The 57,275-nt window shown below is 69.5% G+C and carries 49 protein-coding genes and 1 other RNA gene (2 of these 50 only partly in view); 39 read left to right on the top strand and 11 right to left on the bottom strand.

Features of this window, described 5'->3' with window-relative positions; all coding sequences use genetic code 11:
* The 4 genes from ACEN96_RS07390 to ACEN96_RS07405 all read left to right on the top strand — a co-directional run.
* Positions 1-976: the final stretch of a 3-hydroxyacyl-CoA dehydrogenase/enoyl-CoA hydratase family protein gene (locus tag ACEN96_RS07390; RefSeq protein WP_495587391.1), read on the top strand. The gene continues 1,421 nt to the left of window position 1, outside the view; only the last 976 of its 2,397 coding nucleotides appear in the window; its start codon lies off the left edge, out of view; the stop codon is at positions 974-976.
* 25 nt (positions 977-1,001) lie between these two features.
* On the top strand, positions 1,002-2,216 hold the full coding sequence (locus ACEN96_RS07395) for an acetyl-CoA C-acyltransferase (protein ID WP_495587392.1): 1,215 nt from the start codon (positions 1,002-1,004) through the stop codon (positions 2,214-2,216).
* Positions 2,217-2,407: 191 nt separating this feature from the next.
* Positions 2,408-3,259, top strand: coding sequence for an alpha/beta hydrolase family protein (locus ACEN96_RS07400; RefSeq protein ID WP_495587393.1), 852 nt, complete (start codon positions 2,408-2,410; stop codon positions 3,257-3,259).
* Between the two features lie 49 nt (positions 3,260-3,308).
* A complete protein-coding gene (locus ACEN96_RS07405; protein WP_495587394.1) occupies positions 3,309-4,070 on the top strand; it encodes an enoyl-CoA hydratase in 762 nt (253 codons plus the stop codon).
* Between the two features lie 66 nt (positions 4,071-4,136).
* Here ACEN96_RS07405 and ACEN96_RS07410 read toward each other — a convergent pair whose 3' ends face one another.
* Positions 4,137-4,451 (bottom strand): hypothetical protein, encoded by a 315-nt coding sequence (locus ACEN96_RS07410; RefSeq protein ID WP_495587395.1) that lies wholly within the window; start codon positions 4,449-4,451, stop codon positions 4,137-4,139.
* A gap of 391 nt (positions 4,452-4,842) precedes the next feature.
* On the opposite strand from ACEN96_RS07410, the gene ACEN96_RS07415 reads away from it, so the two are divergent.
* On the top strand, positions 4,843-5,013 hold the full coding sequence (locus ACEN96_RS07415) for a hypothetical protein (protein ID WP_495587396.1): 171 nt from the start codon (positions 4,843-4,845) through the stop codon (positions 5,011-5,013).
* Entirely contained in the window at positions 5,010-5,717 is a 708-nt protein-coding gene (locus ACEN96_RS07420; protein WP_495587397.1) for a hypothetical protein, read from the top strand. Before ACEN96_RS07415 ends, ACEN96_RS07420 begins: the two co-directional genes overlap by 4 nt.
* A 64-nt stretch (positions 5,718-5,781) precedes the next feature.
* Here ACEN96_RS07420 and ACEN96_RS07425 read toward each other — a convergent pair whose 3' ends face one another.
* Both ACEN96_RS07425 and ACEN96_RS07430 read right to left on the bottom strand, forming a co-directional pair.
* The gene (locus ACEN96_RS07425) at positions 5,782-7,122 is read right to left on the bottom strand and encodes a dicarboxylate/amino acid:cation symporter (RefSeq protein WP_495587398.1); all 1,341 of its coding nucleotides are present in this window, start codon (positions 7,120-7,122) and stop codon (positions 5,782-5,784) included.
* 134 nt (positions 7,123-7,256) lie between these two features.
* Positions 7,257-7,703 (bottom strand): acyl-CoA thioesterase, encoded by a 447-nt coding sequence (locus ACEN96_RS07430; RefSeq protein WP_495587399.1) that lies wholly within the window; start codon positions 7,701-7,703, stop codon positions 7,257-7,259.
* Positions 7,704-7,785: 82 nt separating this feature from the next.
* Here ACEN96_RS07430 and ACEN96_RS07435 point away from each other — a divergent pair, with 82 nt between their 5' ends.
* The 8 genes from ACEN96_RS07435 to pyrC all read left to right on the top strand — a co-directional run bounded on the left by ACEN96_RS07435 (position 7,786) and on the right by pyrC (position 15,795).
* Positions 7,786-9,627, top strand: a complete 1,842-nt coding sequence (locus ACEN96_RS07435) for an ABCB family ABC transporter ATP-binding protein/permease (RefSeq protein ID WP_495587400.1) — start codon at positions 7,786-7,788, stop codon at positions 9,625-9,627.
* 11 nt (positions 9,628-9,638) lie between these two features.
* Entirely contained in the window at positions 9,639-10,568 is a 930-nt protein-coding gene (locus ACEN96_RS07440) for a LysR substrate-binding domain-containing protein (RefSeq protein ID WP_495587401.1), read from the top strand.
* A gap of 176 nt (positions 10,569-10,744) precedes the next feature.
* Positions 10,745-11,638 (top strand): amino acid ABC transporter substrate-binding protein, encoded by an 894-nt coding sequence (locus ACEN96_RS07445; protein ID WP_495587402.1) that lies wholly within the window; start codon positions 10,745-10,747, stop codon positions 11,636-11,638.
* Positions 11,639-11,783: 145 nt separating this feature from the next.
* Positions 11,784-12,521: an amino acid ABC transporter permease gene (locus ACEN96_RS07450; protein WP_495587403.1), complete on the top strand. Its 738-nt coding sequence runs from the start codon at positions 11,784-11,786 to the stop codon at positions 12,519-12,521.
* A gap of 4 nt (positions 12,522-12,525) precedes the next feature.
* Positions 12,526-13,188 (top strand): amino acid ABC transporter permease, encoded by a 663-nt coding sequence (locus tag ACEN96_RS07455; RefSeq protein WP_495588569.1) that lies wholly within the window; start codon positions 12,526-12,528, stop codon positions 13,186-13,188.
* 13 nt (positions 13,189-13,201) lie between these two features.
* On the top strand, positions 13,202-13,936 hold the full coding sequence (locus ACEN96_RS07460; protein WP_495587404.1) for an amino acid ABC transporter ATP-binding protein: 735 nt from the start codon (positions 13,202-13,204) through the stop codon (positions 13,934-13,936).
* Positions 13,937-14,312: 376 nt separating this feature from the next.
* Positions 14,313-14,738, top strand: a complete 426-nt coding sequence (locus tag ACEN96_RS07465) for a CCDC90 family protein (RefSeq protein WP_495587405.1) — start codon at positions 14,313-14,315, stop codon at positions 14,736-14,738.
* Between the two features lie 22 nt (positions 14,739-14,760).
* Positions 14,761-15,795 (top strand): dihydroorotase, encoded by a 1,035-nt coding sequence (gene pyrC / locus ACEN96_RS07470; RefSeq protein WP_495587406.1) that lies wholly within the window; start codon positions 14,761-14,763, stop codon positions 15,793-15,795.
* A gap of 3 nt (positions 15,796-15,798) precedes the next feature.
* On the opposite strand, the gene ACEN96_RS07475 is transcribed toward pyrC, so the two are convergent.
* Positions 15,799-18,597, bottom strand: coding sequence for a TonB-dependent receptor (locus ACEN96_RS07475; RefSeq protein WP_495587407.1), 2,799 nt, complete (start codon positions 18,595-18,597; stop codon positions 15,799-15,801).
* 272 nt (positions 18,598-18,869) lie between these two features.
* Between ACEN96_RS07475 and ACEN96_RS07480 the strand changes: the two genes are divergently transcribed.
* The 3 genes from ACEN96_RS07480 to ACEN96_RS07490 all read left to right on the top strand — a co-directional run bounded on the left by ACEN96_RS07480 (position 18,870) and on the right by ACEN96_RS07490 (position 23,001).
* Positions 18,870-20,408, top strand: a complete 1,539-nt coding sequence (locus tag ACEN96_RS07480; protein ID WP_495588570.1) for a cyanophycinase — start codon at positions 18,870-18,872, stop codon at positions 20,406-20,408.
* 128 nt (positions 20,409-20,536) lie between these two features.
* On the top strand, positions 20,537-21,961 hold the full coding sequence (locus ACEN96_RS07485; RefSeq protein ID WP_495587408.1) for a S1 family peptidase: 1,425 nt from the start codon (positions 20,537-20,539) through the stop codon (positions 21,959-21,961).
* The gene (locus ACEN96_RS07490; protein WP_495587409.1) at positions 21,943-23,001 is read left to right on the top strand and encodes an FHA domain-containing protein; all 1,059 of its coding nucleotides are present in this window, start codon (positions 21,943-21,945) and stop codon (positions 22,999-23,001) included. The genes ACEN96_RS07485 and ACEN96_RS07490 overlap by 19 nt, the downstream gene beginning before the upstream one ends.
* A 369-nt stretch (positions 23,002-23,370) precedes the next feature.
* On the opposite strand, the gene ACEN96_RS07495 is transcribed toward ACEN96_RS07490, so the two are convergent.
* The 4 genes from ACEN96_RS07495 to ACEN96_RS07510 all read right to left on the bottom strand — a co-directional run bounded on the left by ACEN96_RS07495 (position 23,371) and on the right by ACEN96_RS07510 (position 26,530).
* The gene (locus ACEN96_RS07495) at positions 23,371-24,471 is read right to left on the bottom strand and encodes an acyltransferase family protein (RefSeq protein WP_495587410.1); all 1,101 of its coding nucleotides are present in this window, start codon (positions 24,469-24,471) and stop codon (positions 23,371-23,373) included.
* Positions 24,472-24,604: 133 nt separating this feature from the next.
* A complete protein-coding gene (locus tag ACEN96_RS07500; RefSeq protein WP_495587411.1) occupies positions 24,605-25,072 on the bottom strand; it encodes a GNAT family N-acetyltransferase in 468 nt (155 codons plus the stop codon).
* An 88-nt stretch (positions 25,073-25,160) separates the two neighbouring features.
* An RNA gene (gene rnpB, locus ACEN96_RS07505) (RNase P RNA component class A) lies at positions 25,161-25,496 on the bottom strand.
* A 59-nt stretch (positions 25,497-25,555) separates the two neighbouring features.
* A complete protein-coding gene (locus tag ACEN96_RS07510; protein WP_495587412.1) occupies positions 25,556-26,530 on the bottom strand; it encodes a Gfo/Idh/MocA family protein in 975 nt (324 codons plus the stop codon).
* A 206-nt stretch (positions 26,531-26,736) separates the two neighbouring features.
* Here ACEN96_RS07510 and ACEN96_RS07515 point away from each other — a divergent pair, with 206 nt between their 5' ends.
* From ACEN96_RS07515 to ACEN96_RS07525, 3 genes are all read left to right on the top strand, one after another.
* On the top strand, positions 26,737-27,963 hold the full coding sequence (locus ACEN96_RS07515; protein ID WP_495587413.1) for a multidrug effflux MFS transporter: 1,227 nt from the start codon (positions 26,737-26,739) through the stop codon (positions 27,961-27,963).
* Positions 27,964-28,088: 125 nt separating this feature from the next.
* Positions 28,089-29,033, top strand: coding sequence for a carbonic anhydrase (locus tag ACEN96_RS07520; protein WP_495587414.1), 945 nt, complete (start codon positions 28,089-28,091; stop codon positions 29,031-29,033).
* 236 nt (positions 29,034-29,269) lie between these two features.
* Positions 29,270-31,072: a methyl-accepting chemotaxis protein gene (locus ACEN96_RS07525; RefSeq protein ID WP_495587415.1), complete on the top strand. Its 1,803-nt coding sequence runs from the start codon at positions 29,270-29,272 to the stop codon at positions 31,070-31,072.
* A 171-nt stretch (positions 31,073-31,243) separates the two neighbouring features.
* Here ACEN96_RS07525 and ACEN96_RS07530 read toward each other — a convergent pair whose 3' ends face one another.
* Positions 31,244-31,873: a TetR/AcrR family transcriptional regulator gene (locus ACEN96_RS07530; protein ID WP_495588571.1), complete on the bottom strand. Its 630-nt coding sequence runs from the start codon at positions 31,871-31,873 to the stop codon at positions 31,244-31,246.
* A gap of 286 nt (positions 31,874-32,159) precedes the next feature.
* Between ACEN96_RS07530 and ACEN96_RS07535 the strand changes: the two genes are divergently transcribed.
* The 19 genes from ACEN96_RS07535 to ACEN96_RS07625 all read left to right on the top strand — a co-directional run bounded on the left by ACEN96_RS07535 (position 32,160) and on the right by ACEN96_RS07625 (position 55,258).
* Entirely contained in the window at positions 32,160-33,272 is a 1,113-nt protein-coding gene (locus ACEN96_RS07535) for an MBL fold metallo-hydrolase (protein WP_495588572.1), read from the top strand.
* A 385-nt stretch (positions 33,273-33,657) separates the two neighbouring features.
* A complete protein-coding gene (gene mraZ / locus ACEN96_RS07540; RefSeq protein ID WP_495588573.1) occupies positions 33,658-34,086 on the top strand; it encodes a division/cell wall cluster transcriptional repressor MraZ in 429 nt (142 codons plus the stop codon).
* Positions 34,087-34,091: 5 nt separating this feature from the next.
* Positions 34,092-35,099 (top strand): 16S rRNA (cytosine(1402)-N(4))-methyltransferase RsmH, encoded by a 1,008-nt coding sequence (gene rsmH / locus ACEN96_RS07545; protein WP_495587416.1) that lies wholly within the window; start codon positions 34,092-34,094, stop codon positions 35,097-35,099.
* Positions 35,096-35,413 carry a cell division protein FtsL gene (gene ftsL / locus ACEN96_RS07550; protein ID WP_495587417.1) on the top strand — a complete coding sequence of 106 codons (318 nt, stop codon included), beginning with the start codon at positions 35,096-35,098 and terminating at the stop codon, positions 35,411-35,413. The genes rsmH and ftsL overlap by 4 nt, the downstream gene beginning before the upstream one ends.
* Positions 35,410-37,194 carry a peptidoglycan D,D-transpeptidase FtsI family protein gene (locus ACEN96_RS07555; RefSeq protein ID WP_495587418.1) on the top strand — a complete coding sequence of 595 codons (1,785 nt, stop codon included), beginning with the start codon at positions 35,410-35,412 and terminating at the stop codon, positions 37,192-37,194. The genes ftsL and ACEN96_RS07555 overlap by 4 nt, the downstream gene beginning before the upstream one ends.
* 13 nt (positions 37,195-37,207) lie before the next feature.
* Positions 37,208-38,719 carry a UDP-N-acetylmuramoyl-L-alanyl-D-glutamate--2,6-diaminopimelate ligase gene (locus ACEN96_RS07560; protein ID WP_495587419.1) on the top strand — a complete coding sequence of 504 codons (1,512 nt, stop codon included), beginning with the start codon at positions 37,208-37,210 and terminating at the stop codon, positions 38,717-38,719.
* The gene (locus ACEN96_RS07565; protein WP_495587420.1) at positions 38,716-40,206 is read left to right on the top strand and encodes a UDP-N-acetylmuramoyl-tripeptide--D-alanyl-D-alanine ligase; all 1,491 of its coding nucleotides are present in this window, start codon (positions 38,716-38,718) and stop codon (positions 40,204-40,206) included. The genes ACEN96_RS07560 and ACEN96_RS07565 overlap by 4 nt, the downstream gene beginning before the upstream one ends.
* Positions 40,196-41,374 carry a phospho-N-acetylmuramoyl-pentapeptide-transferase gene (mraY, locus tag ACEN96_RS07570; protein ID WP_495587421.1) on the top strand — a complete coding sequence of 393 codons (1,179 nt, stop codon included), beginning with the start codon at positions 40,196-40,198 and terminating at the stop codon, positions 41,372-41,374. The genes ACEN96_RS07565 and mraY overlap by 11 nt, the downstream gene beginning before the upstream one ends.
* Before the next feature lie 16 nt (positions 41,375-41,390).
* On the top strand, positions 41,391-43,310 hold the full coding sequence (gene murD / locus ACEN96_RS07575; protein WP_495587422.1) for a UDP-N-acetylmuramoyl-L-alanine--D-glutamate ligase: 1,920 nt from the start codon (positions 41,391-41,393) through the stop codon (positions 43,308-43,310).
* Positions 43,307-44,581, top strand: a complete 1,275-nt coding sequence (ftsW, locus tag ACEN96_RS07580; protein WP_495587423.1) for a putative lipid II flippase FtsW — start codon at positions 43,307-43,309, stop codon at positions 44,579-44,581. The genes murD and ftsW overlap by 4 nt, the downstream gene beginning before the upstream one ends.
* 79 nt (positions 44,582-44,660) lie before the next feature.
* Positions 44,661-45,779 (top strand): undecaprenyldiphospho-muramoylpentapeptide beta-N-acetylglucosaminyltransferase, encoded by a 1,119-nt coding sequence (gene murG, locus ACEN96_RS07585; RefSeq protein ID WP_495587424.1) that lies wholly within the window; start codon positions 44,661-44,663, stop codon positions 45,777-45,779.
* Positions 45,776-47,236, top strand: a complete 1,461-nt coding sequence (murC, locus tag ACEN96_RS07590; protein ID WP_495587425.1) for a UDP-N-acetylmuramate--L-alanine ligase — start codon at positions 45,776-45,778, stop codon at positions 47,234-47,236. Before murG ends, murC begins: the two co-directional genes overlap by 4 nt.
* Positions 47,233-48,240, top strand: coding sequence for a D-alanine--D-alanine ligase (locus tag ACEN96_RS07595; protein ID WP_495587426.1), 1,008 nt, complete (start codon positions 47,233-47,235; stop codon positions 48,238-48,240). The genes murC and ACEN96_RS07595 overlap by 4 nt, the downstream gene beginning before the upstream one ends.
* Before the next feature lie 33 nt (positions 48,241-48,273).
* Positions 48,274-49,110 (top strand): cell division protein FtsQ/DivIB, encoded by an 837-nt coding sequence (locus ACEN96_RS07600; RefSeq protein ID WP_495587427.1) that lies wholly within the window; start codon positions 48,274-48,276, stop codon positions 49,108-49,110.
* A gap of 8 nt (positions 49,111-49,118) precedes the next feature.
* Positions 49,119-50,348, top strand: coding sequence for a cell division protein FtsA (gene ftsA / locus ACEN96_RS07605; protein ID WP_067276931.1), 1,230 nt, complete (start codon positions 49,119-49,121; stop codon positions 50,346-50,348).
* 123 nt (positions 50,349-50,471) lie between these two features.
* Positions 50,472-51,707: a cell division protein FtsZ gene (gene ftsZ / locus ACEN96_RS07610; RefSeq protein WP_495587428.1), complete on the top strand. Its 1,236-nt coding sequence runs from the start codon at positions 50,472-50,474 to the stop codon at positions 51,705-51,707.
* Between the two features lie 292 nt (positions 51,708-51,999).
* On the top strand, positions 52,000-54,093 hold the full coding sequence (locus ACEN96_RS07615) for a sensor histidine kinase (protein WP_495587429.1): 2,094 nt from the start codon (positions 52,000-52,002) through the stop codon (positions 54,091-54,093).
* A gap of 24 nt (positions 54,094-54,117) precedes the next feature.
* Positions 54,118-55,053, top strand: coding sequence for a UDP-3-O-acyl-N-acetylglucosamine deacetylase (lpxC, locus tag ACEN96_RS07620; protein WP_495587430.1), 936 nt, complete (start codon positions 54,118-54,120; stop codon positions 55,051-55,053).
* Positions 55,054-55,072: 19 nt separating this feature from the next.
* Complete coding sequence (locus ACEN96_RS07625; RefSeq protein WP_495587431.1) at positions 55,073-55,258, top strand: hypothetical protein; 186 nt, start codon at positions 55,073-55,075, stop codon at positions 55,256-55,258.
* 20 nt (positions 55,259-55,278) lie between these two features.
* Here the strand turns inward: ACEN96_RS07625 and ACEN96_RS07630 are convergent, their stop codons facing one another.
* Positions 55,279-57,063 (bottom strand): ABC transporter ATP-binding protein, encoded by a 1,785-nt coding sequence (locus tag ACEN96_RS07630; protein ID WP_495587432.1) that lies wholly within the window; start codon positions 57,061-57,063, stop codon positions 55,279-55,281.
* Positions 57,050-57,275, bottom strand: the 3' end of a protein-coding gene (locus ACEN96_RS07635; protein WP_495587433.1) for an ABC transporter ATP-binding protein. It continues 1,526 nt past the right edge of the window; 226 of the gene's 1,752 nt are visible here — the last part of the coding sequence; the start codon falls outside the window, past its right edge; its stop codon occupies positions 57,050-57,052. Before ACEN96_RS07635 ends, ACEN96_RS07630 begins: the two co-directional genes overlap by 14 nt.

The raw sequence follows: 57,275 nt of genomic DNA on the forward strand, positions 1-57,275 counted from the left end.
GGGCACCGAGGAGTTCAAGAACGACGAGGTCCGCGTCTGGTCGCTGGACGGCGAGGTGCTGATCGCCTCGATCCACTGCAAGCTGCACCTGATCAGCCCGACGGTCACCGAGGGCCTGCTCAAGGCGGTCGAGATCGCCGAGGCCAAGTACAAGGGCCTGGTCATCTGGTCGCCGGACGACGTGTTCTCCGCCGGCGCCAACCTGGAAGCGCTGATGCCGGTCTTCATGGCCAAGGGCGCCAAGGGCATCGCGCCGGAAGAGAAGAAGCTGCAGGACATGATGCTGCGCGTGCGCTACGCCAGCGTGCCGGTCGTGGCCGCGATGCGCGGCCTGGCGCTGGGCGGCGGCTGCGAGCTGGCGGTGCATTGCGCCCGCCGCGTCGCGCACATGGAGTCGTACGTGGGCCTGGTGGAAGTGGGCGTCGGCCTGATCCCGGGCGGCGGCGGCCTGACCTACATCGCGCGTCGCGCGGCGGAGATGGCGTCGGCCGGCAACGCCAACGCGGACATCTTCGCGTTCCTGAAGGACGGCTTCACCAACGCCGCGATGGCCAAGGTGGCGACTTCCGCGCTGGAAGCGCAGAAGCTGGGCTACCTGCTGGACAGCGACGTGATCGTCCCCAACAAGGACGAGCTGCTGTTCGTCGCCACGGCGCAGGCCAAGGCGATGGCGGACTCCGGCTACCGCGCCCCGCTGCGTGCCAAGTTCCCGGTGGCGGGCCGCTCGGGCATCGCCACGGTGAAGTCCTCGCTGGCCAACATGCGTGACGGCGGCTTCATCAGCGCGCACGACTTCCACCTGGCCTCGCTGATCGCGGACGTGGTCTGCGGCGGCGAAGTCGAAGCCGGCTCGCTGGTGACCGAGGAATACCTGATGTCGCTGGAGCGCAAGCACTTCTGCTCGCTGCTGGAGCACCCGAAGACCCAGGAGCGGATCATGGGCATGCTGCAGACCGGCAAGCCCGTTCGCAACTGATCCAGCGGCCTAGAAGGAATCAATCATGAGCAAGCAAGTTCAAGACGCCTACATCTGCGCCGCCACCCGTCTGCCGATCGGCAAGTCGGGCCGGGGCTACTTCAAGAACACCCGTCCGGACGAGATGCTGTCCCGCGTGATCCAGGCCGCGATGGCCCAGGTGCCGGGTCTGGACCCGTCGGTCATCGAGGACGCGATCATCGGCTGCTCCTTCCCGGAAGGGGAGCAGGGCATGAACATCGCCCGCGTGGCGGCGGTGCTGTCGGGCCTGCCGAACACGGTCGGCGGCGTGACGGTGAACCGCTACTGCGCGTCGGGCATCACGGCGCTGGCGATGGCGGCGGACCGCATCCGCGTCGGTGAATCCGAAGTGATGATCGCGGGCGGCGTGGAGTCGATGTCGATGGTGCCGATGGGCGGCAACAAGCCGTCGTTCCCGCCGGCGATCTTCGAGCGCGACGAGAACATCGGCCTGGCCTACGGCATGGGCCTGACGGCCGAGAAGGTCGCCGACAAGTGGAAAGTGAGCCGCCAGGCGCAGGACGAGTTCGCGCTCGAATCGCATCGCCGCGCGCTGGCCGCGATCGAGGGCGGCTTCTTCAAGGACGAGATCACGCCGTTCGAGCTCAAGGACCGTCAGCCGGACCTGAATGGCGATGGCGTGATCGTCAAGACCCGCATGGTCGACATCGACGAAGGTCCGCGCAAGGACACGTCGATGGAGGGCCTGGCCAAGTTGAAGCCGGTGTTCGCCGCCAAGGGCAGCGTGACGGCGGGCAACAGCTCGCAGACCTCGGACGGCGCGGGCGCGCTGATCGTGGCGTCGGAAGCGGCGGTCAAGCGCTTCGGCCTGACGCCGCTGGCGCGCTTCGTGTCCTTCGCGGTGCGCGGCGTGCCGCCGGAGATCATGGGCATCGGCCCGATCGAGGCGATCCCGGCCGCGCTGAAGCTGGCCGGCATCAAGGCCGAGGACCTGGGCTGGGTGGAGCTGAACGAGGCGTTCGCGGCGCAGTCGCTGGCGGTGCTGAATGACCTGGACGCGAAGGGCATCGTGCTGGACCGCACCAAGGTGAACCCCAACGGCGGCGCGATCGCCCTGGGCCACCCGCTGGGCGCGACCGGCGCGATCCGCGCGGCGTCGGTGATCCACGGCCTGCGCCGCACCGGCGCGAAGTACGGCATGGTCACGATGTGCGTCGGCGCGGGGCAAGGCGCCGCGGGCATCATCGAGCGCCTGTAAGCGCTGCCGCGGGCGCTGTGTTACCCCCTCGCCCCCGCGAGGGGGAGAGGGAGGGGAGAGGGGGCTCTTGCCCAGCGCTGCTGCCCTTCGAAACGCCCCCTCTCCCCCACCCTCTCCCCCCGTGGGGGCGAGGGAGTTGATAGCGGCGGCAGTACTGAAGCCCTCTCGCATGCCAATCCTGGGAGATTGCGATGATCAGTTTCCGAGCCGACGACGGATTCGAGCTCCAGGGTCATCTCTACGGAGATCCGGCGACTGCCAGGGCGGGCTTGCTGATCGCCCCCGCGATGGGCGTGGAGCAGCGCTACTACGCCGCCTTCGCGCGCTGGATGGCATCGCAGGGCTGGCTGGTGCTGAGCTTCGACTACCGCGGCATGGGAGCCTCCCGTCCCGAGTCGATGAAGCGTTCCCTGCGCGGCCTTGATGCCGACATCCGCACCTGGGCCGAGCGCGACGCCGCCGCGGCGCTGAACCACCTCGCCCGCCTCCTTGCCGACGATCGCGAGATCCACTGGCTCGGCCACAGCCTGGGCGGTCAGATCCTGGGCCTGCTCCCCAACCGCTCGCGCGTTTCCCGCGCCGTGACGGTGGGCTGCGGCAGCGGCTACTGGCGCGAGAACTCGATCGGCCTGCGCCGCTATGTCTGGTGGCTCTGGTACGTGATCGTCCCGCTCGCGCTCCCCCTCTTCGGCTACTTCCCTGGCCGCAAGCTGCGCAAGGTCGGCGATCTTCCTCGCGGCGTGATGGCGCAGTGGCGGCGCTGGTGCCTGGACCGCGAGTACATGATGGGCGAGGGCGGCGACGCGCTGCGCGCCCAGTACGCGGCGCTCCACGTTCCCATGCTGTCGCTGGCCTTCACCGACGACGAGTTCATGTCCCGCCGCAACACCGAGTCGCTGCACGGCTTCTACGCCGGCGCGCGGCCGGAGCTGCGGCGCATCGCCCCGAAGGACATCGGCGAGCGCCGCATCGGCCATTTCGGCTTCTTCCGCGATCGATTCGAGCGCAGCCTGTGGCCGCAGGTGAGCGCGTGGCTGGCATGATCGCGGCCATTCCAAACGGCATCAACGGCCCTACCGAGGAGAGTGCTCCATGAGCATCAAGACCGCCATCGTGAACGGCGTGCAGACCATCGAGATCGCACGCCCCGAGAAGAAGAACGCGCTGACCCGCGCGATGTACCAGGAGATGGCCGACGCGCTGGTCGCGGCCAACGCCGAGAACAGCGTCCGCTCGGTGCTGATCCAGGGGCAGCCGCAGATCTTCACGTCGGGCAACGACATCGAGGACTTCATGGGCAGCCCGCCGCGGGACGAGAACGCACCGGTGTTCCAGTTCATGCGCGCGATGATCGGCTGCGACAAGCCGATCGTGGCCGCGGTGAACGGCGCGGCGATCGGCATCGGCACGACGCTGCTGCTGCATTGCGACTTCGTCTACGTGGCCGATGACGCGCGCCTGGCGATGCCCTTCGTCAGCCTGGGCCTGGTGCCCGAATTCGGTTCCAGCCTGCTGGTGCCCAAGCTGATGGGCCCGCGCCGCGCGGCCGAGAAGATCCTGCTGGGCGACCCGTTCACCGGCGAACAGGCGGTGGAATGCGGCGTCGCGAACGCGGTGCTGCCCGCCGGCGAGGTGGTCGCGCACGCGCGCCGCGTCGCCGAGCGCTTCAACAAGCTGCCGCCGAGCGCCGTGCGCGAGAGCAAGCAGCTGATGCGCCGCGCGACGAAGGAGCAACTGCTGGAGACCATCCAGGCCGAGGCCGAGATCTTCGGCGCGCGTCTGCGCAGCCCCGAGGCGATGGAAGCCTTCCAGGCCTTCTTCCAGAAGCGCCAGCCGGACTTCTCGAAGTTCTGATCGCCATCGCGGCGGGGCGGTCGCGCCAATCGCACCAATCGCGCCGCCCGGCCGGGAGGCCTGCTGTCAATGGCTGCACAGGGTCGTCCGGGTGGTGGTGGCGGTGTGCGTCGTGGTCCGGGAGGGCGTCACGGTGCACGCGATGAAGGGAAAGCTCGCCGTGAGGCTGCAGCTGGCGGGCGCGGTCGTCGTGGTCGTCACGGTGCGGAACTGCAGTTCGGTGGTGCTCGTGCAGGACGGGGAGGATGCCCCCCAGAAGCCGTGCTCGCCATACGAGTAGCTGCGCGCGGCGGTGGTCATGCCGTCTTCCGAGATCCGTTCGAAACACCAATGGTCGCCACCGTGGACCAGGTCCAGTTCGTGGGGTTCAAGCTCGAGCATGGGGACTCCTGAATGGTTGCAGGGCGCAGGCGACAGTGCCTGTGCGATGCAGTGTTCATCCCGGGGCGTCCCGCGACAACGACTGGAACCAGTGTTCCTGCCGCCTGCGCACCAAGGTTCCAGTGGGGCGACCGACTTGAAGTGATGGAAGGCGTCCGACGCGGCGGACGTTGTCGAGGGGAAACGCTCATTCGCGTGATCCAGACGACTTGCTCAAGGCAGCGCCGAGCGTTTCTGCACGGCAACGTGCCATTGGCCTGAGCTCCGTGCCTCGCAATCATGAGGACTCCCCTGTTGATTGGAGCGAGTCCAGATGAGCAAGAAGCGGAATGCAAAGAAGGGCGGTCGCCGCGCGGGATGCAGGCGACCTGAGAAGTCGGCCAGGATGGCGATGAGGTTGCCGGATCCATGCGAGTTCGCCCACAAGCTCGGCACGCTGGGACTGCCGCAGGTCTACGAGAACGTGATCCGGCGCCTCGACGACGTCCCGACCGCGATCCTGCTCGCCCAGCGGGCGGGCATCATCGACGAGTTCGGCAATCTCACGCCGGAGTACCAATGAGCGATGGACAGCTCGTACTCGCCTATCACGGCTGTGATGTCTCCATCAGGGATCGGCTCGTCCGAGGAGCTCTCCGACAACTGGCGCCCTCAGCCAATCGCTACGACTGGTTGGGCGGCGGCGTCTACTTCTTCGAGGGGGATGCAGAACGGGCACTGAGCTTTGCGAAGTCCGCGAGTGCGCAGCCCTTCAGGCATCTCTCCGCCAAGCCCGTTGCGAACCCCTCTGTGGTCGGCGCAGTCCTGTGCATTTCTCATTGGTGGGACATGACGACATTGGAGGGACGTCGAAGCTATCTCAATGCGTTGGGGGATTTGCGGAGCGCGCAGGCCGCGCGGAATCGACCCATGCCCATGAATGAAGCTGCCGCCTTGGATGACGAGACCGTAATGCTTCGACGGTTGGACTGCGCCGTGTTCAACATGGGGCATCTGATTCGCGAGAAGCAGGGGCAGCCCGCCTTCCAGGCCGTGCGGGCTGCTTTCTACCAAGGGCGTCCGGTGACGGACACGTCGGAGTTCCGCACAGGCACGCACCTGCAGCTCGCGCTTCGTGATCCGCGATGCGTGATGGGCTGGTTCCTGCCTCCGGCCCTCGGGTCCGTACTGCTGGATGAGGGAGAACTTGCAAAGGCTGATCGGCTCATGGAAGAGGCGAGGCTATCCCGGCGCTTGCAGAAGCCTCGCGTGAGGGGGCAGCCATGAACATCGACGAGAGAAACAACAACGGGTCCCGCGGGACCCGTTGTCACTCATTCGGCGAGGCCGCTCAGGCGGTCTCGGCCGGGCTGGCCATGCGCACCGGCAGGTCGTCCGGATCGACCGTCTTCCCCGACAGCGCCAGGTCCAGCGCCTCGTGGTCCAGCGCCCGCTCCCACTTCGACACGACGATCGTCGCCACCGCGTTGCCGACGAAGTTCGTCAGCGACCGGCACTCCGACATGAAACGGTCCACGCCCAGGATCAGCGCCATGCCCGCCACCGGCACCTCGGGCACCACCGACAGCGTCGCCGCCAGCGTGATGAAGCCCGCCCCGGTCACGCCCGCCGCGCCCTTGGAGCTCAGCATCGCCACCAGCAACAGCGTGATCTGGTGGCTCAGCGTCAGCTCGGTGTTCGTCGCCTGCGCGATGAACAGCGCCGCCAGCGTCATGTAGATGTTGGTCCCGTCCAGGTTGAACGAGTAGCCCGTCGGCACCACCAGGCCTACCACCGTCTTCTCGCAGCCGGCCTTCTCCATCTTCTCCATCAGCGACGGCAGCGCCGACTCCGACGACGAGGTGCCCAGCACCAGCAGCAGCTCCGCCTTCAGGTAGCGGATCAGCTTGATGACCGAGAACCCGCACAGCCGCGCCACGATCCCCAGGATCACCAGCACGAACAGCAGCGAGGTGACATAGAAGCTGCCCACCAGCATGCCCAGATTGAGCAGCGAGGCCAGTCCGTACTTGCCGATCGTGAACGCCATCGCGCCCAGCGCGCCGATCGGCGCCGCCTTCATCAGGATGTGCACCATCCGGAACACCGGCGCGGTCAGCGCCTCGAAGAAGGTCAGCACCGGCTTGCCGCGCTCGCCCACCAGCGCCAGCGCGACACCGAACAGCACCGCCACGAACAGCGTCTGCAGGATGTTGCCGTCCGCCAGCGCGCCCACCAGCGACTTCGGGATGATCTCCATCAGGAAGCCGACCAGGGTCAGGTCATGCGTCTTCTCCACATAGCGGTGGACCTCCTTCTGGTCCAGGTCCGCGACGTTGACGTTCATGCCGTGGCCCGGCTGCACCACGTTCGCCACCACCAGGCCCACGATCAGCGCCAGCGTCGAGAAGAACAGGAAGTACGCCATCGCCTTGCCGAACACCCGGCCTACGCGGCTCAGCTGCGTCATGCTCGCGATGCCGGTCACGATGGTCAGGAAGATCACCGGCGCGATGATCATCTTCACCAGCTTGATGAAGGCATCGCCCAGCGGCTGCAGCGTCACGGCGAACTTCGGCTCGAAGTGACCCAGCAGGATGCCGATCACGATCGCGATGACGACTTGCAGATACAGGTGGCGATACCACGGCACGGGCAAGGCCGGCGTGGCGGAGGCGGAAGGGGACAGCATGGATTCGGCTCCGGTTGCGGCGGGGCGCAGGGGCCGTCTCGGCATGGCTGCGCGCCCAGGCCGGGCAGTATCCCACCCGAAAAAATGCGGTGTCTGCGGAATCTACGTACAAACCCGAGTGATCAAACCCCTCATCAAGGCTGTTGGCCGAAGACCCGCGATTTGCCCTCGCGATCGATCGCGACATAGGTCAGATTGGCCTCCGTCACCTTGACCACATGCGGATTGGCCGGGTTGCGCTCGGCGAAGACCTCGACGTGCACCGTGATCGAGGTGCGCCCGATGCGCGTGACCTGTGCATAGAAGCTCAGCAGGTCGCCCACCGACACCGGCTGCTTGAAGACGAACTCGTTGACCGCGACCGTCGCGATGCGGCCGCGCGAGATGCGCGCCGGCAGCACCGAGCCCGCCAGGTCGACCTGCGCCATGATCCAGCCGCCGAAGATGTCGCCATTGCCGTTCGCATCGGCCGGCATCGGCATCACGCGCATCACCAGCTCGCGCGGGCCGATGGTCTCTGGCGACAGCAGCGAGGGCACGGTCGCGGCGGCGGGGGCATTGGGGGAGGTGGAGTCGCTCATGATCGGCAAACGGTGACAATGTCCACCATTGTCGTCCAGCACGCGCCGGACCTCGCGACATCCCCCTTTTCGACCACGCTCCATGCGCCGCTCCACGCTCGCCGGCACCGCCGCGCCTCCGCCCGCCGTCCCGGCCTCCGCCGGTGACGCCGCCAGTGCGCCGCCGCGCGGCGACTGGCACACCATCGCCCGGCTGCTGCCCTACTTCTGGCGCTACCGCTGGCGCGTGGGCATCGCGCTCGCCTTCATGGTGGGCGCCAAGCTGGCCAACGTCGGCGTGCCGCTGCTGCTCAAGCGGCTGGTCGACAGCCTCGACCTGCCGGCCGGCAGCCCGCAGGCGCTGATGGCCGTGCCGGCCGGGCTGCTGCTCGCGTACGGGATGCTGCGGCTGTGCACCTCGCTGTTCACCGAGGCCCGCGAGCTCATCTTCGCCAAGGCCACCGAGGGCGCCTCGCGCAGCATCTCGCTGCAGGTCTTCCGCCACCTGCACGACCTCAGCCTGCGCTTCCACCTCGAGCGCCAGACCGGCGGCATGACCCGCGACATCGAGCGCGGCACGCGCGCCGTGCATGCGCTGATCTCGTACTCGCTGTACAGCATCTTCCCGACGCTGGTCGAAGTCGCGCTGGTGCTGAGCCTGCTGGCGGTCAAGTTCGACGTGCTGTTCGCGTGGATCACCGGCGCGGCGCTGGTCTTCTACATCGGCTTCACGATCGTGGTCACCGAGTGGCGCACCAAGTTCCGCCGCCAGCTCAACGAGCTGGACTCGCACGCGCACAGCAAGGCGATCGACTCGCTGCTGAACTACGAGACGGTGAAGTACTTCAACAACGAGGACTTCGAGGCCGCCCGCTACGACCAGAGCCTGGAGCGCCTGCGCCGCGCGCAGCTCAAGGCGCAGACCACGCTGTCGCTGCTCAACGCCGGCCAGCAGCTGATCATCGCCAGCGCGCTGGTGGGCATGCTGTGGCGCGCGACGCAGGGCGTGGTCGCCGGCCGCATGAGCCTGGGCGACCTGGTCATGATCAACGCCTTCATGATCCAGCTCTACATCCCGCTGAACTTCCTCGGCGTGATCTACCGCGAGATCAAGCAGAGCCTCACCGACCTGGACAAGATGTTCAGCCTGCTCGCGCGCGAGCGCGAGATCGCCGACGCGCCCGGCGCCCAGCCGCTGCGCGTGCACGGCGGCGCGGTGCGCTTTCACGACGTGCACTTCGCCTACGAGCCGCAGCGGCCCATCCTCAAGGGCGTGAGCCTGGAGATCCCGGCCGGGAAGAAGGTCGCCGTGGTCGGGCCGAGCGGCTCGGGCAAGAGCACGCTGGCGCGGCTGCTCTACCGCTTCTACGACGCGCAGTCCGGCCGCATCGAGATCGACGGCCAGCCGCTGGCCGGGGTCACCCAGCACAGCGTGCGCCGCGCCATCGGCATCGTCCCGCAGGACACGGTGCTGTTCAACGACACCATCGCCTACAACATCGCCTATGGCCGGCCCGAGGCCTCGATCGAGGAGATCGAGGCCGCCGCGAGATCCGCCCACATCCACGACTTCATCAGCGCCCTGCCGCAGGGTTACCAGACCACGGTCGGCGAGCGCGGCCTGAAGCTGTCCGGCGGCGAGAAGCAGCGCGTGGCGATCGCGCGCACGCTGCTGAAGAACCCGCCGATCCTGATCTTCGACGAGGCCACGTCCGCGCTGGACTCGCGCAACGAGCGCGCCATCCAGGCCGAGCTCGAGGCCGCGGCGCAGGACAAGACCGTGCTGGTCATCGCGCACCGGCTGTCCACCATCGTCGACGCGCACGAGATCCTGGTGATGGAGCAGGGCCTCATCGTCGAGCGCGGCACGCATGCGGCGCTGCTCGCGTTGCGCGGCCGGTACGCGCAGATGTGGGCGCTGCAGCAGGATGGGCGGGAGGGCTAAACTCCCGCGCCGTGGAAACCAAATGGCTTGAAGACTTCGTGAGCCTGGCGGAGACGCGCAGCTTCTCCCGCTCGGCTCAATTGCGGCACGTCACGCAGCCGGCGTTCTCGCGCCGCATCCAGGCGCTGGAGGCCTGGGCCGGGGTCGATCTGGTCGACCGCTCGTCCTATCCGACGCGACTGACCGCCGCCGGCGAGACGCTGCTGGGCCAGGCCGTCGACCTGCTGGGCAACCTGCAGGCCACGCGCAACATGCTGCGCAGCCACCAGTCGGCGGGGCAGGACATGATCGAGTTCGCCGTGCCGCACTCGCTGTCCTTCAGCTTCTTCCCGCACTGGCTGATGGAGCTGCGCCAGCGCTTCGGCGAGGTGAAGTGCCGGCTCAACGCGCTCAACGTCCACGACGCGACGCTGCAGCTCAGCGAAGGCAACTGCGACCTGCTGGTCGTCTACCACCACCCCAGCCAGCCGCTGCAGCTCGACCCGGAACGCTACGAATCGGTCTCGCTCGGCCACGAAACGCTGGCCGCCTATGCGAAAGCCGACACAGGCGGCGGGCCGATGTTCCGGATTTCCGGACACCCGGGCCAGAAGATCCCCTTCCTCAGTTACGCCTCGGGCGCCTACCTCGGACGGTTGGTGGAACTGATCGTCAAGGACGCGGCGCAGCCGCTGAACCTCGAATCGGTCTTCGAGACCGACATGGCGGAGAGCCTCAAGGCCATGGCGATCGAGGGCCATGGCCTGGCCTTCCTGCCGGCCAGCTCGGTGAAGAAGGAAGTCAAGGCGCGCCGCCTGGTGCGGGCCGCCGAGCCCGGCCAGTACGAACTGAACATGGAACTGCGGATGTATCGCGAGCGCCAGGGTTCGGCCAGGCGGGTCAAGCCCGTCGCGCAGGCGCTGTGGAACTTCCTCACCGACGCGGGCGGTGGGCAGGCATGAAACCTGCATATGTAAGCCACGTGACATGTCGAGATGCGTGATACTCCCTACCCAGCGAAGTGGCCGCTCATGGTCTGCTTCGCCGGGCTGGAGGGCTTGGTGTTCGAACTCCGTTGGAATGCCGTGCCGATCCCGTTTCCGTATCCGCTTTTGAATCCGAACAAGCAGGAGCAACTATGAAGAAGGCATTGCTAGTCCTGGCCCTTGGCGCGGCGTTGGTGGGCGTGGCCCAGGCCGACACGCTGAAGAAGATCAAGGACACAGGCAGCGTGACCATGGGCGTGCGCGAGTCCTCGGGCGCGCTGTCGTACACGCTCGGCGACGGCAAGTACGTGGGTTACCACGTCGAGATCTGCCAGCGCGTGCTGGCCGACGTGCAGAAGCAGCTGGGCCTGGCCAAGCTGGACATCAAGTACCTGCCGGTGACCTCGCAGAACCGCGTGCCGCTGGTGCAGAACGGCACCGTGGACATCGAGTGCGGCTCCACCACCAACAACATGACCCGCGCCAAGGACGTGGCTTTCGCCGTCACGACCTACGTCGAGGAAGTGCGCATCGCCGTGAAGGCCAATTCGGGCATCACCTCGATCGCGCAGCTCAACGGCAAGACCGTGGCGACGACCACCGGCACGACCTCCGTGCAGCTGCTGCGCAAGCATGAGCGCGCCAACGGCGTGGACTTCAAGGAAGTGCTGGGCAAGGACCACGCCGACAGCTTCCTGCTGCTGGAGTCGGGCCGCGCCGACGCCTTCGTGATGGACGGCCAGATCCTGGCCGGCAACATCGCCAAGTCGCGCAACCCGTCGGACTTCAAGATCGTTGGCGAAGTGCTGTCGGTCGAGCCGATCGCGATCATGATCCGCAAGGACGATCCGGCCTTCAAGAAGGCGGTGGACGACAGCATCATCAAGATGATGAAGTCCGGCGACACCGCCAAGCTGTACGACAAGTGGTTCATGCAGCCGATCCCGCCGACCAACACGAAGGTGGGCCTGCCGGCCACGGAAGCGACCAAGAACGCCTGGGCGCATCCGAACGACAAGCCGGTCGAGGAATACGCGAAGAAGTGATCGCGAGGACCTGAGCGCAAGGCGCCCCGCGGGGCGCCTTGTCGCAAGCGCCGCTTGATCGCGCGAAGCCTCCATTCGCGGAGGCATCGCGCACCGGGGCCGCTGCACGTGAGGCGGCCCTTTGCATTGATGGATGGAGCCCGCCATGGCGAGTTGGGATTGGCAGCTGTACTGCACAGACATGGTGACCGAGGAGGTCGCGCCGAAGTGTTTCGGCGCCCCCGGTTATGAGACTTACCTGGACGCGATGGTCCACGCCTGGGGCTGGACGATGACCGTCTCGGTGCTGGGCCTGCTGGTGGCGCTGGTCGCCGGCTCGCTGATCGGCGTGCTGCGGACCGTGCCGGACCGGCGCGTGGCGATGTTCGGCGAGGCCTGGACGGAGTTCTTCCGCAACATCCCGCTGATCGTCCAGCTCTTCCTCTGGTACCACGTGATCCCGCGCCTGTTCCCGGTGCTGGGCGGCGTGCCGCCGGCGGTGCTGGTGGTGATCGCCATCGGCCTGTTCACTTCGGCGCGGATCGCCGAGCAGGTCAAGGCCGGCATCCTGACGCTGCCCAAGGGCCAGCGCTACGCGGGCCAGGCGCTGGGCCTGACGCTGCCGCAGACCTACCGGCACGTGCTGCTGCCGATGGCCTTCCGCATCGTCATCCCGCCGCTGACCAGCGAGAGCATGAACATCGTCAAGAACTCGGCGGTGGCCTTCGCGGTGAGCATCCCGGACCTGGCGCAGTTCGCGCAGCAGGCGTCGGAGCAGTCCAGCTTCGTGCAGATCTTCCTGCCGGTGACGCTGCTGTATTTCATCTCGGCGTACGCGATCAACCGCGTCGCCAAGCTGATCGAGATCTGGGTGCGCGTGCCCGGCATCCTGGGGGCCAAGTGACATGATGCAGCTCGATTTCTCGTTCCTGACCTGGGACGTGCTCTCGGCCTTCGTGGCCAAGGGCCTGTGGTTCTCGATCCAGCTGACGGTCTCGGCGATGCTCGGCGGCATCGTGCTGGGCACGGTGCTGGCGCTGATGCGCCTGTCGGGCAAGTGGTGGCTGGAGCGGCCGGCGGCGATCTACGTCGACACGCTGCGCTCGATCCCGCTGGTGATGGTGATCCTGTGGTTCTTCCTGCTGATCCCCTACGTGATGGGCCCGCTGGGCGCGGAGAAGACGGCGCTGATCACCTTCACGCTGTTCGAGGCGACCTACTACTCGGAGATCATGCGCGCGGGCATCCAGTCGGTGTCCAAGGGCCAGGTCTTCGCGGGCCAGGCGCTGGGCATGAGCTACCGCCAGACCATGGGCCTGGTGGTGCTGCCGCAAGCCTTCCGCAACATGCTGCCGGTGCTGCTGACGCAGACCATCGTGCTGTTCCAGGACACCTCGCTGGTCTACGCGATCGGCGCCTACGACCTGCTCAAGGGCTTCGAGGTCGCGGGCAAGAACTTCAACCGGCCGATGGAGACCTACCTGGTCGCGGCCGCCATCTACTTCGTCATCTGCTTCTCGCTGTCCATGCTGGTGCGCCGGCTGCAGAAGAAGATCGCCATCATTCGCTGAGGGGTTGCAAGCCATGATCGACATCAAGAACGTTTCCAAGTGGTACGGCCCCTTCCAGGTCCTGACCGACTGCAGCACGACCATCCAGAAGGGCGAGGTCGTGGTGGTGTGCGGGCCGTCGGGCTCGGGCAAGTCGACGCTGATCAAGACGGTCAACGCGCTGGAGCCGATCCAGGCGGGCGACATCGTCGTGGACGGCACCTCGCTGACCGATCCCAAGACCAACCTGCCCAAGCTGCGCTCGCGCGTGGGCATGGTGTTCCAGCATTTCGAGCTGTTCCCGCACCTGTCGGTGACGGAGAACCTGACGCTGGCGCAGGTCAAGGTGCTGGGCCGCAACATGGCCGACGCCAAGACCCGCGGCCTGAAGATGCTGGAACGCGTGGGCCTGATGGCGCACAAGGACAAGTTCCCGGGCCAGCTCTCGGGCGGCCAGCAGCAGCGCGTGGCGATCGCGCGGGCGCTGTCGATGGACCCGATCGTGATGCTGTTCGACGAGCCGACTTCGGCGCTGGACCCGGAGATGGTCGGCGAGGTGCTGGACGTGATGGTCCAGCTGGCCAACGAGGGCATGACCATGATGTGCGTGACGCACGAGATGGGTTTCGCCAAGAAGGTCAGCAACCGCGTGATCTTCATGGACGCGGGCAAGATCATCGAGGACTGCGCCAAGGATGACTTCTTCGGCAAGCCCGAGGAGCGCTCGCCGCGCGCCAAGGACTTCCTGGCGAAGATCCTGCAGCACTGATCGCGGACGCCCTTGGGCGTCCCGCCGCGAGGCCGAGGGCCCGCTCCGCGAGGAGCGGGCCTTTTCCATTCCGGGGCGGTCCACGAGTTCCCGCGCGGTTGTCACTCGTCCACGGCATCGATGGCCAAAAGACTCCTGGTCGAGGTCAGTGACGGCCGATGGGCCGCTGCGAACAATCGGTGTCATCGCGATTCGGCCTTGTGCGGCGAGTCGCACAAGGCACGAGGTCCTCCGTGCGGGAATCCGCCCGCAGGGTCAGGCCGTGCGTCGACTTTCGAGCAGCGTGGAGGTTGCGCTCATGGCGACTTGGCAAAAGGCAAAGGGTTGGACGAAGCAGCGTCCTCGCCGATCGGCGGGCCGCCACCGGGAAGACTGCGTGACACGCATCGAGCACGATGCAAAGAACGATGCGCTGTTGCAGTTGGTGCGCGCGGACTTCTCGATGCTGCGATCAGACTTTGCCGGCCTTCGTGGAGACATGCTGGAGCGCTTTGGCAAGGTCGACGGGGAGATCACCGGCATCAAAGGTGAGATCACCGGCATCAGGGGCCAGATCGATGGTCTCAAAGGGGAGATCCATGGCATCAAGGACACGGTCGAGGGCCTGAAGAACTCTCTGAGTTCGACGCAGTGGCTCGTGGGTGCCGCGGTGGCATTGATGGCGTTACTCCCTCAAATGCCAAGCATGATCGCGGCCTATCGCTTTCCGCCGCCGCCCCGAAGCGCCTCACCGGCGGCACACCCCATGCCATCGGCACCCGAGCCCGCGGCGAGCGGGCCTCAGACGCCAGCGCATGGGTGACCCGGTGCGACAATCCCGCCCCATGAGCGAAACCCTTGTCCTGACCCGTCCCGACGACTGGCACGTGCACCTGCGCGACGGTGCCGCGCTGCAGAGCGTCGTCCCGTACACCGCGCGCCAGTTCGCGCGCGCGATCGCGATGCCGAACCTGAAGCCGCCGGTCACGACGGCCGAGCAGGCCCAGGCCTATCGCCAGCGCATCCTCGCCGCCGTGCCGGCCGGCGTGGATTTCGAGCCGCTGATGACGCTCTACCTGACCGACCGCACCCGCCCCGAGGAGATCGCCGCGGCCAAGGCCGCGGGCGTCGTCGCGCTGAAGCTGTACCCGGCCGGCGCCACGACCAACAGCGATGCCGGCGTCACCGACATCCGCAAGACCTACGCCACGCTCGAGGCCATGCAGAAAGCCGGCCTGCTGCTGCTGGTGCACGGCGAGGTCACCGATGGCGACGTCGACGTCTTCGATCGCGAGGCCTTCTTCATCGACCGCGTGATGACCCCGCTGCGCAAGGACTTCCCCGAGCTGAAGGTCGTGTTCGAGCACATCACGACCAAGGAAGCCGCGCAGTACGTCACCGAGGCCGGCCGCTTCACCGGCGCGACGGTGACGCCGCAGCATCTGCTCTACAACCGCAACGCGATCTTCATGGGCGGGCTGCGTCCGCACTATTACTGCCTGCCGGTGCTCAAGCGCGAGGAGCATCGCCTCGCGCTGGTCCAGGCGGCGACCTCGGGCAGCCCGAAGTTCTTCCTCGGCACCGACAGCGCCCCGCATGCGTCGGTGATGAAGGAGAACTCGGTCTGCGGGGCCGGCTGCTTCACCGCGCTGTCCGCGATCGAGCTCTACGCCGAGGCCTTCGAGGCCGCCGGCGCGCTCGACAAGCTCGAGGCCTTCGCCAGTTTCCACGGCGCCGACTTCTACGGCCTGCCGCGCAACGCCACGCAGGTCACGCTGCGCAAGACCGAGTGGACGCTCCCCGAGGCCGTCCCCTTCGGCGAGGCCGCGCAGCTCAAGCCGCTGCGCGGCGGCGAAGTGATGCGCTGGAAGCTGGACTGAGGCTCACTTGAACCGGTACTGCGCGGACAGGTAGAAGAACCGTCCGCGCGGGTCGGTGTAGCTCGGGTCGTAGCCCGAGATGAAGAAGTAGGCCTGGTTCGAGAACGGCGGCGCCGTGTTGAACAGGTTCTTCACCCCCGCCCGGAGGGTGAGCGCGGCGGTGGCGTCCCAGCCGCCCGACAGGTCCCAGAGCGAGTACGCCTTGACCTTGTTCTTGCCGACGATGAGCCCGGTGTTGGTGTCGATCGCCGAGTTCTGGTCGTCGTAGCCGCTGTAGAAGGTGTTCGCGAGGTTCACGCTCCACGGGCCGCGCGACCAGTCGATGTTGAGCCGGTGCCGCCAGCGCTGCACCACGCCGTCGGTGACGAAGCGGCCGAGGTTGCTGATGTAGGGATCGCCATCGCCGGTCTGCTTCTTGGAGCTCAGCGTCCAGGTCCCCACCAGCTTCACGCCCAGGCGCCCCCAGCCGGCCGCCGGCGAGCGGTACTCCAGCGTCAGGTCCAGCCCCGAGGCCTTCTGCCGGCCGCGGTTCTCCTTGCGCAGCTCGATGTAGCAGATGCTGGAGTCCGTCGGGTCGTAATCGCAGCCCGGCATGCCCTCGTTCTCGTTGTAGCGATGGACCAGCGGCTCGTACTTGTCGAGGTTGGCGAGGATCACGTCGTCGCCCAGCGTGCTGATCAGGTCACGCTTCTCGATGTGCCAGTAGTCGAGCCCGACGCTCCATTGCGGCGTCGGATCCGCCAGCATCCCGATCGAGAACTGGCGCGACTTCTCCGGCTTCAGGTTGGGATTCGAGTACGTCCGCGTGTCCCAGTTGTTGGCGCAGAAACCCAGGTCGTTGGCGTTCTCGCGCATGCAGACGGGGTCGGGCAGGGTGGCGGTCTCGCTGACCTTGACCGAGCGGTAGAGGTCATTCATCGACGGCGCGCGGAAGCCGGTGCCGGCCGAGGCGCGGAAGGTCAGCCGGTCCATCGGCGCGTAGCGCAGGCCGATCTTGGGATTCGTGGTCGCGCCGATCTTCTGGTAGTGGTCGTGGCGCAGCGCGAACTGCAGCTCCCATTCCTTGGTGATCGGCGCCAGCAGCTCGCCATAGGCGGCCCAGATCTTGCGCGAGTTGTCGGTGAACTGCGCGTCGCCCGGCGACGAATCGCCCAGGATGTTGTCCGAGATCAGCAGGTCGCTGGCCGCCGAGGTGGACTTCTCGCGCCGCAGTTCCGCGCCGAGCGCCAGCGCCAGATCGCCGCCGCCAAGCGCCATCAGGCTGCGCGTCACCTTCGCGTCCAGGCTGTCCATCGTGCCGCGGGCGCGGCGCACTTCCTGGTTGATGTTGTTGTCGCGCAGGAAGGCCAGGCCTTCCGCGCTCGACGGGCCGAAGGGGTTGAGCCGCCCGTCGGCGTAGGCGGCCATCGTCGCGTCCTCGGGCAGGTAGCCGCGCACATCGCGATCGGACACCCGATTGACGCTGTGGTTGAAGCCCCAGTCGTAGTCCCAGCTGCCGATCGTGCCGGTCATGCCCACGACCACGCGGCTGCCGGTGCTGACCAGCTCGCTGGCGCGCGGGCCGGCCTCGAGCATGCGGGTGCGGACGGTGATGAGGCGGTCGTCCGGCAGCGCGTCGCCCAGGCCGGTCGCGGCCAGCTGCGGGATCAGCGACACGTCCAGGTCGGCGTCGATGCGGTTGCTGGTGCCGACATACCAGCTCTTGCTGCGCGTGTAGGCGGCCTCGACGAAGGCCTCGTGGCGCTCGCCGAGCTTGAGCACGCCGCGGCCCAGGAAGCTGCCCTTGTCCGTCTTCGGATAGAGCTCCAGGTCGCGCATGTAGTCGTAGGTGCAGCCGTCGACGCCGCCGATGCCGGCCGGCAGGTAGAGCGAGTGCGGCGGCTGGCAGTCCGGCGCGCTGAGGTTGATGGTGCGGGTGCTGATCGGCCGGCCGCCGATGGAGAAGCCCTGGTCGATCAGGTAGTCGCGCTGGTCGCGCGAGAGCCGGATGTTGCCGGGGAAGCTCGCCGACGACAGCAGGTGCGGTAGCCGCTCCGGGATGCGCAGGTCGGAGATGAAGTCGCGCTGCGAGGTCCGCAGCGCGCCGGTCTTCTGGATGTCCAGCACGCCCAGCACGTTGAAGCCGTCGCGCGCCAGGTCGCCATGGCCGGCCGCGATCGATGCGGTGCGCTTGCCCGCGCCACCCTCGCCGGCCTTGCCCGCGTAGACGTCGAGCTGCACGCCCTGGTAGTCCTTGCGGGTGATGAAGTTGACGACGCCGCCGATGGCGTCGGTGCCGTAGATCGCGGACGCGCCGTCGAGCAGCACCTCGACGCGCTCGATGGCCGCGGCCGGGATGTTGTTCAGGTCGACGCCGTTGTCGTCGCCGGGCGAGGCGAAGTTGGCCATGCGCCGGCCGTTGAGCAGCACCAGCGTCGACGAGGTGCCCAGCCCGCGCAGGTTCGCGGAGTTGAAACCCATCTGGTCGCGGAAGCCGCCGGTGCCGATGCTGACGCCGTCGGTCAGCGCGTTGCTCATCGACGAGACCGTCGCCATCAGTTCGGCCGCGGTGGTGACGCCGGCCTTGACGATGTCGTTGCGGTTGAGCACCTGGACGGGCAGGGCGCCTTCGGCGGCGATGCGCTTGATCGCGGAGCCGGTCACCTCGACGCGCTGCAGGCGCTGCGCCGGCGCCGACGCGGCCGGTTCCGGCGGCGCGACCTGGGCCTGCGCCGCGCCGCAGGCGGCGATCAGCGCCGCGATCGCGCCGAGCCTCGGCGCGAGGGACGGTCCAAGCGGATCGATCGAAGGACGGACGGTCATGGCGGGCTCCCTGTTGGCCGGTCTTGCCGGCGCCGATGCGGCGGTGTGGCTCAGTGGGATCAGTCTAGGGAGCGGGCTGTCATGAACAAGCGGTGCTGACCCGGGGCAGTCGCGACGATGCAACTGCGATGTGACCAATGGTCACCCAGGGGTCTGGACGCGACGCTATCTTTCCCTTCCGCCATCCCCCCTTCGTCCGACCCGCCTCCCCCTTGCGGGGTGAGTTCCACTGGTTACCCGATGCCGCCGGTCCGCGGCCTGAGGCCTTGACGATGACCGATTGCTGTTCTGCCAGATCCGTTGCCGGCGCGCGTTCGCCGGTGTTCGCCGCGCTGTTCAGGGCGCTGCCGGCGGCGCTGTGCGCCGGCCTGTGGGCCGTCGTGTGGGCTGGCCTGTTGGCTGTCCTGTTCGCCGCCGCATCCGGGCCCGCGCTGGCCGCTTCGCCGGGCAAGGCTGCAAAGCCGGTCACGGGCGCGGCGAAGGTGGCGCCATCCGCGGCCGCCCCGGCGCCGGCGGCGTCCTCGAGCGCGGCAACGCCTGCCCCCGCGGCGGAGGCCGCGCCGGGCGATGTCCCCATAAAAGGCCACGCGATGGCCATCGGCGGCGCGCTCAAGGCGGACAACGACGAGGTGTGGAACCGCCTCGTGGCGCTGGCCGGCGGACGCGGCGCGCGCTTCGTCGTGTTCGGCACCGCCGCCGAGGACCCCGAGGCCAGCGCCAAGCAGATCGTCGAGCAGCTGCAGCGCCGCGGCGCGGTGGCCGAGGCGCTGCCGGTGGCGCCCAAGTTCTCGTGGGTCGACCTGAACAAGGTGGTGCGCGATGCCGCGCTGATCGCCAAGGTGCGCAATGCCAAGGGCATCTTCTTCACCGGCGGCTCGCAGGAGCGCATCGTCGACGTGCTCTTCCCCGGCGGCCACTCGACGCCGATGCTCGATGCCATCTGGGATGTCTACCGCAAGGGCGGCGTCGTCGCCGGCACCTCGGCGGGGGCCGCGATCATGAGCACGGTGATGTTCCGCGACGCGCCCAGCGTCATCAGCATCCTCAAGGGCCAGTGGGAGGAGGGCAAGCAGATCGACCGCGGCCTGGGCTTCGTCGGGCCGGGACTGTTCGTCGACCAGCATTTCCTCAAGCGCGGCCGCTTCGGCCGCATGGTGCCGCTGATGCTGGCCAAGGGCTACAAGCTGGGCTTGGGCGTGGACGAGAACTCCGCCGCCGTGATCCGCGGCGACGAGGTCGAGATCCTCGGCCACAAGGGCGCGCTGCTGGTCGACCTCAGCGAGGCGAGCTCGGATCGCGCGCTCGGCGTCTTCAACCTGAAGAACGCGAAGCTCACCTACCTCGATCACGGCGACCGCATGAACCTGCGCACGCGCGGCGTGACGCCGTCGGCGCTGAAGCTGCGCGGCCAGAAGCTGGAGCCCGGCGCGCCGGACTACAAGCCCTACTACACGCTGCCGCAGTTCTACACGGACATGCTGGGCGACTCGACGATCTCGACGGCGATGTCGATCCTGATCGACAGCGTGCAGCCCGAGTTCCGCGGCCTGAGCTTCGAGGCCGCGCCCAAGGCCGGCGACACGCTGGCCGACCTGGGCTTCCTGTTCCGGCTCTACAAGGGGCCCGGCAGCATCGGCTGGAGCACCGACGAACTGGGGCCCGAGGACTACACCGTGGTCAACCTCTACCTCGATGTCACGCCGGTGCGCATGCCGCTGCCGCTGTTCGCGCCCTGGTCCGGCGACCGCCGTCCCGCGCAGTCCGCGCCGGCCGAGGAACCGCCGGCGGGCGAACGCCCGCAGCAGCCGTAGACGCACGGGCCCGGCCGCGCGGGCGGCGCCGCCCGCCGGACCGGCGGGGCCGTCCGGCACGAGGCTTGCTGGCGGCCCCCGCAAAGCCGCTAGCATGCGGCGTTCGCTCTTTCCTGGAGTCTCCTGCGTTGTCGCGAAAACTTCTCACCCCTGGGCGTGCCGCCGCCGGGGCGGTCCTGCTGCTGCTGGCGGCGCTGGGACTACCCGTCGCGGCGCAGTCCCCGCCGGCGCCGCTGGCGCCCGTTGCCCCGCCGGGCATGCCCGCGTCCGCGGCCAGCCAGGCGCAGCCGCCCGCGCCGGTCTCGGCCAGCGCCCGCCGCCTCTACGACCGCAGCCGCGCGCAGCTGCTGCAGATCCGCACGCTGTACAACGGCAGCCAGGCCTCGGTGGGCTCGGGCTTCGTCGTCAGCGCCGAGGGTCACGTCATCACCAACTACCACGTCGTCAGCCAGCATGCGCTCGAGCCCGAGCGCTACCGCCTGCAGTACCAGACGCCCGAGGGCGACGGCGGCGACATCCAGCTGCTGGACTTCGACGCCCGGCGCGACCTCGCGCTGCTGCGCATCGTGGCCAAGGCGGGCGACGCGAAGGCCGATCCCAAGGGCGTGGTCGCGCGCATGACCGCCACGCCGCTGGCGTTCCGCAAGGGCAGCCAGCCGCTGGCCAAGGGCGAGCGCATCTACTCGATGGGCAACCCGCACGACGTGGCCTTCGCGGTCGTCGAGGGCACCTACAACGGCCTGGTCGAGCGCAGCTTCGATCCGCTGATCTACTACTCCGGCTCGATCAATCCGGGCATGAGCGGCGGGCCGGTGCTCGACGAGGATGGCGAGATCGTCGGCATCAACGTGTCGACGATGATCTTCGCGCAGCAGATGAGCTTCCTGGTCCCGGCGGAGCACGCGGCCGCGCTGCTCGCGCGCAGCCGCGGCGCCGCGCCGATGAAGGGCGCCGCCTGGCCGAAGCTGCGCGAGCAGCTGATGGCCTACCAGGACGAGCTGTCGAAGAACTTCCTGGCGCAGCCCTGGCGCACGCTGACGCATCCGCGCTACCGCTTCCCGATCCCGCAGGAGCAGTACATGCGCTGCTGGGGCAGCGGCACCTCCGCCGACGCGCAGGGCCTGCAGATGCAGCGCACGCAATGCCGGATGGAGCATGCGCTGTTCATCAACGAGAGCCTGCAGACCGGCTACCTGGGCGTGACCGAGGAGGTCTACGACGGCAGCAAGCTCGGGGCGATGCGCTTCGCCAACATCTACTCGGCGAGTTTCCGCAACGAGCGCCTGGGCGCGCCGGACCGCGACCGCACGGCGCCGTACTGCAAGGAGGATTTCGTCCAGCAGAAGGACGGCCCGCCGCTGCGCGCGGTGGCCTGCCTGCGGGCCTACCGCAAGCTGGACGGCCTGTTCGACCTGACGGTGCTGGTCACCAACGTGGACGCCCCCACCGAGGGCGCCCTGGGCCGCTTCGAGGCCCGCGGCGTCAGCTTCGCGAACGCGACCCGGCTGACGCGTCATTACCTGCAAGGATTCGCATGGACCACGCCGCGGTAATCGAGATCGTCGACCGGGACGGTCATTGCCGGGAGACCCACAAGGTGCGCGCGTGGCCGCTGCGCATCGGCCGTTCGCCGGATTGCGACCTGGTGCTGTCCGATCCCCACCTGGCCGGCGCGCATGCGCTGCTGCACTGGGACCGCGGCGAACCCGCCGCCGAGCGCAGCGACGAGGCGCTGGACGCGCAGGCCTCGCCCGCCGCGGGCGGCCCGGTGCTGGAGCTGCTGCCCAGCCACAACGGCGGATGGCTGGACGGCGCTAGGCTGGTGGCGGGCAGCCGCGCGGCCTGGCCGTCGTCGGCGCTGCTGCAGATCGGCACCACGCGGCTGCGGCTGCGGACCTCGCTCGACGCGCTGCCGGCCGAGAAGCCGATGAACCGCGCCGATGAGCCGGTCAGGCGCGACGCGCGTCCGTCCTGGGCGCTTCCGGCGCTGCTGGCGGCGTGGGCGTTGATGCTGTGGATCACGAACTGGGCCACCAACGATGGCTCGGCGACCTGGGTGGACATCGTCAGCGCGCTGCTGGCGCCGGTGGGCATCGCGCTGATCTGGTCGGCGCTGTGGGCGCTGGTGACGCAGGTGTTCCGGCACTGGTTCGCGTTCGGCGCGCACCTGTGGCGGGTGCTGATCGCCATCGTGGCGATGCAGGCGCTGGAGGTGCTGGTGCCGGTGCTGGCCTACATGTTCAACGTGCCCAGACTGCTGGCGCTGGAGACGCTGGTCATGTCGGTGGGCGCCGCGCTGCTGCTGTGGTGGCACGCGACGGTGGTGTGGCCGCGCGCGTCGCGGGGGCTGGCGGTGGGCATCGGCGCGATGTGCGTCGTCGGCCTGGTGCTGACGGTGGGACGCCGGACGGAGCAGCAGTACTGGCTGGGGCCGAACTACATGGCGACGCTGCCGCCGCCGGCGCTGCGGATCGCCACGCCCAAGCCGGTCGATGACTTCATCGGCGGCATGCAGGCGCTGGAGGCGCCGCTGCTCAAGCAGGCGCAGAAGCGCAACGACCAGGCCGGCGGCAGCGGCGACAACGACGAGTAAGGAGCGCGGCTAGGCACTGGCCGGCCAGACCTGCCCGCACTTGCCTCGCGCAAGAACTCCCTCGCCCCCCGCGAGGGGGGAGAGGGCAGGGGAGAGGGGGTGCTTGGAAGGGCAGCAGCGCTGTGGCACGAGCCCCCTCTCCCCTCCCTCTCCCCGCTGGGGCGAGGGGGTAAGAAGGAGCGAGTGTCGGCACTTGCCTTGCGCAAGAACTCCCTCGCCCCCCGCGAGGGGGGAGAGGGCAGGGGAGAGGGGGTGCTTCGAAGGGCAGCAGCGCTGTGGCACGAGCCCCCTCTCCCCTCCCTCTCCCCGCTGGGGCGAGGGGAATACGGGCGGTGCACTAGCTCCTTCGCCCCCTGCGGGGGCGAAGGCTCAGGCGGTGGCTGCTGGCCTCGCGAGGCCAGGAGAGGCGGTGCGTCTGCGCAGCCAGGCCACCACCGGCAGCTCGATGCAGCGCCCGATGAGCCAGCCGCCGGTGACGGCGGCGGTGACGGCGATCGCGAAGATCACGAACTCCGGCAGCGCTCGATAGAGCCCGGCCTTGGCCAGCACGGCGAGCACGATGTTGATCAGCAGGCAGTGGGCCAGGTACAGCGAGTACGACGCCGCGCCCAGTTGCGCCAGCACCGCCGGCACGCGCACCGGCCGGCGCCGTTCCATCGCGACCAGCGTCGCCAGCACCAGCGCCGATGCCAGCCCGAGCGCGACGCGTCCGCCGAAGGCATGCGGCCCTTGCGCGCCGAGGCGCTCGTAGAGCACCGCGCCGATGAAGGCCGCGCCCACCAGCAGCCATTGCCGGTTCACCAGCGGCAGCGCCGCGCGGCGCGCGAGCAATCCCGTGGCCACTCCCATCAGGAACTGCAGGCAGTGCGGATCGCCGAGCTTCAGCGGCAAGGCGCCGGGCAGGGCGCCGAAGGCCTGGGCGATGACCAGCACCGCCCACAGTCCATAGAGCGCCAGCCCGCCGCGCAGGTGCAGCAGCAGCACGCAGAAGCTCAGATAGAACAGCACCTCGTACTGCAGCGACCAGGCGACGCCGACGTACGCCGGCTCCTGGCCGCCGATCCACAGCAGCAGCGTGCCGGGAATGTCGTCCGCGCCGAGTTCCGACACCGGCGTGCGGCCCGCCAGCCAGCGCGCCGCGATCGACGGTCCCGCCGTCATCGCCAGCACCAGCCAGTAGATCGGGAACACGCGCACGAAGCGCTTCCACAGGTAGCCCGGCCAGCGCGCCGCGCCGCGTCCCAGCTCCGCGTGATGGACGTAGGTGATGATGAAACCGCTCAGCACGAAGAAGAAGTCGACACCGGCGTAACCGAAGTCGAACATCCCGCCGAGCGCCACATGACCGCTGAACTGCGGCACCCGCATCAGGTGGGTCGCGTGCATCAGGACCACGGCCAGCGCGGCGAGCGCGCGGGCGGCCTCGATGGAGGCCAGTTTGGGGGCGTGGGCAGGGGCGGTCGGGGACATGGCGCGAAGGCGGTACGGCAGGGGCCTGGGCAACCTCGCACTGTAAGCCGGCGGCGGGCCGGCACTCGCCGGGCGTCCCTCGGGACGGGGGAACCCGTCCAGGGGACAGCGCCCCTTGGCGGCCGGGAAGGGCTCAGTTCGACGTCAGCCGCTTCTCCATGAACACCGACAGCGGGTCGTCGGCATAGTTGCCGAACGGCTCGCGCCGGCCATAGCCCAGCGTCTCGTAGAGCTTGAGCGCCTCGGGCTGGTGCACGCCGGTCTCCAGGCGCGCCAGTTCGATGCCTCGCGCCCGCAGATGGGCTTCGAGTTCCTCCATCAGGACCTTGGACAAGCCGCGTCCCCGGAACTGTGGCTGAACGAACATCCGCTTGATCTCGCCATAGGCGCCGTCGCCGTCCTCGACGACCTTCACCGCGGCGCAGCCCGCCAGCCACTCGGCCAGCCAGACGCCAATGAAGCGCACCTGCGGCTGGGCCAGCGCGTCGACGTCGGCCAGGTGGTTGCTCTCGCTCGGGTAGAGCGCCGCCATGTAGGCGTCCGATTGCGCCAGCAGGGACATCGCCGCGGCGCTGTGGGGGTCCAGGGGTTGGATCTGCATGATCCCGAAGGTAGCAACCGATGTGCCTGTCGGCCCCCGGTGCCCTGAAAGGGTTTGCAAGCCAATGTTCGCTTGCAAATCGTCATAAAGGTGAAGCAAGCCGATAGGCCGGATTCTGTGCACGGATCCTCTTGCGATTCCCCGCGTGACCGCCATTCATCTGGGCCGGGCATCGCTGCCCGGCTCGGTGCCACCTACCCGCCAGCTCTGCGAGCCGCATCGACGCTGGCCTACTTGGTGTTGCTGCGCGTAGAGATTGCCCGTTTCACCCGGAACCGGCTTGCGCCGGTCCCGACTCGTCTCTGTTGCTCTGATCCTCGGCTTTCGCCGGGCAGCCGTTAGCTGCTACGCCGCTCTATGCAGTCCGGACCTTCCTCCAGTGCCGTGTTTCCACGATCGCACCAGCGGCGGTCTGGCTTGCTTCACGGGAGCGGATTCTAGCCGCGTGGCCGCTTCGGCTTCGGCCACGCGGCGCGTTTGATGTCAGGGCTTGCCTGCGAGGATCGCCTCGATGGTCTGTTGCACGGCCAGTGCTTCGGCGAAACCGGGGAGGCTGTGCGAGCGGCCCTCCAGCATCGCGGCCCAGTGGCTGAGCTGGTCGGTCATGCCATTCATGCGTAGCGTCTCGGCGTCGCCCAGGCTCTGCACGCGCTCGCCCTGGCGCTGCTGCGTCACGCCGAACCAGTCGCGCAGCTCGATCTCGCCCTCGCTGGCGCGCCACAGCATGCGGTTGTCGTCGGCGCGCTGGCCACCGATGGCGGCACTGACCGTCACCGGGATGCCGGCCGCGGTCAGCTCCGCCTCGACCGACAGCTCCGAGCCGATGCCATCCCCGGGGTACACGACCTCGCTGCGCACGACCCGCGCCGGGCCCAGCACCCGCTGCAGCACGAAGATGAAGTGCGACAGCACCTCGCGCGTGAAGCCGCCCTCGGCGCGCTGCGACAGCCAGGCGCCCGCGCCAGCCTGCCAGGGCCGTGGCCAGGCGGCGAAACGCAGCTCGATGCGGACATCGTGCAGCGCGCCCAGCGGGCGCCGCGAGGCCGCGCCGAAGGCCAGCTGCAGCTGCGCCAGCCCGGTCGACGAGGCCAGCGAGTAATTCACCGCGGCCCGGCGCCGTTCCTGCTCGATGCGCTCGATGCAGGCGCGCGCGGCCGCGAAGTCGGTGGTGAGCGGCTTCTCGCACAGCACCGGCAGGCCGGCGTCGAAGGCGCGCTCGGACAGCGCGATGTGCGGTCCCGGCGGCGTGGCGATGTACAGACCGTGCAGGCCGGGCTCGCGGATCAGCGCCTCGGCGCTGGCGGCGGCCCGCAGCATCGGATCGTTCGCCAGCGCCTGCGACAGCACCACGGGGTTCTCGTCCCACACCCGGGTGACGCGCAGCCGCGCATGCCCGGCCAGCCGCGCCAGCATCCGCTGGCCCATCACGCCCAGTCCCACCACCCCAATGCTCAACACGCCTGGCACCACCGTCTCCGCCCGAAGTTCCGCAAAAGTCCCGCAGTGTAGGGGGGCCGCCACAGCGCCCGCCGCCGCCCGGCGGACCCGGGCGACCCGCGCACGCCCGCCGCGCAAGCGGCGTGCCCGGCCGGCATGACGGCCGGCGCGCCGGTCCGCGCAAGGGTATCGTCGGCGGCTTCTCGCACGCTCGCACCGCCTCACGCATGAATCCCGAAGCCAGCCAACTGTGGCGCGCGCCGCGCTGGGCCCTCGCCATCCTGCTGGCCGCGCTGGCCACGGTGGGGCCGTTCTCCATCGACACCTACATCCCCGCCTTCGCCGGGATCGCCCGCGCGCTGGACGCCACGCCGGTCCAGATGCAGCAGACGCTGTCGGGCTACCTGCTGGGCTTCGCGGTGATGAACCTGTTCCACGGCGCGCTGTCCGACAGCTTCGGCCGGCGGCCCGTGGTGCTGTGGGGCATGGCGGTGTTCGCGCTGTCCTCGCTGGGCTGCGCGCTGGCCGGCAGCATCGGCCAGCTGGTGTTCTGGCGCACGGTGCAGGGGCTGTCGGCCGGCGCCGGCGTGGTCGTCTCGCGCGCCATCATCCGCGACATGTTCCCGCCGTCCGAGGCGCAGCGCGTGATGTCGCAGGTGACGATCTTCTTCGGCCTGGCGCCGGCGATCGCGCCGATGATCGGCGGCTTCCTCTACGTCCACGCCGACTGGCACGCGATCTTCTGGTTCCTGGTCTTCGTCGGCGCGCTGCTGTTCGCGGTCACCTGGCGCCTGATGCCCGAGACCCTGCATCGCGACCATCGCCAGCCCTTCCACGTCGGCTCGCTGCTGCGCGGCTACCAGAGCCTGGTGGGCAGCCGGCGCTTCCTGCTGCTGGCGCTGGCCAGCGGCATCCCGTTCAACGGCATGTTCCTGTACGTGCTGGCCGCGCCGGTGTTCCTGGGCGAGCACCTGGCGCTGCAGCCGACGCAGTTCTTCGTCTTCTTCCTGTTCAGCATCGGCGGAATCATGGGCGGCGCCTGGCTGAGCGGCCGGCTCGCCGGCCGGATCGCGCCGCGCAAGCAGATCCGGCGCGGCTTCCTGATCATGGGCTTCACCTCGATCGCCAACATCGCCTGCAACCTGCTGCTGCCGCCCAGCCCGTTCTGGGCCTTCCCGCTGATCAGCAGCTTCGCGTTCGGCTGGGCGCTGATGGTGCCGGTGGTGACGCTGCTGGTGCTGGACCAGGCGCCCGAGCGCCGTGGCATGGCCTCGTCGCTGCAGGCCTGCATCGGCAGTGCCGCCAACGGCCTGGTGGCCGGCGTGCTGGTGCCGCTGGTGATGCATTCGACGCTGACGCTGGCGCTGGCCTCGGCCGCGATGATGTGCATCGGGCTGGTGTCCTGGACCTGGGTCAAGCACGAGGTGTCGGCGCCGCCGCCGCCTTCCCCCTGAGGACCTGCGAGCCTGCGGGCCTGGACAGGGAAGGGCGTGACATCGGCCCGCCCTCCGTCCTCAAGAAGCCCGCGCGGGCTCCGAAATAGACAGGGCGTCCCCGTCTCGTTTCCGGAGCCCCGTCCATGTTCCATCGCCCCGGCCTCGGCCCTCTGCTGCCGGCCGTCCTCTGCCTGTCCCTGCTGCTGCCCGGCGCCGCGCGTGCCGCCGACGCGCCGGCGGGCGACGCCTCCGCCGGGCCGTTGCGCGACCGCCTCGCCGAGCGCCTGAAGGACGACAGCGCCACGCTCAAGGTCAAGAAGACGCCGGACGACGTCCGCACCAGCAACCCGGTCGACCTGCGCGCCCGCCGCGCGGCGCCCAAGCCGGCCGCGGCCGCCTCGGCGGCGAAGCCGTCCACCCCCTGGGCCTACACCGGCGAGGGCGCGCCCGACCGCTGGGGCCAGCTGCAGCCCGAATTCCGCCAATGCGCGATCGGCACCCGCCAGAGCCCGATCGACCTGCGCGACACCATCAAGGTCGACCAGGAGCAGATCCAGTTCGACTACAAGGCCAGCAGCTTCTCGGTGGTCGACAACGGCCACACGATCCAGGTGAACGTCGCGCCCGGCAACGCGATCCAGGTCATGGGCCGGCGCTACGAGCTGCAGCAGTTCCACTTCCACCGCCCCAGCGAGGAACGCATCAACGGCCGCCAGTACGACATGGTCGCCCACCTGGTCCACAAGGATGGGGAAGGCCGGCTGGCGGTGGTCGCGGTGCTGCTGGAGCGCGGCCAGGACCAGGGGCTGATCCAGACGGTCTGGAACTACCTGCCGCTGGAGCGCGGCGACACCTACGCCGCGCCGGTGCCGATCGACCTCAGCCAGCTGCTGCCCAAGGACCGCGCCTACTTCTCGTACATGGGCTCGCTGACGACGCCGCCCTGCACCGAGGGCGTGCTGTGGATGGTGCTGCGCCAGCCGGTGCCGGTGTCGACGCAGCAGATCTCGGTGTTCACGCACCTGTACCCGATGAACGCGCGTCCGCTGCAGGCGCAGTCGGGCCGCCTGATCAAGGAATCCAACTGAGGGCCGCGCCCCCGCGCCCCCGCGCCCGGGCCGCCAGGACTGAGCCGCGGGAGCCATGCTTGCCGCTTTGAGCCGGCGCTGTGACGGTCGTCACGGCACCGGCTCTCTTCTTGGTGGAAACCCTTGGTTTGCGGTCAACGAGCCTTCAAAATCCTCGCCGCCCCGTCCCTGTCATGCGTTTGTCTTGATTCAGATCAAGGACGGGCGCGTCCAACCTCCCCCCAGGAATCCCCATCGTGTTGAAGACCATCAAGTCGCGCCTGATCGCGATCAGCATCCTGATCGTGGTGGCGGCCGTCGCGCTCGCCACCTTCGCCAGCTACTGGGCCGTGCGCGATCACGCGCGCCGCCAGGTGCAGGCACAACTGACGGACATCGCCACCGCCAATGCCGCGGGCGTCGCCGCCTGGGTGAAGACGCAGAAGGACGTCGTGGCCGCGATGGCGCCGGCCGCGCAGCTCGAGGACCCGCGGCCGGTGCTGACGCAGGGCCTGCAGTCGGGCCGGCTGGACCTGGCCTATGTCGGCGGCGCGGACAAGCGGATGATCTCCATCCCCGACCGCCAGCGCCCGGCGGAGTACGACCCGACCGGCCGCGGCTGGTACAAGCAGGCGTCCGGGTCGGACCAGCCGGTGATCACCGCGCCGTATGTCGCGGCCTCGAGCAAGAAGCTGGTCGTGACCTTCGCCAGCGCGGTGCGCGCGGGCGGCGAGGTCAAGGCGGTGACCGGCACCGACGTGGCGCTGGACGACATCGTCGCGACGATGAAGTCGATCAAGCCGACGGCGAGCGGCTTCGCGATGCTGCTGGACCGGAAGGGCACCGTGATCGCCCACCCGGACGCGGCGCTGACGCTCAAGCCGGTGAAGGACCTGTCCGCCGCGTTCGATGACGCCCTGCTGGCCACCGCGCATGGCGGCGAGCCGACGCTGGCCAATGTCGGCGACGAGCGCTTCTTCCTGAAGGCGGTCGACGTGCCGGGCACGGACTGGGTGCTGGTGGCCGCGGCCGAGCGCAACGAGGCGCTGGCCGCGCTCTCGGACGTGCTGCGCAACGCGGGCCTGACGATGGCGGTGGTGACGGTGGTGGCGGCGCTGGTCGCGGCGGCCGCGGTCGGGGCGCTGCTGCAGGGCCTGGCCGGCATCAAGCGCGCGATGAACGACATCGGCGCCGGCGAGGGCGACCTGAGCCAGCGCCTGCAGGTGCGTGGCGAGGACGAGATCGCCGACATCTCGCGCGGTTTCAACCAGTTCATCCAGAAGATCGAGCAGGTGATGCTGCAGGTGCGCGAGACCAGCCAGTCGATCGCGGTGGCGTCGCGGCAGATCGCCGCCGGCAACCATGACCTGAGCCAGCGCACCGAGGAGACGGCCAGCAACCTGCAGGAGACGGCCAGCTCGATGGAGGAGCTCAACAGCACGGTGGCCAACAGCGCGGCCAACGCCGACCAGGCGCGCCAGCTGGCCGACACGGCGAGCCGCGTCGCGCGCGACGGCGGCACGGCGATGGGACAGGTGGTCTCGACGATGCAGGAGATCAGCGCGAGCTCGCGCCAGATCGGCGACATCATCGGCGTGATCGATGGCATCGCGTTCCAGACCAACATCCTGGCGCTGAACGCGGCGGTGGAAGCGGCGCGCGCGGGCGAGCAGGGGCGCGGTTTCGCGGTGGTGGCGGGCGAGGTGCGGGCGCTGGCGCAGCGCTCGGCGGGCGCGGCCAAGGAGATCAAGGCGCTGATCACCGCCAGCGTCGAGCGCGTCGAGACCGGCACCCGCCAGGTGTCGACGGCGGGCGAGACGATGAATGAGGTGGTGGGCAGCGTGCAGCGGGTGGCGCAGATGATCGGCGAGATCAGCCACACGGCGCAGGAGCAGAGCCACGGCATCGGCCAGGTGAACGTGGCGGTGGCGCAGCTGGATCAGGTGACGCAGCAGAACGCGTCGCTGGTCGAGGAATCGGCCGCGGCGGCCGAGAGCCTCAAGGACCAGGCGCAGAAGCTGGCCGACGTCGTCGGCACCTTCCGCCTGAGCGGCAAATAACTCCCTCGCCCCCCGCGAGGGGGGAGAGGGCAGGGGAGAGGGGGTGCTTCGAAGGGCAGCAGCGCTGTGGCACGAGCCCCCTCTCCCCTCCCTCTCCCCGCTGGGGCGAGGGGGTAAGACAGACAGCGCTGGCCGCAAGGCCGCCGCCCGTTGTCTTTTCTCGCTTCCCCTTCAGCCCGTCGCTTCCACCGCGTGGAAGCACAGGAACATATCCGCCGCCGAGTCGGCGACCTGCCGCTGCTGCGCCGCGTCCAGCGGCGGCTGCCCCATGGTGATCTGCGGCCAGAACGCGAAGCCCTTGACCAGCGCCTGCAGCTGCGCCGCCGCGAAAGCCGGATCCCCCGCCTTGATCCGCCCGTCGGCCATCGCCGCGCGGATCCACACGGTCAACCCTTCCTCGCGCCCACCCAGCCGGCAGAGCATGTCCCGCGCCCGCTGCGGCGCATGGATCGCCTCCGCGATCAACACCCGCGCCAGATCCAGGAACTGCGAATCGCCGCTCATCGCGAGCTTCTGCTCGATCAGCGTCAGCAACTGCGGACGCAGCGGCTGATCGGCGCGATACGACAGCTTCACCTGCGCCTCGGTCGCCGCCCACAGCCGCTCCAGGATGGCCTCGAACAGCGCGTCCTTGCCGCTGAAGTGGTTGTAGACGGTGCGCTTGGAGACCTGCGCCCGGCCGGCGATGCGGTCCATGTTCGCGACCTCGAAGCCGTGCTGCCGGAATTCCTCGATCGCCGCATCCACGATGGCCTGCCGCTTGCGGTCGGTGAGGCGAAGCCGCTCCGCGTCCGTGGGCATCACCGCGTCGTCGACCGAGGCGCAGGCCCCGGGCGTGCCAGAAACGGCGATGGAAGAGGGCGTCGCGGCGTCGGAAGTCATGGCGGTGAATCTTACACCGGGGAGTTTACTTTTCAGCCTCTGGTGTCTACACTGCGTTGAAACTACACCGTGTAGTGCAAGTTTTCAAATGACGCTTCCCCGCCGATCCGTCGCCCGCGCGCTGCTGAGCCTGTCGCTGACCGCGCTGACCGGCGTGGTGTCCGTCCTGCTAGTTGGAGCCCTTGCCATGACCGCCTCCCGAGCCTTGTCCTCCCCCGCCTCCATCCCCTCGAAGGGGGCGTCTGCCCCCACCGCCGAGGGCGCCCAGCCGGCGCTCGAGCAATCGCCCCAATGGTCGGAAGGCCGCTTTCACAACCCGGCCGTCGAGCCTTCGCAGGGCTTCTGGAAGATGGTGGGGCTCATGTGGGACTTCATGTTCCACAAGCCCGCCGGCACCGTGCCGGACCGGCCCATCGAGGTCCAGGCGCTGACACGTGGCCAACTGCTTGCCGCGCCGGACCGCACGCTGTTCCGCCTGGGCCATTCCACCGTGCTGCTCAAGCTGCGCGGCCGCTTCTGGCTGACGGATCCGGTGTTCTCGGAGCGTGCCTCGCCGTTCTCGTTCATGGGTCCGAAGCGCTTCCACGCGCCGCCGATCGCGCTGGACGAGCTGCCGGAGATCGAGGCCGTGATCCTGTCGCACGACCATTACGACCACCTGGACCACGACACCGTGCTGGCGCTGACGCCGAAGGTGCGCCACTTCGTGACGCCGCTGGGCGTGGGCCAGCGGCTGATCGACTGGGGCGTGCCGGCGGCCAAGGTGCAGCAGTTCGACTGGTGGCAGGGCACGACGATCGCCGGCCTGCAGCTGACGGCGACGCCGGCGCAGCACTTCTCCGGCCGCGGCCTGAGCGACCGCAACTCGACGCTGTGGGCGTCGTGGGTGCTGATCGACGACGGCCTGCGCGTCTTCTTCAGCGGCGACACCGGCTACTTCGACGGCTTCAAGGCGATCGGCGAGCGCTTCGGCCCCTTCGACCTGACGCTGATGGAGACCGGCGCCTACGACCCGCGCTGGCCGTACGTGCACATGCAGCCGGAGCAGACCATGCAGGCGCACGTCGACCTGAAGGGGCAGCGGCTGCTGCCCATCCACAACGGCACCTTCGACCTGGCGATGCACCGCTGGCAGGACCCGTTCGAGCGCATCACCGCGCTGGCCCGGCTGCGCAACGTGGAGCTGGTGACGCCGGTGATCGGCGCGCCGCTGGCGATCGAGCAGCCCGGCCCGACGCCGCAGTGGTGGCAGGAGGCGGGCGGCGCGTCCGACGCTGCGGCGGCCCCGGCCTCGACGCCCTCAGCTGCCATGCCCTGACCGCCGCGGCGACGCCGCCCCCGATCGACCAAAGCCCGGCCTGGCCGGGCTTTTTGCATTCCTCCCACCTTTCCACCACTTGGGGGCCGGCTTTGACCCGTCGGCGGGGAGCCCGCCCCACTCCAGTGCGGCGGATCGATGCGGCGAGCGCCGCGCGGCGGTCCCGGTTTCAGGGGGGTACGGCTGGCGATCCGAGTTGATCCATCACTTGCACTGCATTTGTTAAGTCCTTCATTTTGAACATCTTTTTTTCGAACAACTGACTTGAGAATGGAAGCTAAGTAGTTGATTTGATTGGGAAAAATCTCGAATTTCCTTGACCGGCCGCCTCGCCGCCATTAAAGTGGGAGAAAGTGCAATTCGGTGGGGCAAAGTGGCGAATGTCGTGTTTCAGGGGGCGAGTGCCTTGGCGTTGGACGCCAAGGGGCGCTTGACCGTCCCCGCGCGGCACCGCGAAGTCCTGCAGGCGCTGTGCGGCGGCCAGCTCACGCTGACCAAGCACCCGGAAGGCTGCCTGATGGTCTTCCCCCGTCCCGCCTGGGAGCAGTTCCGCGACAAGGTCGCCGCGCTGCCCATGTCAGCCTCTGGCTGGAAGCGCGTCTTCCTCGGCAATGCGCAGGACGTCGAGATCGATTCCGCCGCCCGCGTGCTGATCGCGCCGGAGCTGCGCGCCTCGGCCGGCCTGCAGAAGGACACGATGCTGCTCGGCATGGGCAGCCATTTCGAGCTCTGGGACGCCCAGGCCTACGCCGCCCACGAGGCCGCCATCATGCAGTCCGAGATGCCCGCGGCGCTCCAGGACTTCAGCTTCTGAGCGCCATGAGCACCGAGCAGTCCCCCAACCCCTTCACCCACACCACCGTGCTGCTGCACGAGACGGTCGACGGCGCGTTCACCACGCCCGACGGCATCTACGTCGACGGCACCTTCGGGCGTGGCGGCCATTCGCGCCTGCTGCTGTCCCGGCTGGGGGAGAAGGGACGGTTGATCGCGATCGACCGCGACCCCGAGGCGGTCGCGGCCGCGACCTCCGGACCAACGCGGGTCGACGACCCGCGTTTCCACATTTGCCACAGCGCGTTCGCCGACATGGCCGCGCAGCTCGACGCGCTGGGCATCGCCCAGGTCGACGGCATCCTGCTGGACCTGGGCGTCTCCAGCCCGCAGATCGACAACCCGGAGCGCGGCTTCAGCTTCCGCTTCGACGGCCCCCTGGACATGCGCATGGACACGACGCGGGGCGAAAGCGCCGCCGACTTCATCGCCCGCGCCGAGGTGTCCCAACTCGCACAGGTGATCCGCGACTATGGCGAAGAACGGTTTGCTCTCCCGATTGCAAAGGCGCTTGTGGCTCGCCGGGAAGGCGGGCGTCCTGTACGAACAACCGCCGAGCTTTCCCAAGTCGTGGCTGGTGCGGTCAAAACCCGCGAGCCGGGCAAGGACCCTTCAACGCGCACATTTCAGGCTCTACGGATATTCGTCAACGCCGAGCTTGAAGAGCTCCAGCAGGGGCTGAACGCCGCGCTGGCGCGGCTCAAGCCGGGCGGCCGGCTGGCGGTGATCAGCTTCCATTCGCTGGAGGACCGCATCGTCAAGAACTTCATCGCCGCGCACAGCAAGGAAGTCTTCGACCGCCGCGCCCCGTTCGCCGAGCCGCGGCCCACGGCGCTGCGCGCCATCGCGCGCGTCAAGCCCAGCGACGCCGAGGTCGACGCCAACCCGCGCGCGCGCTCCGCGATCCTGCGCGTGGCCGAGCGCACCGACGCGCCGCCGCCCGCGCCGGCCGCCGAATCCACCGGCAAGCAGAAGAAGGGAGGCCGCCGATGATCGGCCGCCTCAACCTGCTGCTGATCGTCGCGGTGATGGTGTCCGGCATCTACATGGTGCGCAGCGCCTACGAGTCGCGCCGCCTGTTCACCGAGCTGGACCGCGCGCAGACCGAGGGCCGCCGGCTCGAGGCCGACTACCAGAAGCTGATGGCCGACCGCCAGGCGCAGGCGACCAACCTGCGCGTCGAGCAGGTCGCCCGCGAGCGCCTGAAGATGCGCCCGATCACGCCGGCCATCACCTTCAACCCCGACGCGCCCGCGGTCGAGGCCAGCGCCGTGCGCGGCCGTCCGCAACCGGGGACCGCCCGATGATCGGCAAGCTCCGCAAGGGATCGCGCAACGCGCCGACGCGCGGCGTCAGCTATTCCAGCAGCCCGCTGCTGGCGTCGAAGACGCCGCCGTGGCGCTCGCGCTTCCTCGTCGCGCTGGTGGGCCTGGCCTTCACCGGCCTGCTGGCGCGCGCCGCCTACATCCAGCTGATCGGCGAGGACTTCTTCCAGCGCCAGGGCGAGGCCCGCTACGCCCACAAGATGGAGCTGCCCGCGAGCCGCGGCAAGATCAGCGACCGCACCGGCCAGGTGCTGGCCGCCAGCGTCGCGGTGCCGTCGATCTGGGCCTTCCCGAAGGAGGTCGACGCCGACCCCGACAAGCGCCGCCAGCTCGCCAAGCTGCTGGACATGTCCGCGGCCGAGCTCGACAAGCGCCTGGACCCGGCCAACCGCTTCGTCTTCCTGCGCCGCCAGGCCGATGACGAGACCGCCCGCAAGATCAAGGAACTCGGCCTGAAGGGCGTGTTCCAGGACCGCGAGTACAAGCGCCAGTACCCCGAGGGCGAGGCCGCCGCGCACATCGTCGGCTTCACCAACATCGAGGAGCAGGGCCAGGAGGGCATCGAGCTCGCGTTCCAGAAGGACCTGCAGGGCCGCGACGGTTCGCGCGCGGTGGTGCGCGACCGGCTCGGCCGCGTCGTCGAGGACATGGGCGAGCGCATTCCCGCCGCCAACGGCAAGGACATCGAGCTGTCCATCGACGCCAAGGTCCAGTTCTTCGCCTACCAGCGCGTGCGCGACGCGGTGGCCGAGAACAACGCCAAGGCCGGCTCGGTGGTGGTGCTGGACGCCCACACCGGCGAGGTGCTGGCGCTGGCCAACTACCCCAGCTACGACCCGGGCCACCGCCAGAACCTGTCCGGCGAGCAGTTGCGCAACCGCGCGCTGACCGACGTCTTCGAGCCCGGCTCGACGATGAAGCCCTTCACGACGGCGCTGGCGCTGGAGACCGGCCGCGTGCGTCCCGACACGCTGCTGAGCACCGGCCCGCGCAGCGTCGTCATCGCCGGCTGGTCGCCGACGGACGCCCATCCGCACGGCGACCTGACCGTGCAGCAGGTGATCCAGAAGTCCAGCAACATCGGCGCGGCGCGGATGGCGCTGATGATGCAGCCGCGCGAGATGCACGAGATGTTCACCGCGATCGGCCTGGGGCAGCGCCCGCAGATCGACTTCCCCGGCGCGGTGACCGGCAAGCTGCGCCCGTGGAAGAGCTGGCGCCCGATCGAGCAGGCCACGATGAGCTACGGCTACGGGCTGTCGGCCTCGCTGCTGCAGCTGGCGCGCGCGTACACGGTGTTCGCGCGCGACGGCGACATCATCCCCATCACCATGACCCGGCGCCCGGCCGACCAGCCGGTGGCCGGCATCAAGGTCTTCAGCCCCAAGGTCGCCGCGGAGGTCCGCGCGATGCTGCAGATGGCCGCCGGCCCGGGCGGCACCGCGCCGCAGGCGATGGTCCCGGGCTACAGCGTCGGCGGCAAGTCCGGCACCGCGCACAAGCAGGAAGGCAAGGGCTATGCGAGCCACAAATACCGTTCCTGGTTCGTGGGCATCGCGCCGATCTCCAGGCCGCGCATCATCGTGGCGGTGATGGTCGACGAGCCGAAGAACGGCCAGTACTTCGGCGGCGCCGTCGCGGGACCGGTCTTCAGCCAGGTCGTGGCGCAGACGCTGCGCCTGATCGGCGAGCCGCCCGATCTGGAGGTCAAGCCGCAGATCGTGGCGCAGCAGAAGCTGCAGGCCGTGGACGAGAGTTTCTGAGCGGGCACGAACCATGTTGATGCACCTGAAATCCCCCGAGGCCGCCGCCCGCTGGCTGCTGGAATGGACCCCGAGCGGCCAGTTGCGCACGGACAGCCGCGCCGTCGGCGCCGGCGATGCCTTCATCGCCTGGCCCGGCTACGCGAAGGATGCGCGCCAGTTCGTCGCCGGCGCGCTGTCGGCCGGCGCGGCGACCGCGCTGGTCGAGCACGCCGGCGCGGCCGAGTACGGCTTCACCGACGCGCGCATCGCCTCGCTGCCCGACCTGAAGGCCAACTGCGGCCGCATCGCCTCGGCCTTCTATGGCGAGCCCAGCCAGCGGCTGAGCGTGCTGGCGGTGACCGGCACCAACGGCAAGACCTCCAGCGCCTGGTGGATCGCGCAGGCGCTGACGCTGCTGGGCGCGCGCTGCGGCGTGATCGGCACGCTGGGTGTCGGCCAGCCGCCGGTGCCGGGCGCGACCACCAGCGCCTCCATCGAGGCCACCGGCCTGACGACGCCGGATCCGGTCCGCCTGCAGGAAGCGTTCAAGCGCATGGCCGATGACGGCTTCGGCGCCTGCGCGATCGAGGCCTCGTCGATCGGCATCGAGGAACACCGGCTGGCCGGCACGTCCATCCAGGTCGCGCTGCTGACCAACTTCACGCAGGACCACCTCGACTACCACGGCGGCATGGACGCCTACTGGGCCGCCAAGCGCAAGCTGTTCGACTGGGACGGGCTGAAGGCGGCGGTGCTGAACATCGACGATCCCAAGGGCGCGGCACTCGCCGCCGAATTGACGGCCGGCGGCAGGCTCGATGTCTGGACCTGCGGCCTGAACCGCGCCGACGCGCGCCTGACCGCGCAGGATCTGCGCCACGACGCGCATGGCCTCGCGTTCACGCTGCGCGAAGGAGCGGCGACGGTCGCGGTGCAGACCGGCCTGATCGGCGACTACAACGTCTCCAACCTGCTCGGCGTGATCGCCGGGCTGCGGGCGCTGGGCCATGGGCTCGAGGACATCGCGCGCGTCGCCGCGCTGGTGACCCCGGTGCCGGGCCGCATGCAGCGCGTGGGCAACGGCCGCGAGCTGCCACAGCTGGTCGTCGACTACGCCCACACGCCGGATGCGCTCGAGAAGGCGCTGGGCGCGCTGCGGCCGCTGGCCGCGGCGCGCGGCGGCGAGTTGCGCGTCGTCTTCGGCTGCGGCGGTGACCGCGATCCGGGCAAGCGCCCGCTGATGGGCGCGATCGCCGCGAAGCTCGCGGCGCACGTCGTGCTGACCAGCGACAACCCGCGCACCGAGGACCCGGCGAAGATCCTCGCCGACATCGAGGCCGGCCTGCCGGCCGGTGCCCCGCGCGAGGTCATCGCCGACCGCGCCGCGGCGATCGCGCACGCCGTCGATCAGGCGGGCGCGCGCGACGTCGTGCTGGTCGCGGGCAAGGGCCACGAGGACTATCAGGAGATCCACGGCGAACGCCGCGCGTTCTCCGATGTGCAGGCGGCGCGTGCCGCGCTGATCGAAAGGGCGGGCCTGTGAGCGACGCCACGCCCCTCACCGGCGCCTGGGCGGCGCCCGGCGCGCCGCTGCTGACGCTGGGCCGCGCGCATGCGCTGCTGCAGCCGCTGCTGCCGGCCGTGACGCTGGCCGGCGATCCGGCGACGCCGCTGCTGCGCGTGCACACCGACACGCGCTCGCTGCGCGCGGGCGACCTGTTCGTCGCGCTGCGCGGCGAGCGCTTCGATGCCAACGACTTCCTGGCCCAGGCCCGGACCGCGGGCGCGGCCGCCGCCATCGCCGAGCGCGGCCTGGCCGAGGCCGGCCTGCCCGGCCTGCTGGTGCCGGACGCGAAGGCGGCGCTGGGCCTGCTGTCGCAGGCCTGGCGCGAGCAGCACCACCTGCCGGTGATCGCCGTCACCGGCAGCAACGGCAAGACCACGGTGACGCAGATGATCGCGTCCATCCTGCGCGCCTGGCTGGGCGAGGCGGCGATGCTTGCGACCGAGGGCAACTTCAACAACGACATCGGCGTGCCGCTGACGCTGCTGCGCCTGCGCCAGGACGAGGCCGTCTGGCACCGCGCGGCGGTGGTCGAGCTCGGCATGAACCACCCGGGCGAGATCGCCCCGCTGGCCGCGATGACGCAGCCGACGGTGGCGCTGGTCAACAACGCGCAGCGCGAGCACCAGGAATTCATGCACACCGTCGAGGCGGTGGCGCGCGAGAACGGCGCCGTGATCGGCGCGCTGGGCATGGCGGGTGTCGCGGTGTTCCCGGCCGAGGATCCCTGCGCGCCGGTCTGGCAGGAACAGGCCGCCGGCCGCGCGACGCTGAGCTTCGCGCTGCAGGGCCAGGCCGACGTGATGGCGCGCGCGCAATGGGTCGCGCCGACCGACGCGAGCGCGGCGCAGGGCGCCGCCGGCCACTGGGCGATCGAGGTGCTGACCCCGGCCGGCGTGATCCCGGTGGCGCTGGCGATGGCCGGCCAGCACAACGTGCGCAACGCGCTGGCCGCCGCGGCCTGCACGCTGGCCGCGGGCGCGCCGCTGGCGGCGATCCGCGAGGGCCTGCAGGCCTTCAAGGCGGTCAAGGGCCGCTCGGCGCTGCAGACGGCGGTCTGGCAGGGCCGCCGCGTCACGCTGATCGACGACAGCTACAACGCCAACCCCGACAGCGTGCGCGCCGCCATCGACGTGCTGGCCGAGCTGCCCGGCGCGTCCTGGCTGGTGCTGGGCGACATGGGCGAGGTCGGCGAGCAGGGTCCGGAATTCCATCGCGAGGTCGGCGCCCACGCGGCCGCCCAGGGCCTGGCCGCGCTGTGGACCGCCGGCGCCGCGGCCCGCGACGCCGCGGCCGCCTACGGCGCGGGCGCCCGCGCGTTCGACAGCGTCGGCGAGCTGATCGCCGCGCTGAAGGACGCGCCGCAAGTACAGAACATCCTCGTGAAGGGCTCGCGCTTCATGAAGATGGAACAGATCGTGGCCGCCTTGCAGTCCGGCGGCCCAGGAGACCCCCATGCTGCTTAGTCTGGCCCAGTGGCTGCAGACCTATTTCCCTGAACTGGGGTTCCTGCGCGTCTTCCAGTACATCACCTTCCGCGCGGTGATGGCGGCGCTGACCGCGCTGCTGATCGGCCTGGCCTTCGGCCCGTGGGTGATCGCGCGCCTGACCGAACTCAAGATCGGCCAGCCGATCCGCGAGTACGGCGTGCAGCAGCACCTGGCCAAGAGCGGCACGCCGACGATGGGCGGCGTGCTGGTGCTGATCGGCATCGGTGTGTCGACGCTGCTGTGGTTCGACTGGTCCAACCGCTTCGTCTGGGTGGTGATGCTGGTGACCATGGGCTTCGGCCTGATCGGCTGGGTCGACGACTACCGCAAGGTCGTCAACAAGGATCCCGAGGGCATGCGCTCGCGCGAGAAGTTCCTGTGGCAGTCCACCATCGGCCTGATCGCGGCGATCTACCTGGCCTTCAGCGTCTCGGAGACCAGCTTCCTCGGTGTCGTGCAGCTGTTCTTCCGCTGGGTCACCAGCGGCTTCTCGACCGAGCTGCCGCCCAAGGCCGACCTGATGCTGCCGTTCTTCAAGTCGATCAGCTATCCGCTGGGCGTGTTCGGCTTCATCGGGCTGTCCTACCTCGTGATCGTGGGCACCAGCAACGCGGTGAACTTCACCGACGGCCTGGACGGCCTGGCGATCATGCCGGTGGTGATGGTGGGCTCGGCGCTGGGCGTCTTCGCCTACGTGACCGGCTCGTCGGTCTACAGCCGCTACCTGCTGTTCCCCTACATCCCCGGCGCCGGCGAGCTGCTGATCTTCTGCGCCGCGCTGGCCGGCGCGGGCCTGGCCTTCCTGTGGTTCAACGCGCATCCGGCGCAGGTCTTCATGGGCGACGTCGGCGCGCTGGCGCTGGGCGGCGGCCTGGGCACGCTGGCCGTGATCACGCGCCAGGAGATCGTGCTGGGCATCATGGGCGGCGTCTTCGTCGCCGAGGTGCTGTCGGTGATGCTGCAGGTGACCTGGTTCAAGTACACGAAGAAGAAGTACGGCGAGGGCCGGCGCATCTTCAAGATGGCGCCGCTGCACCACCACTTCGAGAAGTCGGGCTGGAAGGAGACGCAGGTCGTCATCCGGTTCTGGATCATCACGATGCTGCTGTGCCTGGTCGGCCTGGCCAGCCTGAAGCTGCGTTGAACGGGACGGCACGACGATGACCCCGATCCAGTTCCCCGCGCTCTACCAGGACCGGCACGCCCTCGTGCTGGGGCTGGGGGATTCCGGGCTCGCGATGGCGGCCTGGGCCGCGCGCCTGGGCGCGCGCGTGACCGTGTGGGACAGCCGCGAGCAGCCGCCGCAGCTCGCCGCGCTGCGCGAGCGCCTGCCCGAGGCGGCGTTCGCGCATGGCGAGTTCACGCCGGAGCTGCTGGCTTCGATCGATCACAGCTGGGTGCTGCTGAAGAGCCCCGGCCTGTCGCCGCTGGATGCGCGGCTCAAGCCGCTGCTGGCGCGCGCCGAGGAGATCGGCCTGCGCGTGCGCGGCGAGCTGGAGCTGTTCGCGCAGGCGCTGGCCGAGCTCAAGACGCTGTACCGCTACGAGCCGGGCGTGCTCGCGATCACCGGCACCAACGGCAAGACCACGACCACCAGCATGACCGCGCTGCTGGTCGAGCGCGCCGGCCGCCGCGTGGCGATGGCCGGCAACATCGGCCCGACGCTGCTGGGCACCTTGAGCGACGCGCTCGACAAGGAGCCGATGCCGCAGCCGAAGGAGGCCGAGATCGAGGCCGTCGTCGACCTGGCGGTCGAGGCGGTGACGTCGAACGAGACCTCGCAAGCGCCGGAAGTGCCGAATGCCCAGGCGCTGCTGGCGCCGGTGGACGCGTCCGCCGAAGCGTCCGCCGAAGCATCCGCGCAGGCGCCGGCCGAGGCATCGGAGGAAGGGCCGATCGAAGCGCCGGCCGAGGCACCCGCCGAGGGATCCGCCGAGATGCCGGCCGCGCAGGCGCCGGCTGACGAGCGCAGCGCGCTGGAGACCGTGGCCGAGCTGCTCGACGAGCAGCCGCTGCCGATCAAGCCGCCGCCGCCGAGGCCAGCCGAGTTCGAGGCGCTGCCCCAGGTCTGGGTGCTGGAGCTGTCGAGCTTCCAGCTGGACGGCGTGAAGGGCTTCGAGCCCAGCGCCGGCGCGGTGCTGAACATCACGCAGGACCACCTGGACTGGCACGGCGACATGCCGGCCTACGCGCGCGCCAAGGGCCGCATCTTCGGCGAGCACGGCGTGCTGGTGATCAATCGCGACGATCCCGAGGTCGAGGCGCTGGTGCCCGCGCCGGTCACGGTGAAGCAGGGCCGCGGCCGCCCGGCCAAGCTGGTCGAGCGCGAGGTGATCCGTTTCGGCCTGGATGCGCCGCGCCGTCCGGGCGACTTCGGCCTGCTGGTCGAGAACGGCATGGCGTGGCTGGTGCGCGCCCGCGAGCAGGAAGAAGAACTCAAGGGCCTGAAGCGCCGCAAGGACGACGAGGACGAACTGCTGGTCCAGCGCCTGATGCCGGCCGACGCGCTGCGCGTGCGCGGCCGTCACAACGCGGCGAACGCGCTGGCGGCGCTGGCGCTGGCGTCGTCGATCGGCTGCCCGCTGGCGCCGATGCTGCACGGCCTGCGCGAGTACCGCGGCGAGCCGCACCGCGTCGAGTTCGTCACCTCGATCAAGGGCGTCGATGTCTACGATGACTCCAAGGGCACCAACGTCGGCGCGACCGTCGCGGCGGTGTCGGGCCTGGGCGCCGACCGCGCGCCGGCCAAGCTGGTGATGATCCTGGGCGGCGATGGCAAGGGGCAGGACTTCTCCCCGCTCGCCACGCCGATCGCGCTGCATGCGCGCGCCGTCGCGCTGATCGGGCGCGACGCGCCGCAGATCGAGGCCGCGCTGAAGGACTGCGGCGTCGTGATGCATCGCCACGACTCGCTCGAGGCGGCGACGCACTGGGCGCTCGCGCAGGCGCAGTCCGGCGACAGCGTGCTGCTCAGCCCCGCCTGCGCCAGCCTGGACATGTTCCGCAACTACGCCCATCGCGCCGAGGTGTTCATCGCCGCCGTGCGCGAACTGGCCGAAGACGAAGGGCTGATCGGATGAGCGCCGCATCGGTCATGGGCGGACTCGGCGAGCGCGCCCGCGCGCTGCTCTCGCGTGGCGCCGCGTCGCCGGCGGGCGGCGGCGTGGACGTGCCGGTGCGCGACTGGGTCTCGACCTCGGCCGGCCAGCCCACGCGGCTGCTGGGCTTCGACCTGACGCTGATCTGGGTGGTGCTGGCGCTGCTGTCGCTGGGCCTGCTGATGGTCTATTCGGCCTCGATCGCGCTGCCGGACAACCCCAAGTTCGCGAAGTACGCGCCGATGCATTTCTTCGCGCGCCAGAGCCTGTTCATCGGCATCGGCTTGCTGGCCGGCTGGATCACGGTGATGGTGCCGGTGAGCTTCTGGGAGCGGCATGCGCCCAAGCTCTTCGTCATCGCGCTGGCGCTGCTGATGGTGGTGCTGATCCCGCACGTGGGCAAGGGCGTCAACGGCGCGCGCCGCTGGCTGCCGCTGGGCGTCATGAACTTCCAGCCGTCGGAGCTGGCCAAGCTGGCCATCGCGATGTATGCGGCCAACTACATGGTCCGCAAGATGGAGGTCAAGGAGAACTTCGTGCGCGCCGTCTGGCCGATGGCCGCCGCGCTGGCCTTCACCGGCATGCTGCTGCTGGCCGAGCCGGACATGGGCGCCTTCATGGTCATCGCGGCGATCGCGATGGGCATCCTGTTCCTGGGCGGCGTCAACGGCCGCATGTTCTTCCTCAGCGTGGCGGTGCTGATCGGCGCCTTCGTGCTGATGATCACCTTCAGCGATTTCCGCCGCGAGCGGATCTTCGCCTACCTCAATCCGTGGGACGAGAAGTACGCCCAGGGCAAGGCCTACCAGCTGACGCACTCGCTGATCGCCTTCGGCCGCGGCGAGTTCTTCGGCCAGGGCCTGGGCTCCAGCCTGGAGAAGCTGCATTACCTGCCCGAGGCCCACACCGACTTCCTGCTCGCCGTCATCGGCGAGGAACTGGGCTTCATCGGCGTGGCGGTGGTGATCTTCGCGTTCTTCTGGCTGTCGCGCCGGCTGTTCCACATCGGCCGCCAGGCCGTCGCGCTGGACCGCGTCTTCGCGGGCCTGTACGCGCAGGGCATCGGCATCTGGATGGGCGGCCAGGCCTTCATCAACATGGGCGTGAACCTGGGCGCGCTGCCGACCAAGGGCCTGACGCTGCCGCTGATGAGCTATGGCGGCTCGGCCACCGTCCTCAACTGCGTGGCGCTGGCGATCTGCCTGCGGATCGACATCGAGAACAGACAACTGATGCGGGGAGGGCGGGCATGAGCGCAGCGCAGGGCCGCCCCAAGCAAGCTCGCGTCCCCTCGGGGGACCGGACGCGGCTGGCCGCGTACGAGGGGTCCACATGAGCACGCGTCACCTCGTCGTCATGGCCGCCGGAACGGGCGGTCACGTGATCCCCGGACTGGCCGTGGCCGCCGAGATGCAGCGCCGCGGCTGGACCGTGTCCTGGCTCGGCACCGAGGCCGGCATGGAGAACAAGCTGGTGCCGCCATCGGGCCTGCCGATGGACCGGCTGTCCTTCGCCGGCCTGCGCGGCAAGGGCCTGAAGCATTCGCTGCTGGGGGTGGTGCGCCTGTTCAAGGCCTTCGCGCAGAGCGCCAACATCTTCGCCGCCCGCAAGGCCGACGCGGTGCTGGGCATGGGCGGCTACGTCTGCTTCCCCGGCGGCCTGATGGCCTGGGTGATGCGCAAGCCGCTGATGCTGGTCAACGCCGACGCGGCGCTGCTGCTGTCCAACAAGGCGCTGGCGCCGGTGGCCAGGAAGATCGCCTTCGGTTTCGACGGCCTGGCCGCGGTGCAGCAGCGAAGAAGCGTGGTCACCGGCAATCCGGTGCGCGTGGAGATCGAGGACCTGCCCGCGCCCGAGCTGCGCTTCGACGGGCGCAATGGCCCGCTGAAGGTGCTGGTGGTCGGCGGCTCGCTGGGCGCGCGCGCGATCAACGACGTGCTGCCGCAGACACTGGCGCTGTGGGACGCGCATCAGCGTCCGCTGGTCACGCACCAGACCGGCGAGGCCAACTTCCCGCTGGTGCAGGCCGCCTATGCCAAGGCCGGCGTCGAGGCCGAGGTCGTGCCCTTCATCACCGACATGGCCACCCGCCTGGCCGAGGCCGACGTGGTGATCTGCCGCGCCGGCGCGGTGACCGTGTCCGAGCTCTGCGCCGCCGGCGCCGCCAGCATCCTGGTGCCGCTGGTCGTCAGCACCACCTCGCACCAGCGCGACAACGCGCAGTACATGGCGCAGCACGGCGCCGGCACGCACCTGCCGCAGGGCGAGCTGAGCGCGCAGTCGCTGTTCGACCTGCTGCAGCAGCCGCGCGAGCACTGGCTGGCGATGGCGTCGAAGGCGCGCTCGCTGGCGCGTCCGCGCGCGGCCTCGCGCGTGGCCGATGAACTCGAGGCGCTGGTCGCCGCCCGGGACGCGAAGTCCGGCGGCACCGGCACGGGAGCGCGCGCATGAAGCACGCCCTGCAGCGCATCCACTTCACCGGCATCGGCGGCGCCGGCATGAGCGGCATCGCCGAGCTGCTGGCCGCCCAGGGCTATCGCGTCAGCGGCTCCGACCAGGGCGAGGGCGACACCACGCGCCGGCTGCGCGCGCTCGGCGTCGACGTGAGGATCGGCCACGCGGCCGAGCATGTGGGCGACGCGCAGGTGCTGGTCAAGTCCAGCGCCATCAAGGCCGACAACCCCGAGCTGATGGCCGCGCACCAGCACGGCATTCCGGTGCTGCTGCGCGCGCAGATGCTGGCCGAGCTGATGCGCCCGCGCCTGGGCATCGCGGTGGCCGGCACGCATGGCAAGACGACCACGACCTCGCTGCTGACGACGGTGATGCTGGAAGCGGGACTGGCGCCGAGCTACGCGATCGGCGGGCAGCTGCTGTCGTCGGGCGCGAACGCGGCGCTCGGCGCCGGGCCGCACATGGTGGTCGAGGCCGATGAATCGGACGCCTCCTTCCTGCACCTGCTGCCGCAGCTGGCGATCGTCACCAACATCGACGCCGACCACATGGACACCTACGGGCACGACATGGCCCGTCTGCGTCAGGCCTTCGTCGACTTCCTGCATCGCATGCCGTTCTGGGGCGCCGCCGTGCTGTGCGGCGACGACGCCGGCGTGCGCAGCATCGTGCCGATGCTGTCGCGGCCGGTGATCCTCTACGGGCTGGACGACGGCAACGCGGTGCGCGCCACCGGCGTGTCGGCCGAGACCGGCGGCGGCATGCGCTTCACCGCGCTGCGCCGCGACCGCCAGGGCCGCGAGCTGCCGGCGCTGCCGGTGCTGCTGCGCCTGAACGGCGGCCACAACGTGCTGAACGCGCTGTCCGTCATCGCGATGGCGATGGAGCTGGGCATCGACGACGCGGCGCTGCTGCGCGCGCTGGCCGGATTCGGCGGCGTGGGCCGCCGCTTCCAGTCCTATGGCGAGCTGCCGGTCGCCGCCTCCGCCTCCACCTCCGCCGAGGCAGCCGAAGCCGGCGCGGGCACGATGCTGCTGATCGACGACTACGGCCATCACCCGGTCGAGATGCAGGCGGTGCTGACGGCCGCGCGCGGCGCCTATCCGGGCCGCCGGCTGGTGCTGGCCTTCCAGCCGCACCGCTACACGCGCACCCGCGACTGCTTCGACGATTTCGCCGATGTCCTCGCGCAGGCCGACGGCGTGCTCCTGACCGAGATCTATGCCGCCAGCGAATCGCCGCTGCCCGGCATCAGCGGCGAGAGCCTGGCGCGGGCGGTGACGGCGCGCGGCACCGCGGCCGGCTTCGTCGGCGACTGGCAGCAACTTCCGCAGGCAATCGCCCACCAGGCGCGCGCCGGCGACGTGGTGATCGTGATGGGGGCCGGCTCGATCGCCGCCGTCCCCGCGCGCACCGTGGCACTCATGACGCAAGCGAAGGGAGTCCGGACATGAGCACGGACCTCAACACCCCATCCCCGCTCTTCGAGCATCTGGGCATCGGCCACATCGACGCGCGCGCGCTCGGCAAGGTCGCGGTGCTGTTCGGCGGCGACTCCGCCGAGCGCGAGGTTTCGCTGATGTCGGGCAGCGGCGTGCTGGACGCGCTGCGGGCGGAGGGCGTCGACGCCCATGCCTTCGACCCCGGCCAGCGCAACCTGCTCGAGCTCAAGGCCGAGGGCTTCCAGCGTGCCTTCATCGCGCTGCACGGCCGCCATGGCGAGGACGGCACGGTGCAGGGCGCGCTCGAGCTGATGGGCATTCCCTACACCGGTTCCGGCGTGATGGCCTCGGCCATCGCGATGGACAAGATCACGACCAAGCGCGTATGGCTGGCCGATCAGCTGTCGACGCCGCGCTGGGTCAGCCTCAAGCGTGACGAGCTGGTGCGCGAGCGCGTGCGCACGGTCCCGGACGAGCTGGGCCTGCCGGTCTTCGTCAAGCCGCCGCACGAGGGCTCCTCGATCGGCGCGAGCAAGGTGATGGGCTATTCGGACATGCAGGCCGCCGTCGAGCTGGCCGCGAAGTACGACGCCGAAGTGCTGTGCGAGGAATTCGTCGACGGTGCCGAGTTGACCTGCCCGGTGCTGGGCGAGGGCGCCAGCGCGATCGCGCTGCCGGTCATCGAGATCCGCGCCGAGGGCGGCAACTACGACTACCAGAACAAGTACTTCACCGACACCACGCAGTATCTCGTCGGCCAACTGCCCCCCGAGGAGCAGACGCGGGTGCAGGACCTGGTGCTGGCCGCCTACCGCTCGCTGGGCGCGCGCGGCTGGGGCCGCGTCGACGTGATGCGCCGCAAGAGCGACGGCCGGCTGTTCCTGCTGGAGATCAACACCTCGCCGGGCATGACCTCCCATTCGCTGGTGCCGAAGGCGGCCGCCGCCGTCGGCATCTCCTATCCCAAGCTGTGCCTGTACCTGCTGTCGCAGGCGCGGCTGGACAGCCAGGCCTGACCGGCCGCTGACGAGACCCCCCGAGCCACCGCCATGGGCGCCACCTTCACCCACACCGCCGCCCCGCTGCCGCCGGACATCCGCGTGATGAACGGCGTCGCGGGACTGCTGCTGGCCGCGTTCGCGCTGGCCGCGGCGGCGGTGGGGCTGCACTGGCTGGCGCGGCAGCCGGCGTTCTCGATCCGCTCGATCACGGTCGAGGGCGACGTCAGCCGCAACAGCAGCGCGTCGCTGCGCGCCAATGCGCTGCCGCGGCTGTCGGGCAACTTCCTGACGATGAACCTGCTGCAGGCGCGCGCCGCCTTCGAGGCCGTGCCCTGGGTGCGGCACGCCGCGGTGCGCCGCGTCTGGCCGCTGCACCTGGTGGTCACGCTCGAGGAGCACCGCCCCGCCGCCTATTGGGAAACCAAGGCCGAGAACGCCGACGCCGATTCGGACGCGGTCGTCGATACCCGGCTGGTCAACAGTTTCGGCGAGGTCTTCGAGGCGAATCTGGGCGATGTCGAGGACGAGGACCTGCCCACCCTGGCCGGGCCGGCGAAATCGTCCGGGGCGATGCTGTCGATGTGGCGGCAACTCGATCCGATGACCCACCTGAAACTGGACGAGGGCGTCTCCCGGCTGGATTTGTCGGGGCGCGGGTCCTGGAAGGCCACGCTGGAAAAGGGAGCGGTCGTTGAACTCGGCCGGGGCAGCGAGGCCGAGGTCGTCGCCCGATATGGGCAATTCATCGCCAGCGTGCCCCAGATCACCGCCCGGTACCGCAGCTCGCTGGTATCGGCCGACCTGCGGCACGAGGCCGGATATGCGGTCCGCCTGGCGGGCGTGACGACGGTTACCACCGCGCCCAAGGGCGCCAAGAAGAATTGAGGACTGGCATGGCCAAGGAATACAAGGATTTGGTCGTCGGGCTGGACATCGGCACCGCCAAGATCATGGCGGTGGTCGCGGAGGTCATGGGGGACGGCCAATTGCGCATTGCCGGCCTGGGCGTGGCGCCCAGTCACGGGCTCAAGCGCGGCGTCGTGGTCAATATCGATGCCACCGTCCAGTCCATCCAGCAGGCCTTGAAAGAGGCCGAAATGATGGCCGACTGCCGCATTTCGCGGGTTTACACCGGGATTACCGGCAGCCATATCCGCGGTCAGAACTCGACCGGCATGGTCATCGTGCGGGACAAGGAAGTCACGCCGGTGGATGTCGCGCGGGTGGTGGAAACCGCCAAGGCGATCAATATCCCGAATGACCAGCGCCTGCTGCTGGTGGAACCTCAGGAATTCGTCATCGACGGCCATGAGGTCAAGGAACCGATCGGCATGAGCGGCGGCCGCCTGGAGGTCAAGGTCCATATCGTGACCGGGGCCCAGAGCGCGGCGGAGAACATCGTCAAGTGCGTGCGCCGCTGTGGCCTGGAGGTCGAGCAGCTGGTGCTCAATCCCAGCGCCTCCAGCCTGGCGGCGCTCACCTCGGACGAGCGCGACCTGGGCGTGGCGCTGGTCGATATCGGCGCCGGCACCACCGACGTGGCGATTTTCACCGGCGGCTCGATCCGCCATACGGCGGTGATTCCCATCGCCGGCGACCTGATTACCAGCGATATCGCGATGGCGCTGCGCACCCCGACCAAGGATGCGGAGGAAATCAAGGTCGAGCATGGCGTGGCCAAGCAATTGCTGGCCGATCCGGCCGACCAGGTCGAAGTGCCGGGTTTGGGCGATCGCGCGCCGCGGATGCTGTCCAAACAGGCGCTGGCGGGGGTCATCGAACCGCGGGTCGAGGAGATTTTCTCGCTCGTCCACCAGGTCATCCGGGAATCCGGCTACGAGGAACTGCTGTCCTCGGGAATCGTCCTGTCGGGCGGGTCGTCGGTCATGCCGGGGATGGTTGAACTGGCCGAGGACATTTTCCTGAAACCGGTGCGCCGCGGGAATCCGACCTACAACGGCGCGCTGTTCGACATGGTCGCCAATCCCCGCTCGGCGACCGTCATGGGATTGTTGGAAGAGGCGCGGCTGTCGCGCACGCGGGGATTCAAGGCGGCGCAGCAGGCAGGGTCCGTGAAGACCTTGTTCGGCCGCGCCAAGGACTGGTTCCTGGGGAATTTCTAAGAAGCTGGAACTCACCGGCTCAGCTTTTCTTTACGACGTTCGAGGGTTTTGCCCCCTAAAAAAGGGCCGATCCCACTTCTATTTTGCTGATGGCAACTGCACAATATGGACAGGAGGTTTGATATGGCGATCGAGATGATCGAAGAGTTTGATCAGGGCACCCAGATCAAGGTGATCGGCGTGGGCGGCGGCGGCGGAAACGCGGTCGAGCACATGATCAGCCAAGGTGTCCAGGGCGTGGAATTCATCGTGGCCAACACGGATGCCCAAGCCCTGAATCGCTCCAAGGCCGATCAACTCCTGCAACTGGGCCATACCGGCCTGGGCGCCGGCGCGAAACCCGAGGTCGGCAAGACCGCGGCCGAGGAAGCGGAAGCCCGCATCCGCGAATCCATCACCGGCGCGCACATGCTGTTCATCACCGCCGGCATGGGCGGCGGCACCGGCACCGGCGCGGCGCCGGTGATCGCGCGCGTGGCCAAGGAGATGGGCATCCTGACCGTCGGCGTGGTCACCAAGCCGTTCGAGTTCGAAGGCAACCGCCGCGGCAAGGCCGCGGACCTGGGGCTGCAGGAGCTCGAGGCCAATGTCGACTCGCTGATCGTGGTGCTGAACGACAAGCTGCTGGAAGTGCTGGGTGACGACGTCACGCAGGACCAGGCCTTCGCGCACGCCAACGACGTACTGAAGAACGCGGTCGGCGGCATCTCCGACATCATCCACATGCCGGGTCTGGTCAACGTCGACTTCGAAGACGTCAAGACCGTGATGAGCGAGCCGGGCAAGGCGATGATGGGCACGGCCGTCGCGGCCGGTCCGGACCGCGCGAGCAAGGCCGCCGAAGGCGCCGTGGCCTGCCCGCTGCTGGAAGGCATCGATCTGTCCGGCGCGCGCGGCGTGCTGGTGCTGATCGCGGCGAGCCGCAACAACTTCAAGCTGGCCGAGAGCCGCAACGCGATGACCGCGATCAAGCGCTACGCCGCTGAAGACGCGCACATCATCTACGGCACCGCCTACGACGAATCGTTGGGCGACCAGCTGCGCGTCACGGTGATCGCGACCGGCCTGAGCCAGCGCGCCTCGGCGCGCCAGCAGCCGCAGCTGGTCGTGCAGCAGCCGCAGCTGCGCACCGGCACCGACAACATGCCGGTGCTGACGCAGCCGGTGGTGATGCCGGGCTCGGCCGCCGCGCAGGGCTCGCCCGCCGCCGCGCCGATGAGCGCGTCCGACTTCGGCGGCATGAGCGTGCCCAGCGTCTGGCGCCATGGCCGCACGGCGGCCGCCAAGGTCGAGGCGCTGTCGTCCAACGGCATGGACGAGATCGAGATCCCGGCCTTCCTGCGCAAGCAGGCGGACTGAGACCGACCGCTCACTCGAACGCCATCAGCTTCAAGGCCATGCCCCCGTGCGGGGGGCATGGCCTTTTTTCGTTGGCGCGGCTTGGAGCGCCCCCATCCGAGGGGGGCTGATGTTGCAAATGAACGCTCGTGCGGGCCGGTGAAGTTCGGCACACTGGCGCCCCATCACAAGACAGAGCGGATGCATGGTCCAGCGTGAGGTCGGGATGTCGGCGTCGAGTCGGCCGGTCGCGGGCGCGCGGCGGGCGGGGGACGGGTGCGCCCCGCCGCCGCGGCGGGCGCCGAGGCCGCTGATGTTCCTGATGCGGGCCGTGCTGGCGCTGCTCCTGGCACTGCTCCCGGCGCTGGGGCTGCTGCCGCTGGCCGCGGCCCAGACGACGCAGGCCTCCACCCAGGCCGCCACCCAGGCCGCCACCCAGGCGGCGCCGCACGCGCAGGTCTCGCGCACGTCGCCGCTCGGTCCGGCGCGGCCGGTGCCTGACAGCGGCCCTGGGGGTGGCGCGCAGCGCGCGACCGAGGCGGAGGTCGCGACCAGTGACTGGACGCAGGATCAACTGAAGGCCTGGTGGCGCGCGCTGCGCGTGATGGACGGCCGCGATGGCGCGCTGCCGCAGGCGCTGCTGCCGCCGCTGGAGGACGCCGCGTGGCACCGCGTGACCTTGCCGGAGGTGCAGCAGCGCGAGGCGACCGGCTCCCCGGGCGACGCGCGCTTCCAGATGCGCTGGTACCGCGTGCGCTACGCCGCGCCCAGCGGCCGCTGGCCGACCAGCGTCGCGCTCTACATGCCGCGGCTGGTGGCGCTGGCGGCGGCGGTGCTGGTGAAGACCGACGACGGCTGGCGGCCGGTCTTCGACAACCAGTCCGGCGCGCGCGAGCAATGGGTGCGGCCGCTGTGGGTGGTGCTGCCCTCGGCGCTGACCGAGATCCAGCAGGCGCGCGAGATCGAGGTCGTCATCGCGGTGCCGGTGATGCAGGCGGGCTACTACTCGGTGTCCAGCGTCTGGCTGGGCGCGCGCGAGGACCTCGAGCCGCGCCACGACCGCCGCTGGGTGCTGCAGATCGGCGTGCCGCAGGCGACCGGGCTGACGCTGGTGACGCTGGGGCTGTTCGCGCTCGTGCTGTGGCTGAAGCGGCGCGAGGACCCGGCCTACCTGCTGTTCTCGCTGGCGACGGTGGCCTGGCTGGTGCGCAACCTGCATTACCACCTGGACCTGCCGCGCACGCGCGACGCGCTGGAGTGGTTCTGGTGGGTCACGCATGCGTCGATGGCGTGGGTGATGCTGCTGACCTTCCTCTTCGCGCTGCGTTTCGCGAGACAGCGCTTCGCACGCTTCGAGCGCGGCATGGCGCTGTTCGTGCTGGTGTCCAGCCTGGCATCGATGCCGATGTGGGGGCGCGGCTTCGACGCGCTGGTGCTGCTGCACATCTGCAACGCGGTGGTGGGGCTGGCGGGGACGGCCTTCGTGGCGAGCATCGCGTGGCGGCAGGGCACGCGCGAGCTGCGCGTGATGGCGGCGGCGCTGGTGATCGGCGTGGTGCTGGGCGTGCACGACCTGGGGCTGCTGGCGGGCTGGTGGTGGCCGGAGCATGTCTACCTGATGCCGTTCGCGACGCTGGTGATCCTGGCGAGCTTCCTGTATGCGGTGCAGTACCGCTACATCGAGGCGCTGCGCGGCGTCGAGCGTGCCAACGAGGAGCTGGCGCAGCGGCTGGACGAGCAGAGCGTGGAGCTGCGCGCGCAGCACGACAAGCTGCGCGAGGTCGAGCGCCAGCAGGCGCTGCTGCTGGAGCGGCAGCGGATCATGCAGGACATGCACGATGGGCTGGGTTCGTCGCTACTGTCGGCGATGGTGGCGGTGGAGCAGGGCTCGATGCCGCAGGAGCAGGTGGTGGACGTGCTGCGCGAGTGCGTCGACGACCTGCGGCTGGTGATCGATTCGCTGGAGCCGGTCGGCCATGACCTGGTGTCGCTGCTGGCGACGATGCGCTACCGGCTTGGCAAGCGGCTGCAGCTGGGCGGGCTCAAGCTGGAGTGGGACGTGCACGACCTGCCGCCGCTGGACTGGCTGGAGCCGCCGGACGCGCTGCATGTGCTGCGGCTGATGCAGGAGGCGCTGACCAATGCCTTGAAGCATGCGCGGGCGACGCGGGTGCGGGTGGTCACGCGCGATCTGGGCCGGCGTGTGGAGATCCGCGTCGAGGACGATGGCGAGGGTTTCGATGTCGGGGCGATCTCGCAGGGGCGCGGGCTGCGCGGGCTGCAGCGGCGGGCGAAGGTGCTGGGGGGGCTGCTGCGGGTGGACAGCAGTCCGGGGCATGGCACGGTGGTGACGCTGCGGCTGCCGGTGGCGCGGGCGGACCGGGAGGCCGTGCTGCAGCAGGGTTGAGCCCGTTTTGGGAGAATGCGGCCCATGCTCAAGCAACGCACCATCAAATCGCTGACCCGCGCGGTCGGGGTCGGCATCCACAGCGGCCAGAAGGTGGAGATCACGCTGCGTCCGGCCGCGCCGGGCACCGGCATCGTGTTCCGCCGCGTCGACCTGGCGCAGCCGGTGGACATTCCGGTGAACACGCACAGCGTCTGCGACACGCGCATGGCCACGACGATCAGCCCGGGCGGCGATCCGGGCCAGCCCAAGGTGCAGACGATCGAGCATCTGCTGTCGGCGTGCGCGGGGCTGGGCATCGACAACCTGCTGATCGACATCAACGCGGACGAGGTGCCGGTGCTGGATGGTTCGGCGGCGAGCTATGTGTTCCTGCTGCAGAGCGCGGGCATCGAGCTGCAGAACGCGCCCAAGCAGTTCCTGCGGGTGAAGAAGCCGGTGGAGGTGCGCCGTGGGGAGGGCAAGAGCCTGATGTGGGCGAAGCTGGTGCCGCATCACGGCTACACGCTGAGCTTCCAGATCGAGTTCGACAACCCGGCGGTGTCGGCGACGGGGCAGCATTACGTGTTCGACATGGGCAGCGGCCAGTACAAGCGCGAGATCGCGCGGGCGCGCACCTTCGGCATGACCAAGGACATCGAGCTGATGCGCTCGCGCGGGCTGACGCTGGGCGGCAGCATGGACAACGCGATCGTGGTGGACGACTACCGGGTGCTGAATGCGGAGGGGCTGCGCTACGACGACGAGTTCGTGAAGCACAAGATCCTGGACGCGATCGGTGACATGCAGGTGGTGGGGCATCCGCTCCTGGCGGCGTACACGTCGTTCAAGGGCGGGCACGCGCTGAACAACCTGCTGCTGCGCGAGCTGCTGGCGGACGCGCAGGCCTATGAGATCGTGACCTTCGAGGATGAGCGCGACGCGCCGGCGGGGTTCGCCGAGCTGGCGCCGGCGTGGTGAGCGGCGAGGACGGATCGAGGTGCTGGTTTTCCGACTCGTCTTCGCGCTGCTGCTGGTGGCGGGTCTTTTGTGCTTCGCCGTCTACATCGGCACGAAACAGCCGATCTGGCGCCGCCGCGGCATCCTGTTGATCAAGTGGACCGTGATCGCCGGCATCGGCTTCTTCGCGGTGCTGATCCTGGAGCGGTTGATCCTGCTGGTGTGAGTGGCTCGCCGGAAACCCGCTCACTCCTCCAGCGCCTGCAACTGCACCAGCCGCTGATAGATCCCGCCCTCGATCGTCATCAGCTCGTCGTGCGTGCCGCGTTCATCGAGATGCCCGTGGTTCAGCACCACGATCTGATCGGCCTCGCGGATCGTCGACAGCCGGTGCGCGATCGCGATCACCGTCACCTGGCCTCGCAGCGCGCGCAGCGCCTCGCCGACCTGCGCCTCCGTCGCGCTGTCGATGTTGGCCGTGGCCTCGTCCAGCAGCAGGATCCGCGGATCCCCCGCCAGCGCCCGCGCCAGCGCGATCAGCTGCTTCTGCCCCGTCGACACCGCCAGCCCGCCGTCGCCGAGCCGGCTGTCGTAGCCCTGCGGCAGCGAGGACAGGAACTCATGCGCGCGCGCCGCCCTGGCCGCTTGCTCGAGCTTCTCGTCCGGAATCGCGCGGCCCATGCGGATGTTCTCCCGTACCGTGCCCGCGATCAGGTACGGCTCCTGCGGCACCAGTCCGAGCGCGTCGTGGAAGGTCTCGTCGGGCAGTTGCTCGAGCGGCTGGCCATCGACCAGGATGCGCCCTTGCTGCGGCTGGTAGAAGCGCAGCAGCAGCGCCAGCAGCGTCGATTTGCCCGAACCCGTGTGCCCCGCGATGCCGACGAAGCTCCCCGCCGGAATGTCCAGGTCCAGGTCGCGCAGCACCGGCTGCTCCGGCTTGTAGGCGAACCGCAGATGCTCGAAGCGGATCGCGCCCGCGCCGATGCGCAGCCCCGGCTGGAAGGCGCGCGGCTCCGACGGCTCGCGCAGCAGCGCGCGTACGCGCGACGCGGCCACCAGCGCCTGCTGCAGCTGGCTGAACTGCATCGTGATCTGGATCAGCGGCTCCACCACGCGCGCGATGTACGCGAGGAAGGCGTACAGCAGTCCCACCTCGAGGCCGGACAGCTCCCGCATCCCGAAGCCGTAGATCACCGTCACGATCAGCAGCACGTTGAGCAGGTCCAGCGCCGGCCGCAGCAGCCAGGCGTTGGCGCGCAGCTCCTGCACGCGCGCCTGCAGCTGCGCCTGGTTGGCCGCCTCGTAGCGCGCCGCGAAGCGCCGCGCGGCGCCCGCCGACTGCAGCATCGCCATGCCGGCCATGCTCTCGGCCATCTGCGCGTTGAGCTCGGCGCGCAGCGCGCGGGCGCGCTGCACCGGGCCGCTGCTGGCGCGCTGGTAGAGCCAGATGATCCCGGAGCTCGCCGGCACCAGCGCCAGCACGATCAGCATCAGCCGCCAGTCCAGCCACGCCATCGCGACCAGCGCGCCAGCGACCACGATCGTCGAGTCCAGCATCACGAACAGCACCTGCCGGTACAGGTTGTTGACCGCGTCCGTGTCGTTGGTGATGCGGCTGAGCAACTGGCCGGTGATGCTGCGGTCGAAGAAGGCCATCGGCTGCGCCAGCACATGCGCGTAGACCTGCTCGCGCAGCCGCAGCACCGAGCGCTGCGCCACCGAGGCCATGCGCCGCAGCTGCGCGTAACGCAGCAGGCTCGCCGACCAGCCGGCGAGCAGCATCGTGCCCAGCAGCAGCGCCATCGGGCCGAGCGCGAAGTCGCGCGGCAGCACGTGCGCGTCGATGAAGCGCTTGCCCAGGATGGGCCCGATCGCCTCCAGCGCCGCGGCGGCGACCAGCCAGCCCAGGCCCTTGATCAGGCCGCGGCGTTCCGGCGCGGCGGCCTGCGCGAGCAGCGCCAGCGCCTCGCGCGGCGAGTGCTCGCCGCTGTTCTTGCGGTCCGCGGCGGACGCGGTCTCAGGCAGCGTCAAGGCTGGCCTCCAGTTGTTGGTAGCGCCACTGGCCGGCATACCAGCCGCCCAGCGCGATCAGGTCCCCGTGGCGGCCGCGCTCGACGATGCGGCCCTGCTTCAGCACCACGATCTCGTCGGCCTCCATCACCGCCGACAGCCGGTGGCTCACCACCGCCAGGCTGCGCTCCGGATGCCGCTGGCGCAGCTCGCGCCAGTGGTCGAGGATCTGC

The organism is Roseateles sp. Mitsp63, assembly GCF_059491535.1.

Excerpts from the sequence above, each read along its gene's own strand:
- murD (WP_495587422.1), top strand. The coding sequence starts at position 41,391 with ATGACCCCGATCCAGTTCCCCGCGCTCTACCAGGACCGGCACGCCCTC.
- rsmH (WP_495587416.1), top strand. The coding sequence starts at position 34,092 with ATGAGCACCGAGCAGTCCCCCAACCCCTTCACCCACACCACCGTGCTG.
- ftsW (WP_495587423.1), top strand. The coding sequence starts at position 43,307 with ATGAGCGCCGCATCGGTCATGGGCGGACTCGGCGAGCGCGCCCGCGCG.
- ACEN96_RS07420 (WP_495587397.1), top strand. The coding sequence starts at position 5,010 with ATGAGCGATGGACAGCTCGTACTCGCCTATCACGGCTGTGATGTCTCC.
- pyrC (WP_495587406.1), top strand. The coding sequence starts at position 14,761 with ATGAGCGAAACCCTTGTCCTGACCCGTCCCGACGACTGGCACGTGCAC.
- ACEN96_RS07490 (WP_495587409.1), top strand. The coding sequence starts at position 21,943 with ATGGACCACGCCGCGGTAATCGAGATCGTCGACCGGGACGGTCATTGC.
- ftsL (WP_495587417.1), top strand. The coding sequence starts at position 35,096 with ATGATCGGCCGCCTCAACCTGCTGCTGATCGTCGCGGTGATGGTGTCC.
- murG (WP_495587424.1), top strand. The coding sequence starts at position 44,661 with ATGAGCACGCGTCACCTCGTCGTCATGGCCGCCGGAACGGGCGGTCAC.
- ACEN96_RS07435 (WP_495587400.1), top strand. The coding sequence starts at position 7,786 with ATGCGCCGCTCCACGCTCGCCGGCACCGCCGCGCCTCCGCCCGCCGTC.
- ACEN96_RS07475 (WP_495587407.1), bottom strand. The coding sequence starts at position 18,597 with ATGACCGTCCGTCCTTCGATCGATCCGCTTGGACCGTCCCTCGCGCCG.
- ACEN96_RS07600 (WP_495587427.1), top strand. The coding sequence starts at position 48,274 with ATGGGCGCCACCTTCACCCACACCGCCGCCCCGCTGCCGCCGGACATC.
- ACEN96_RS07445 (WP_495587402.1), top strand. The coding sequence starts at position 10,745 with ATGAAGAAGGCATTGCTAGTCCTGGCCCTTGGCGCGGCGTTGGTGGGC.
- ACEN96_RS07560 (WP_495587419.1), top strand. The coding sequence starts at position 37,208 with ATGTTGATGCACCTGAAATCCCCCGAGGCCGCCGCCCGCTGGCTGCTG.
- ACEN96_RS07500 (WP_495587411.1), bottom strand. The coding sequence starts at position 25,072 with ATGCAGATCCAACCCCTGGACCCCCACAGCGCCGCGGCGATGTCCCTG.
- ACEN96_RS07410 (WP_495587395.1), bottom strand. The coding sequence starts at position 4,451 with ATGCTCGAGCTTGAACCCCACGAACTGGACCTGGTCCACGGTGGCGAC.
- murC (WP_495587425.1), top strand. The coding sequence starts at position 45,776 with ATGAAGCACGCCCTGCAGCGCATCCACTTCACCGGCATCGGCGGCGCC.
- mraY (WP_495587421.1), top strand. The coding sequence starts at position 40,196 with ATGCTGCTTAGTCTGGCCCAGTGGCTGCAGACCTATTTCCCTGAACTG.
- ACEN96_RS07615 (WP_495587429.1), top strand. The coding sequence starts at position 52,000 with ATGTTCCTGATGCGGGCCGTGCTGGCGCTGCTCCTGGCACTGCTCCCG.
- ACEN96_RS07555 (WP_495587418.1), top strand. The coding sequence starts at position 35,410 with ATGATCGGCAAGCTCCGCAAGGGATCGCGCAACGCGCCGACGCGCGGC.
- ACEN96_RS07415 (WP_495587396.1), top strand. The coding sequence starts at position 4,843 with ATGAGGTTGCCGGATCCATGCGAGTTCGCCCACAAGCTCGGCACGCTG.
- ACEN96_RS07425 (WP_495587398.1), bottom strand. The coding sequence starts at position 7,122 with ATGCTGTCCCCTTCCGCCTCCGCCACGCCGGCCTTGCCCGTGCCGTGG.
- ftsZ (WP_495587428.1), top strand. The coding sequence starts at position 50,472 with ATGGCGATCGAGATGATCGAAGAGTTTGATCAGGGCACCCAGATCAAG.
- lpxC (WP_495587430.1), top strand. The coding sequence starts at position 54,118 with ATGCTCAAGCAACGCACCATCAAATCGCTGACCCGCGCGGTCGGGGTC.
- ACEN96_RS07405 (WP_495587394.1), top strand. The coding sequence starts at position 3,309 with ATGAGCATCAAGACCGCCATCGTGAACGGCGTGCAGACCATCGAGATC.
- ACEN96_RS07395 (WP_495587392.1), top strand. The coding sequence starts at position 1,002 with ATGAGCAAGCAAGTTCAAGACGCCTACATCTGCGCCGCCACCCGTCTG.
- ftsA (WP_067276931.1), top strand. The coding sequence starts at position 49,119 with ATGGCCAAGGAATACAAGGATTTGGTCGTCGGGCTGGACATCGGCACC.
- ACEN96_RS07480 (WP_495588570.1), top strand. The coding sequence starts at position 18,870 with ATGACCGATTGCTGTTCTGCCAGATCCGTTGCCGGCGCGCGTTCGCCG.
- ACEN96_RS07450 (WP_495587403.1), top strand. The coding sequence starts at position 11,784 with ATGGCGAGTTGGGATTGGCAGCTGTACTGCACAGACATGGTGACCGAG.
- ACEN96_RS07520 (WP_495587414.1), top strand. The coding sequence starts at position 28,089 with ATGTTCCATCGCCCCGGCCTCGGCCCTCTGCTGCCGGCCGTCCTCTGC.
- ACEN96_RS07495 (WP_495587410.1), bottom strand. The coding sequence starts at position 24,471 with ATGTCCCCGACCGCCCCTGCCCACGCCCCCAAACTGGCCTCCATCGAG.
- ACEN96_RS07530 (WP_495588571.1), bottom strand. The coding sequence starts at position 31,873 with ATGCCCACGGACGCGGAGCGGCTTCGCCTCACCGACCGCAAGCGGCAG.
- ACEN96_RS07595 (WP_495587426.1), top strand. The coding sequence starts at position 47,233 with ATGAGCACGGACCTCAACACCCCATCCCCGCTCTTCGAGCATCTGGGC.
- ACEN96_RS07515 (WP_495587413.1), top strand. The coding sequence starts at position 26,737 with ATGAATCCCGAAGCCAGCCAACTGTGGCGCGCGCCGCGCTGGGCCCTC.
- ACEN96_RS07400 (WP_495587393.1), top strand. The coding sequence starts at position 2,408 with ATGATCAGTTTCCGAGCCGACGACGGATTCGAGCTCCAGGGTCATCTC.
- ACEN96_RS07430 (WP_495587399.1), bottom strand. The coding sequence starts at position 7,703 with ATGAGCGACTCCACCTCCCCCAATGCCCCCGCCGCCGCGACCGTGCCC.
- ACEN96_RS07460 (WP_495587404.1), top strand. The coding sequence starts at position 13,202 with ATGATCGACATCAAGAACGTTTCCAAGTGGTACGGCCCCTTCCAGGTC.
- ACEN96_RS07455 (WP_495588569.1), top strand. The coding sequence starts at position 12,526 with ATGCAGCTCGATTTCTCGTTCCTGACCTGGGACGTGCTCTCGGCCTTC.